This is a genomic window from Mesorhizobium sp. M0633 (genome assembly GCF_040320645.1).
Lineage (GTDB): Bacteria > Pseudomonadota > Alphaproteobacteria > Rhizobiales > Rhizobiaceae > Mesorhizobium.
This window is the reverse complement of record NZ_JAMYQC010000043.1, coordinates 1-45410: the sequence shown is the minus strand read 5'-3', so window position 1 is coordinate 45410 and position 45410 is coordinate 1. Positions and strand designations below refer to the sequence as shown.

At 59.2% G+C, this 45410-nt stretch carries 32 protein-coding genes, 13 pseudogenes and 1 other annotated feature; of the genes and pseudogenes, 28 read left to right on the top strand and 17 right to left on the bottom strand.

What is annotated here, in order from left to right; genetic code table 11:
* Nucleotides 1-264: 264 nt before the first annotated feature.
* From nadC to NKI47_RS30660, 4 genes and pseudogenes are all read right to left on the bottom strand, one after another.
* Nucleotides 265-831, bottom strand: a pseudogene (gene nadC / locus NKI47_RS30675) (carboxylating nicotinate-nucleotide diphosphorylase); the annotation flags it as partial.
* Nucleotides 832-1166: 335 nt separating this feature from the next.
* Nucleotides 1167-1526: pseudogene (locus NKI47_RS30670) on the bottom strand (transposase); the annotation flags it as partial.
* Nucleotides 1527-1710: 184 nt separating this feature from the next.
* Nucleotides 1711-2129, bottom strand: a pseudogene (locus NKI47_RS30665) (carbohydrate kinase family protein); the annotation flags it as partial.
* Between the two features lie 192 nt (nt 2130-2321).
* Complete coding sequence (locus NKI47_RS30660; RefSeq protein WP_023679698.1) at nt 2322-2513, bottom strand: hypothetical protein; 192 nt, start codon at nt 2511-2513, stop codon at nt 2322-2324.
* 334 nt (nt 2514-2847) lie between these two features.
* Between NKI47_RS30660 and NKI47_RS30655 the strand changes: the two genes are divergently transcribed.
* On the top strand, nt 2848-3030 hold the full coding sequence (locus tag NKI47_RS30655) for an aminotransferase class III-fold pyridoxal phosphate-dependent enzyme (protein WP_502898103.1): 183 nt from the start codon (nt 2848-2850) through the stop codon (nt 3028-3030).
* Between the two features lie 103 nt (nt 3031-3133).
* On the opposite strand, the gene NKI47_RS30650 is transcribed toward NKI47_RS30655, so the two are convergent.
* Together NKI47_RS30650 and NKI47_RS30645 are read right to left on the bottom strand one after the other, a co-directional pair.
* Complete coding sequence (locus NKI47_RS30650) at nt 3134-3445, bottom strand: hypothetical protein (RefSeq protein WP_352594809.1); 312 nt, start codon at nt 3443-3445, stop codon at nt 3134-3136.
* Nucleotides 3411-4013: a Fic family protein gene (locus NKI47_RS30645; RefSeq protein ID WP_352594807.1), complete on the bottom strand. Its 603-nt coding sequence runs from the start codon at nt 4011-4013 to the stop codon at nt 3411-3413. Before NKI47_RS30645 ends, NKI47_RS30650 begins: the two co-directional genes overlap by 35 nt.
* A 149-nt stretch (nt 4014-4162) precedes the next feature.
* On the opposite strand from NKI47_RS30645, the gene NKI47_RS30640 reads away from it, so the two are divergent.
* Both NKI47_RS30640 and NKI47_RS30635 read left to right on the top strand, forming a co-directional pair.
* Nucleotides 4163-4360 carry a hypothetical protein gene (locus NKI47_RS30640; RefSeq protein WP_352594806.1) on the top strand — a complete coding sequence of 66 codons (198 nt, stop codon included), beginning with the start codon at nt 4163-4165 and terminating at the stop codon, nt 4358-4360.
* An 849-nt stretch (nt 4361-5209) separates the two neighbouring features.
* Nucleotides 5210-5954: pseudogene (locus NKI47_RS30635) on the top strand (oxygen-independent coproporphyrinogen III oxidase); the annotation flags it as partial.
* Between the two features lie 813 nt (nt 5955-6767).
* On the opposite strand, the gene NKI47_RS30630 reads toward NKI47_RS30635, so the two are convergent.
* A complete protein-coding gene (locus tag NKI47_RS30630) occupies nt 6768-9302 on the bottom strand; it encodes a two-component system VirA-like sensor kinase (RefSeq protein ID WP_352594804.1) in 2535 nt (844 codons plus the stop codon).
* Nucleotides 9303-9694: 392 nt separating this feature from the next.
* Here NKI47_RS30630 and NKI47_RS30625 point away from each other — a divergent pair, with 392 nt between their 5' ends.
* Nucleotides 9695-9937, top strand: a complete 243-nt coding sequence (locus tag NKI47_RS30625; RefSeq protein WP_352594802.1) for a hypothetical protein — start codon at nt 9695-9697, stop codon at nt 9935-9937.
* A gap of 7 nt (nt 9938-9944) precedes the next feature.
* On the opposite strand, the pseudogene NKI47_RS30620 reads toward NKI47_RS30625, so the two are convergent.
* Together NKI47_RS30620 and NKI47_RS30615 are read right to left on the bottom strand one after the other, a co-directional pair.
* Nucleotides 9945-10248 (bottom strand): annotated as a pseudogene (locus NKI47_RS30620) (type IV secretion system ATPase VirD4); the annotation flags it as partial.
* A gap of 736 nt (nt 10249-10984) precedes the next feature.
* Entirely contained in the window at nt 10985-14548 is a 3564-nt protein-coding gene (locus tag NKI47_RS30615; RefSeq protein ID WP_352594800.1) for a Ulp1 family isopeptidase, read from the bottom strand.
* Nucleotides 14549-14907: 359 nt separating this feature from the next.
* Between NKI47_RS30615 and NKI47_RS30610 the strand changes: the two are divergent.
* Nucleotides 14908-15630: pseudogene (locus NKI47_RS30610) on the top strand (TnsB C-terminal domain-containing protein); the annotation flags it as partial.
* Here NKI47_RS30610 and NKI47_RS30605 read toward each other — a convergent pair.
* A pseudogene (locus NKI47_RS30605) lies at nt 15629-15934 on the bottom strand (IS6 family transposase); the annotation flags it as partial. The pseudogenes NKI47_RS30610 and NKI47_RS30605 overlap by 2 nt on opposite strands.
* A gap of 296 nt (nt 15935-16230) precedes the next feature.
* On the opposite strand from NKI47_RS30605, the gene NKI47_RS30600 reads away from it, so the two are divergent.
* The 3 genes and pseudogenes from NKI47_RS30600 to NKI47_RS30590 all read left to right on the top strand — a co-directional run bounded on the left by NKI47_RS30600 (nt 16231) and on the right by NKI47_RS30590 (nt 17771).
* Nucleotides 16231-16608: a flagellar export protein FliJ gene (locus tag NKI47_RS30600; protein ID WP_352480573.1), complete on the top strand. Its 378-nt coding sequence runs from the start codon at nt 16231-16233 to the stop codon at nt 16606-16608.
* 236 nt (nt 16609-16844) lie between these two features.
* Nucleotides 16845-17005: pseudogene (locus tag NKI47_RS30595) on the top strand (DUF1403 family protein); the annotation flags it as partial.
* A 50-nt stretch (nt 17006-17055) separates the two neighbouring features.
* Nucleotides 17056-17771 (top strand): annotated as a pseudogene (locus NKI47_RS30590) (IS6 family transposase).
* Nucleotides 17772-17859: 88 nt separating this feature from the next.
* Here NKI47_RS30590 and NKI47_RS30585 read toward each other — a convergent pair.
* Nucleotides 17860-19779: a potassium transporter Kup gene (locus NKI47_RS30585; protein WP_352594798.1), complete on the bottom strand. Its 1920-nt coding sequence runs from the start codon at nt 19777-19779 to the stop codon at nt 17860-17862.
* Nucleotides 19780-20282: 503 nt separating this feature from the next.
* Here NKI47_RS30585 and NKI47_RS30580 point away from each other — a divergent pair.
* Nucleotides 20283-21212 (top strand): annotated as a pseudogene (locus tag NKI47_RS30580) (IS3 family transposase); the annotation flags it as partial.
* Nucleotides 20566-20682, top strand: a sequence feature (AL1L pseudoknot). It overlaps the preceding pseudogene by 117 nt.
* A 7-nt stretch (nt 21213-21219) precedes the next feature.
* Here the strand turns inward: NKI47_RS30580 and NKI47_RS30575 are convergent.
* Nucleotides 21220-22511: pseudogene (locus NKI47_RS30575) on the bottom strand (IS30 family transposase).
* A gap of 159 nt (nt 22512-22670) precedes the next feature.
* Here NKI47_RS30575 and NKI47_RS30570 point away from each other — a divergent pair.
* The 4 genes and pseudogenes from NKI47_RS30570 to NKI47_RS30555 form a co-directional block, all read left to right on the top strand.
* Nucleotides 22671-22964: pseudogene (locus NKI47_RS30570) on the top strand (integrase core domain-containing protein); the annotation flags it as partial.
* Between the two features lie 301 nt (nt 22965-23265).
* The gene (locus NKI47_RS30565) at nt 23266-24036 is read left to right on the top strand and encodes a hypothetical protein (protein ID WP_352594796.1); all 771 of its coding nucleotides are present in this window, start codon (nt 23266-23268) and stop codon (nt 24034-24036) included.
* Nucleotides 24037-24283: 247 nt separating this feature from the next.
* Nucleotides 24284-26029: a type IV secretion system ATPase VirD4 gene (gene virD4 / locus NKI47_RS30560; protein ID WP_352480567.1), complete on the top strand. Its 1746-nt coding sequence runs from the start codon at nt 24284-24286 to the stop codon at nt 26027-26029.
* Nucleotides 26030-26104: 75 nt separating this feature from the next.
* The gene (locus NKI47_RS30555) at nt 26105-26473 is read left to right on the top strand and encodes a hypothetical protein (RefSeq protein ID WP_352480566.1); all 369 of its coding nucleotides are present in this window, start codon (nt 26105-26107) and stop codon (nt 26471-26473) included.
* Nucleotides 26474-26721: 248 nt separating this feature from the next.
* On the opposite strand, the gene virG is transcribed toward NKI47_RS30555, so the two are convergent.
* The gene (virG, locus tag NKI47_RS30550) at nt 26722-27447 is read right to left on the bottom strand and encodes a two-component system response regulator VirG (protein WP_023685159.1); all 726 of its coding nucleotides are present in this window, start codon (nt 27445-27447) and stop codon (nt 26722-26724) included.
* 1287 nt (nt 27448-28734) lie between these two features.
* Between virG and NKI47_RS30545 the strand changes: the two genes are divergently transcribed.
* The 15 genes and pseudogenes from NKI47_RS30545 to NKI47_RS30475 all read left to right on the top strand — a co-directional run.
* Complete coding sequence (locus tag NKI47_RS30545; protein ID WP_352480565.1) at nt 28735-29520, top strand: type IV secretion system lytic transglycosylase VirB1; 786 nt, start codon at nt 28735-28737, stop codon at nt 29518-29520.
* A 74-nt stretch (nt 29521-29594) separates the two neighbouring features.
* On the top strand, nt 29595-29900 hold the full coding sequence (virB2, locus tag NKI47_RS30540) for a pilin major subunit VirB2 (RefSeq protein WP_023673707.1): 306 nt from the start codon (nt 29595-29597) through the stop codon (nt 29898-29900).
* A complete protein-coding gene (locus NKI47_RS30535; RefSeq protein ID WP_023673706.1) occupies nt 29900-30226 on the top strand; it encodes a type IV secretion system protein VirB3 in 327 nt (108 codons plus the stop codon). Before virB2 ends, NKI47_RS30535 begins: the two co-directional genes overlap by 1 nt.
* The gene (virB4, locus tag NKI47_RS30530; RefSeq protein WP_023685155.1) at nt 30226-32595 is read left to right on the top strand and encodes a type IV secretion/conjugal transfer ATPase VirB4; all 2370 of its coding nucleotides are present in this window, start codon (nt 30226-30228) and stop codon (nt 32593-32595) included. Before NKI47_RS30535 ends, virB4 begins: the two co-directional genes overlap by 1 nt.
* Before the next feature lie 13 nt (nt 32596-32608).
* Nucleotides 32609-33292 carry a TrbJ/VirB5 family protein gene (locus NKI47_RS30525; protein WP_023673704.1) on the top strand — a complete coding sequence of 228 codons (684 nt, stop codon included), beginning with the start codon at nt 32609-32611 and terminating at the stop codon, nt 33290-33292.
* A 58-nt stretch (nt 33293-33350) separates the two neighbouring features.
* Nucleotides 33351-34238: a type IV secretion system protein gene (locus NKI47_RS30520; protein WP_023762840.1), complete on the top strand. Its 888-nt coding sequence runs from the start codon at nt 33351-33353 to the stop codon at nt 34236-34238.
* A 27-nt stretch (nt 34239-34265) separates the two neighbouring features.
* A complete protein-coding gene (locus NKI47_RS30515) occupies nt 34266-34424 on the top strand; it encodes a type IV secretion system lipoprotein VirB7 (protein ID WP_081731114.1) in 159 nt (52 codons plus the stop codon).
* A complete protein-coding gene (locus NKI47_RS30510) occupies nt 34421-35134 on the top strand; it encodes a type IV secretion system protein VirB8 (protein WP_023679587.1) in 714 nt (237 codons plus the stop codon). Before NKI47_RS30515 ends, NKI47_RS30510 begins: the two co-directional genes overlap by 4 nt.
* Nucleotides 35131-36015: a TrbG/VirB9 family P-type conjugative transfer protein gene (locus NKI47_RS30505; protein WP_352480564.1), complete on the top strand. Its 885-nt coding sequence runs from the start codon at nt 35131-35133 to the stop codon at nt 36013-36015. The genes NKI47_RS30510 and NKI47_RS30505 overlap by 4 nt, the downstream gene beginning before the upstream one ends.
* Nucleotides 36008-37147 (top strand): type IV secretion system protein VirB10, encoded by a 1140-nt coding sequence (gene virB10, locus NKI47_RS30500; protein ID WP_023679589.1) that lies wholly within the window; start codon nt 36008-36010, stop codon nt 37145-37147. Before NKI47_RS30505 ends, virB10 begins: the two co-directional genes overlap by 8 nt.
* Nucleotides 37131-38171: a P-type DNA transfer ATPase VirB11 gene (gene virB11, locus NKI47_RS30495; RefSeq protein ID WP_023673699.1), complete on the top strand. Its 1041-nt coding sequence runs from the start codon at nt 37131-37133 to the stop codon at nt 38169-38171. Before virB10 ends, virB11 begins: the two co-directional genes overlap by 17 nt.
* A gap of 718 nt (nt 38172-38889) precedes the next feature.
* Entirely contained in the window at nt 38890-39576 is a 687-nt protein-coding gene (locus NKI47_RS30490) for a response regulator (protein ID WP_023679590.1), read from the top strand.
* Nucleotides 39577-39654: 78 nt separating this feature from the next.
* Nucleotides 39655-40044 (top strand): hypothetical protein, encoded by a 390-nt coding sequence (locus tag NKI47_RS30485; RefSeq protein ID WP_352594811.1) that lies wholly within the window; start codon nt 39655-39657, stop codon nt 40042-40044.
* 28 nt (nt 40045-40072) lie between these two features.
* Nucleotides 40073-40435: a DDE-type integrase/transposase/recombinase gene (locus NKI47_RS30480; protein WP_352594794.1), complete on the top strand. Its 363-nt coding sequence runs from the start codon at nt 40073-40075 to the stop codon at nt 40433-40435.
* A 172-nt stretch (nt 40436-40607) separates the two neighbouring features.
* A pseudogene (locus tag NKI47_RS30475) lies at nt 40608-40766 on the top strand (ATP-binding protein); the annotation flags it as partial.
* Between the two features lie 868 nt (nt 40767-41634).
* Here the strand turns inward: NKI47_RS30475 and groL are convergent.
* The 4 genes from groL to NKI47_RS30450 form a co-directional block, all read right to left on the bottom strand.
* Entirely contained in the window at nt 41635-43290 is a 1656-nt protein-coding gene (gene groL / locus NKI47_RS30465) for a chaperonin GroEL (protein ID WP_352594792.1), read from the bottom strand.
* A gap of 63 nt (nt 43291-43353) precedes the next feature.
* Nucleotides 43354-43650, bottom strand: coding sequence for a co-chaperone GroES (gene groES / locus NKI47_RS30460; RefSeq protein ID WP_019863563.1), 297 nt, complete (start codon nt 43648-43650; stop codon nt 43354-43356).
* A 430-nt stretch (nt 43651-44080) separates the two neighbouring features.
* Nucleotides 44081-45064, bottom strand: a complete 984-nt coding sequence (bioZ, locus tag NKI47_RS30455; protein ID WP_352594790.1) for a 3-oxopimeloyl-[acyl-carrier-protein] synthase BioZ — start codon at nt 45062-45064, stop codon at nt 44081-44083.
* Nucleotides 45061-45410 (bottom strand): aminotransferase class III-fold pyridoxal phosphate-dependent enzyme (locus tag NKI47_RS30450; protein WP_352594788.1); only part of this gene is annotated, 350 nt, incomplete at its 5' end. The genes bioZ and NKI47_RS30450, both read right to left, overlap by 4 nt.

Genomic DNA, 45410 nt, shown 5'->3' with positions numbered 1-45410 from the left:
TCCAAAGTCCAAAGCCCCAGGACCCATCACCTTCCGACACGGATTGCAGCACTTCCTGTCCATCGCCCATGGATGGGCGCTTCGAAATGTGTGAATCGCCTAGAGGGTCAGGGGGGGCAGGGGATTGAGCCTGTGGCGATGTCTGCGTTGAACTTGCCGTTTGCATCTCCATGCTGTTCCTTCGGTCTGTCTTGCGGGTCTTTGCTATCAGACTATGATGATCGGAAAGGACAGTTGACCCGATCCTGTTCGTTACTCAGACAATCATGAGCCCCGATGGTCGAGGCCGATATCCAGGATCGGCGCGCTGTGGATGAGTCGGCCGACCGAAATCAGATCAACGCCGGTCGCGGCAACCGCTCGCGCTGTATGCGACGTGATCCCGCCAGAAGCCTCGGTGATAGCGCGGCCACCGACCATTGCGACGGCGCGGCGAAGATCGGGGAGGGACATGTTGTCGAGCAGAACCGCATCGGGAGCAAAGCCAAGTACCTCCTCCAACTGGGCCAGAGTATCGACCTCGACTTCGATCTTGACGAGATGACCGGCCGCTCTTCGTGCTCGCTCGAGCGCTGGCCGGACGCCGCCTGCGATGGCGATGTGGTTGTCCTTGATCAAAATTGCATCGTCGAGGCCGAAGCGGTGATTGGACCCGCCACCTGCGCGCACGGCATACTTTTCGACTGCCCGCAATCCGGGCGTCGTCTTGCGGGTGCAGACGATCTTCGCGCCATATCCACGAACCGCAGCGACGATCGATGCCGTTGCTGTGGCGATGCCGCTCAGATGGCACAAAAAATTGAGTGCCGTCCTTTCGGCTGTGAGAATGGCGCCACAAACGAGGAACGACTATAACGGCTGCGTGGCGGCACTCTCATCCTCTCGCACCACTCTTTGCCACGTGGTCGTCCGTGCCGGACAAATATAGCACAAGGAAATCTGGCGGCACGACCGACGCCCTCGGTCCGCTCCAGAATGGCGCCGTGCTCGACGCCGTCAAGGCGTGGCCTGGAAACCTCGCAGCCGGACGCGGCGCCATCGCACCGGCCAGCCTTGACTGCGTCTCGACACGCTCGCATGGGAAATCCTGTGGGCCGGGACGAAGAAACAGGCTCACCTGAGCCGAACAAAGAAACGCGACAGGAATCGAAAAAGTCGAAATCAGGCTTGTCGATGTCATCCGTGGATTTGAGATGCTTGTGGTGCTGTCTCGGCAGCCTGAAGAAGGTCAGGGTTTGTTCGATGGCATCCTCGGCCCAGCCTGTCAGGCGCGGATAGCGGGCCGACCATTTGGCAAGCCATGCGGCAAGATCAGCCCTGGCGTCTGCGAGATCGCGCCGGTCGTAGAGCCAGCGCAATTCCTGCAGGCAGTCGTCGCCGTGGTTCCTCGGCAGATGATCGAGCGCGTTCTTGAGGAAGTGCACGTAGCAGCGTTGCCAGGCGGCTTCGGGGATCACCTCGCCGATCGCTGCCACCAGGCCGGCGTGATCGTCGGACACGACCAACTCGACGCCCTTGCTTTGACGGCAGCGCTGGCGGTCTTAACTTCAGTCTTGGTCATGGGTGGCGTTCCTTCGCGGGAATCAGGTGACGTGAACAATCACCAGCCTGCCATGACCGCCCCCTCTCAGCGAATTTGCAGAACTCTCAGCACACTAACCCGACGTACTCACCCGGATAGTCCCGGCGATCCAGACGACCTGCTGCTGCCGTGCCGGAGCGGATCAGCTCGACGAACTCGTCGCGGTAGGGGTCGACGCAAAACGAATACGACAGCGTCATCGACACTTCGCGCCCAGCGGCATGCGCCAGCCGCGCGGTCTGCCGGATCGCTTGCTTGGCGCGCGGCGGGTCCCCCAGATAGCCCTCGAAATAAGTGACCTTGGTGCCCGAAGCCTTGTCCCGTTCGACATCGTCGGGGCCGAGTTCGAAGCAGGCGCCGAGATAAGCGCTCGCCATCGGGTGTGACGAAGATCATCGAGCATGCCGTCGGTGGTTGTCCCACTAGCGGTTCGGTGTCGAAGGCGACGCCCTGGGCGTGGATGTCGTGGGCGTAGATCTCGCCGAGCGTGTCGTTCGGCGGCGCGCCCGCCGAAGCTGCCTACGCCGGCGGCGGTGTTGCCGGCGCTGCATTGCCGATGCAAAGAACGTCATAGTCCGGCGTCAATGTCTCCGCTTGGGAACCCGCCGGCCTTCTTACCACGCCGGCCGGGCGCGGGTCTGGCAAGTGGGCTTTCCTTTTGCCAATGCGTTCGTTCCCGGCCCTCACGGGGCGGCGAGTCCCTGCCACCTGAGGCTACATGGCGGCCGTGGAAATTACCTCAGCAGCGGCGCCCGATCGGAAACCTTAGCACCTCCGCGCTTTGGCGTGGCTGCTTGAACTCTTCGACGGCAACCGCCTCAATTAGCAGATCCAAGGCTTCGCGGCCCCTTTGACTCATCGGGTCATCCCCACAAAGGTAGTCATACGCTCGATCTAAATGCCCTCGGGCGGCTGAAAAATCGCTTGTCATATCATAGAACCCTCTCTATCCGCCCGCATTGCCGTTTACGAGGTGAAGGTAGTGCAATCGTCAATATATACAGACAAATTTGAATTAAATCGGTGATGATCATAGAGGTCGAGTCCCCGACCTGATAGCGCCATCGAGCCCGCCGACGACCACTCGCTGGCGCTCACGGGCGCGGCGCTGAGTGGCCTGCCGCACATGCACAAGTCCTTCAACCTGCCGCCGCTTCCCGTCATATTCACGGCGGCCATTTCACTATCTGGATGGTCTGCCGGGCCGCGCGCACAACGCGCCTGGCCCAGGAACTCGACGCCCTGATCCGCTCGCCGAGCCGATCATGGGCGCCGGCGGCATGCTGGTGCCACAGGAGGATTATTTTCCAAAGGTTCAGGCGGTGCTGCGCAAATACGACATCCTCATGCTGTCCGACGAGGTGGTCTGCGGCTTCGGGCGATCCGGCGACAATCTTTCCGGTTCCGAGGAGAAGTGGCTTAAGATCGTGAGCGCCCTATGCTTTTAGGTTTCCGGAAAAAGCTTCGGAAACAGCGCGTCCAGAGCGTCCGCCGGAAAGCGTAGGGACACTGGGCCCTTTGGCGTTTCCGACGCCAATAGTCCGAGCGCGATTACGTCATTGAACAGTCGACGCGCCGTACGTTCGGGTAGTCCGCTAATACGGGATGCCTCGCGCGGTCAAACTCACCGCGCGTGAGCGCTTCCTCCATGAGGCGGCCGGCTTCGGGCTTCAGACCACTGCGCTCCACATGGCGATACAGCCGCTTGGCCAACGTGTCGAGATCGAACAGTCCGGTCATGAAGCTCACCTGATCGATACACGCCTGCAGGAACCATAAGGTAAAATCGCCGAGCGCGCGTTCGGAGAGGTTGCCACGTCCGTCGAGATCACCCTGGCGGGGCATATCGGCATGATCCATCATGCTCTTGTAATCCATTCGGCTTTTCACGCCACGTGCCAAGCCTCGTGAGATCGACCACAGCCCGTGCGCGGCGATCCCGGCCTGATGGGCCATGGCGTGGCTCATCAGATCGCCACTCACCTGGCGCCATGACGAACTCACGGTCGGCACCCTTGATGGTCAGCATGGGCGCTTCGGCATCGCGATAGAATTCCGCGTGCAGCCATCGAAGAAAACCTACCGATGCCGGTTCCGGCAACTGCCCATCGGCAGCCAGGCGGTCGATCTCGGCTTGCAGGCGAACGTGCGCGGCCGCCTCGAGCTGCAGATTGCGGCGGTTCTCGTCTCGATCGAAGTTTCCGACCAGCGCCCGTTCGATGTCGCGCGGGCGCGTATCGTGGCCTTCGATCAGGTTGCTGTAGTAGGTGTTCATGATGCGCACGAGATCGGCGAGGTTGGCTGCGGTACGCGAGTGCAGGCTTTTGCCCAAAACAGCCGACGTCGCCGACAGCTCTACCAGCGCATCCGAGATAGTTTCGGATACATCGGGTAGGCGTGCCGGTTCGATGCGCTGTACGCTCTCTTCCATATTGGCCGATCTTGGGTTCCGCCAAATGCGCGATTATAAACATTAATTTTCAGTTGACCAGATTGTTTGGCCGATCTTCTGGCCGATCGTCGGCATGCGGACTTGCGGGCCTCGGCACTGCCACCGCTGCCAAGCTTGGACACAAATCGATGCTGCCGATTATGATCATGGCCGATGTTCGGCAGGCCTATCGCACTGACAACTATGCACAAACCGTAATTGAGGGAGCCATCTGGCCGATGCTTTGGCCGATCTATGACGATCGGCCGGGCTCAGACAGGTTCGAGGTGAATGGTTCTGCCTCGGCCAGCGCAAGATTCGCCTGGAGCTTCGCTTATGCTGTGTGAGCTTGTTCTCTCGCGCCCGAATTCCCCATGGATGGCCCAAAAGCAGGCGATCCATTTGTCATTTTTAAGTGCCCGGACTGCCAGTTGATCGCGTTCTGACCCGACTGGGAGTTCAAGTTTGACCTGAAACTGACCGGGTGCTGGATGGCAGGCTTCATCCCCACCGGTCTGATATGAAACAACGTCCGGCCCCGAGGCTAGGCTGCAATCTCGTATGGCTTCTATGCGCCGTTCTCTTGGAGCGTGTTGCGGGCTTGGTCTGCTCAACCTCGGAGCTCAACGCTTCACGGCGTTAGGATGAGCGTTCGAGGCGCAGGATTACTGCCGACACTGCTCTTCTTGTTCGCATTGGGCAGTTCCCGTTGGAAGCTTCCATCTTGCCGACTGCTGAGTTTGGAGTCGCCGTGGCTGTGAAATCGAAAAGAAGCCCATAGGCAACGTTTGCCGCGACGCTACTGAGAGCTGGTCACCGGGAGAGCCGAAGGTAGAACGAAGTTGTCTCGTTGAGCTTGTATGTGGCGCCAGCATAGAAGGCCCAGTTCCCACCCCAAGGCTTATACAAACCGCCACCGTTAGCGCCGATCGCGTTCATGGCCTCGTCCTTTTGGCAGAGATCACCACGGTCGCTAGCTGGCGAGCAAAGTCCGTCCCAGCGCTGCATTATCTCGTCGGATCCGGCAAGCTGGCAGAATTTCCCAGGCGGAGCTGACGGGGAGGGATGGTGGGCATAAAACGGTGCGCGTGAGGTCTCGGCGGGAACAGCCAAGACATCTAAGCGGAACGGACTGGCATAACGCAAAGACACAGGCGAGCTCAGCGGCAAGGTGGTTTGTTATCACCATGGGACGCCTGCCGCGTCAAACGGTGGTGTCGTGGGTCGAGACGGCGAGGGCAGCGGTCGCCATGCGCCCCGACCGGCTTGCCTTGTTCGGCTACTCGCATATCCCATCCCAAATAAAGAACCAGCGCCTCATCGAGGCGGAATTTCTTCCCCACAGCGCTGCCCGCGCTGAACAGCATGCGGCTGTCGCCGTGACGCTGGTTGCCGCCGGCTACCGAGAGATCGATCGGGCTCGACCATTTCGCCTTGCCACACGACGAGCTCGCGCTGGCACAGGAAACAGGTCGCCTGCGACGTAACTCGTTGGGCTACTCTGCCGATACCTGCAGAACCCTGATCGGTTTCGGCGCGTCGGCTATCGGCCGCATCGGCCAAGGGTACGTTCAAAACGAAGTTACACGGGATTTCTACATCCGGCACATCGCAGCTGGCCGACTGGCGACATCGAAGGGCCATCGCCTCACAGACGACGACCGCGTGCGAGCCGCAATCATCGAGCGATTAATGTGCGATTTCGAGGCTGACGTGCCGGCAATCTGTGTCGCCCACGGATCTGATTTGATCCGTCTTCGCGGTTCAGATGAGCGTTTGGCGATGCTGGCCAAGGACGGAATAGTGGACTTCGAAAACGGTTTTGTCCGCGTACGGCGGGAGCATCGCTTTGGGATTCGCGCTGTCGCTGCCGCATTCGATGCTTTTAGGGATGGCCTTCCGTATCCCGCAGGTGAGGGCAAGCACACACATGGAAGCTAACACCGGGAGTATCTTTTGCCGGAGAGAACGAGCTGCCATCGTGCGGTGCCCGGTTAGTAGAGCGCCGTAAAATGTCGACATAGGCGTTGGTGAACTGGACCGAACGACGAGAACAGCCTATCCAGTGTGTTGTCGGCAGTTAGTTCGAAAGTCCTGCTACACCCGATCCGATGCCTCTCAACGCCGAGGCCGCACCTCCGTGCCGAAGCCGGCCTTCCCAATGGTGGGTCGAGCCGTCGCTTACCCCGTGCTTGCCTCATAGATCCGCGACCGAGAACCCAGCCTCATGCTCCCGCCCTGCCGGGGCCTAGGTCCATCAAGCATGAAAGGAACACGTCGGAACCTGGGATATCGCTTGCCCGGCCGGGCGGCGATAGCCTTGTCGGGGCAGGCGAGGAGCCGTAGCCGATGATGAACGCACAGGAGAAGTCTGGCGTGAATGGGGCGATGATTGTCAAGCTTTGCTCTCGAGTCATTTCGTCAACCATCTTGCGTGACCGATTGGCGACCATCTCCTCGTCCCGACCTTATATTACCCGTCGCCTGTCGCCGCCAGCGCGCAGTGACTTGTCAAGCATGGAGGCCCGCAGACCCCATCGAGCGGCGACTTGTCCTTGACGGTCACGAGCACGGCGGCAGGTTTGCCGTGGTCGGGGAGCCCTTCCTTGGGCGGAAGCCGACGACAGTGTTCGAGGGGAACTCGCCATGAGCCGGGTGCGCAGAGATCGTCCGACGCTCTTGTATTTGCTGGATCCCAGCCGGCTCCGCCTCCGACTGCCTCGGTAGCTCGGTATCCTGAGCGCGTCGGCGGCATCATGCCATTATCATCCTACGAATTGCATGCTCCATCGTCCTGGACGAGACCGGTTTGGCTAGCCAAAGGACGAAGGTCTGATTACCAGATGTGATCGGCATAGGGTCGCTTCCACCAACGACGATGATGGGCACCGTCATCAGGGTGGTACGTACGGCTTCGGGCTGTCCTGGCCCGAGGAAAGTCGCTTTATCGAAAATTAGGAGGTCGGCTGCCTTCCCGCTCTCGATCCAGTCGCAAAGACTTTCGAAGGTCGCGAAGCCGACAGGCTTATAACCAAGCGCGGCGATCTTATCGTTGTAGATCTCCAACGCTGCTGGATCGGGCTCCACGACTGCAATGATTTCTCCATTGCCAAGTGATCCATCGTATGGACCGGAAGCGCTATCAGCTCTGACCTGCTCCTCAGCGCAGGCCGGTAAGTAGAGATCGAAGCGTGTACCTCGGCCAACAGCCGAGGTGACGTCAAGGCATCCTGCGAGCGCGCTCACATGGCGGTCCACTGCAGCAAGACCCAGTCCGGTCCCGCCGACGCGAGAGCGCGTGGTAAAAAAGGGCTCAAAGATATGCGGAAGCACCGAACTTGCGATTCCTTGGCCATCGTCGCTGATGGAGAGGAGAACGTAATCTCCCGGTTTCAAGGTGCCCTTAGCCACGGGCTTCGTTTGACAGACGTGAGCGCGAGAAACGCTAATCTCGACACGGCCCTCATTCAAAAGAGCCTCCGACGCGTTCTTGCATAGATTCATAAGGATCTGCTGTATCTCGGTCGGGCTGCCCTCGATCACCGTTTGCCACTCGTTGATCTTGAAGTTCAACTGAACATCCGCACGAAGTGTAACCCGCAGCAATGGCGCGAGATCCATTACACTCTCCGAGACGTCGAAAGGCATCGTCACGCGCTTCCGATTTCGGCTTAGTGACAAAATTTGATCAATAATCAGCTTGGCTCGGTTGCTGGCCAAGATAATTTGGCCGATGTGGCCCCGAATTCTCGAGGGGCGGCGCACAAGACCTTTAGCCATCTCTGCGTAGCCGACTATTGCTCCTAGAACATTATTGAATTCATGTGTAACGCCGCTTGCGATTGTGCCGACAGCCGTCAGCCTTTCCGCATGCTCCCATCGACTCTCAAAAAGGTTACGTTCCGTGTGTACACGTTGCATTTCAAGATGGTTGCCTAAACGCACAGTAGCGCTCGCCAGAACCAGGAGGTCGTCTGTGGAGGGTGGTGAGCGATCTCCTTCAAAAACAAGGATACAAACCGCAGCCTGCTGATCGGAGGCCCTGCACCCAATAATTTGACAAACACCGGTAGTGCCTACGGCAGTCCGAACCACTTCCGACGCCGGAACGACGCGAAACACTGGCTGTTCCGGGTGTACAAGTGAGACGACTTCATGGATTAGCGTGGCGTTCCAGACGCGCATGCGCTTGTTCGCGACAAAGTACTCGGTATTCCTGCTGATACTCGGATCCACCAGAGCAAGCGCGCATTGATCCGCATCGAAAACGCATTGAATGAGTCTAAGCGCTGCTTCGGTGGAGAAGCGCCGCGAAGCCTTCGTTGCTTGACTGTCGATGAAGCAAGCTTCGATCTCACTCATTGCCGCTTCAAGCTCTAACCGCCTTTCCAACCGGTTCGTCCGCACATGCAGCGTGGAGGCTCGAATGGTCGCAAACAAGCAGAGGCATATGGACACCAAGCCAAAGAAAAGTCGTGTACGCTGCGCTTGCGCGCTGGCGAAGCTGTAGGCTTTCAGATGTTCTCGCTCCAATTCGGCAGCCTTGGCGAACGTGTCGAAGGATGGGATTCGATTGACAGCGCGGTCCAACCTCAACATTGAGGACAGGATAGCGCGGCCCTCGCGGGCCACATCCTCCGTGACTTGGTCCTGGCTAGGAGGAAGTCGGCCGAGAGACTGATCGATTTGTAATGCGAGGCTGAATCCCGGTCTGGCCGAAAATTGAAGGATCAGATTGGAAAATTCAGGCCTGTTCGACACTCCCCCCCGAAGGCGATTAGCCGAGCGAGCAAAGCGCACGAGAGAGCTTTGCAGAAGCTCATTTTGCGCGGCCGAGGCCGAGATGGCAGCTTCTGTGTTTTCGAGGGACTTTTTGAGCTGTGCAAGCAACCTGGAGTGCACCCCGGAGCTCTCATTGGGCGAAATCTCAACAAGGCGTTGGTAGTTTTGAAGGTTCCTTTTTAATGCTTGCCCGGTAGAAGCAACGGAACGGAAGTCCAATACCATGTCGGCGCGGGCGACGTCTCGCTGGAGCAATGCGTAGTTGATCTGAATCGTCCGCAGTTCGCTTAGGACCGCCTCGTTGATCTGGGGGTCTTGCCACTGTATCGCGACCAAGAGTGCAACCGAGGCCACTAGGGCCATTACAGAAGCTTTGTCGGTACTGAGCCATTTTTCCCAAACGAACGGCGTTTGATCCGCGGTGCGTGCCTTGCGAAGGTCCGATTTGAATTCTAGCTCCCCATCGCGTCGGTGTGCGGCCGGATGCTGCTGGAACAGGAAAGCCAAGTGTACCTCTCCCCTCAAATAGGCGGTGTAGACACCGTTGCACTCTGCCCCCACGGCCCGCTGACCTTCCATTGATTCGCGGGCGTTTCGACCTCGACGGCGAGGCGGCAGCACAAGGCGGGCAACTGATCGCAGTTTTCGGAACTGGTCTTCCGAGAGATCATCGAAGGGGCATAAAAGCGCACGCCTGCAGCAGCCGAGGATGATACCGGTCGGTCAAACGCAACTGGCGAGGGCCGGATCTGCTGTTGGCTGGCAGCTAACACTGGCGAGGCGGCGGCCTCAACTCCGGCGTGCCTAGAGCCGGCTGCTGCGAAAGCGTCCGACACGCTTCCCTTGGGGTCATCCCGTCCAGCGGGCATCCTTGGATCGCTGAAAAAAGACGAGGCGGCTTGATGATCCTGCCCTCGCTGAAGCACCTCGCGAAACCCCTGTTCCAGTCGCAGAAGCTCCTCTGGACCGGTAGGCGGCTCGTCAGCTCGACCATCGAACAGCGGCCGGAGCGCCTCGGACACGTGTTGCTCAAAACCCACTCGCCGGGCCTGGACCGCTTGCCCGTCTTCCAAGCCGGCGTCCTGCACCTGCGACAAAGCTGTTACACGGGATGGATTACTATTTCGCGGGTCCATACCTAGCCTCACATCAAACTGTATCGGCAAAGTCCTGCGCCAATCCACGCAGCGGCTCATCGAGTTGATTCTGTGGAGAGCCCCCCGTCTGCTTTCGTCAAGGGCGTCGGCTCCGGGAGGGCGCCTGTCTGGCTTTCAAAGATGCGTTTCATAATGCGATCCGAAAAATATCGCACCTTCCTCAATTTTAATGGTGGCAGACCTTGATGAGATTACTCGTCATTGAGCAGCCGCAACGCCTGGCTGTAGGAAATCGATTGGGCTTGAAATGTGACTCCACCGATAGCTTTGGAAATGTAGTTCGGAGTCTCGTCATCTACCTCGATGTTCCTAGAAGCGCGCCGGGAGCCCGGGCGGGGGGCTTGGGGTTAGACTGCCGGCGCACGCCACTCAGAAAGAGCGGCCTCTTTTCGCGGTTCGGACACCCATAGTCAACCCGGCAACGTCTGGATGCCCGCTGTGCTTTTTGCAGAGCGGCGATGCCGGGCATATCGGCCGATCCTGTCTAGGATGGTGTGGCCACTCTCGTCGGCCGAGTTGATGCTCCCGCCAGTATCGCCTTGCCGACCAGCATGAGTTCGCCGTTAGCAATCCATCGTTGCGAGCCGAAACCGAGGTAAAAAGCGCGTGTTATCGACTATGTAGCTGACGCTCCCGCTGACGCCTTCGAGTGCGCACGCTATGCCCCGTTCGCACCCTCTTGTGAATAGTACTGCGCCATGCACCTGAAACCGCCTCCTGGGGCCAGGCTTGCTGATTCAACACGATTGATCCGACGCCAAGGGAAGCGGTTTCGAGGTGCCGCAGCGCGTACATGATGATGGCCGCCGCGGGGGCCTCGCGGACTTCGAGAACCTTTTCACCGGTTGAGATGTGTTCGAGCCCGGTTGCTGACATACTGGCTCTTGCAAGCGATTTTTTGCGGCAAATGACCTTTCCGAAAAGTTTGCGACAGACCCGCCGACGCCGCTCTCATCGAAGCGGATGAGGCTCAGCGGCCTCCCCTGTCCGAAAATTTGCGTCGGTTTGGCGATTTGACCCCAGCCATGGAGCTCAACGCCCCGCGTCGGAGCGCTCCCTGCTTCTGAAGGAAGCCATTAGGTCCGCTCGGGCTTGATCGGAGGCTTGGCTGATGGACGTCGTGGTTGCTTCGCTCAGTTGCCGCCCCATGGCGCGGCTTTGCGGATTATCAGTCCTCTGCCTCTTCGCCGGTCTCAACAGCGCTGTGTAATGTTCATTGTTTATGATGACGCCCCCGCTGTTCACGAGGTTGCTCCTGTCAAGTGTACTCGTCAGTCCGTCCTGGGCCTCGCGCTTCTTGCCCAAGTGCCGTTCAAACGGCGCTGGCGCGACTTGTTGAGCTCGAGAGATGGGTCCCTGCTCTCCTGCGTGGCCATGAGCTTGTGCCGCGGTCTGCGCAGCGGCGTCCCCAATGGCACGAGCCTCCATGCCGACTGCGTCTTCCCGACGAGCAGCAAGGGCAATTTTGCGCCCGGGTGCGAACTTCCGGAGATGAGCTAGTGCACTGATCCCAGCGGAGTTCATATAGCGCTTGGCATCTTCATCCAGCGACCCCTCGTGAAGCCGATCCGCAATCCGCGGCTTTTTGTTTTCAACCAGGCATTGACTGAAACGTCTAAGAGCAGACCCATAGACCTGAATGGTACCGGGATTCGGCCCGGTCGCAGGCGCTCCCTTGTACTCTTTGATGTGAGCCGCTGTGTACTCTCTGATGAGCGCGGCGTCGGCAGGGTCGGGATTCAGGACAGCGCGGCCCAGCACTGGCGCTCCGCCCGCCCACGTCTTGAGACGACCTAGTGACCCAGCCACGTCCGAGGAGCCACTCTTGCGCTGGTACTCCTTGAGATCCGGATCCAGCGACGAATCGTTAAGCCGAGCGGCAAATCCCGGCTTGTTGTTTTTAAAGAGCCAATGACCAAAGCCGAGAAGAGAATCTACATGGCGCTTGACCGTGCTCTCCTGGACCTTACCGGCATAGAGTGCTGACCTCAGCCCTTCGACAACGGTCGCATCGTTGGAATAAAGAGGACGCTGGTCGTGACCGGAGACCACTATTGGAGGATCTGGCTGCACCGCCGCCGGCACAGAACGAGCATGGTCATGCAACTCGAACGGTGCGGGGGGATTCAGATCAACCACTGACGAATCCGGCGCATGATGATGGCGCGCCGTTGAGTGACCCGGCTGCAGCACCGAGGCACCCAGCATCGACCCACTGCCTCCGGTATGCGGTGCCAGGTGCTCGCCACTGCCTCCGGCGTACGGCGCCGCGGCGTGTTCTTGTCCGCTCCCTTGCATCATGGGCTGCGCCTCCCATGGCAATGCACCCACTTGATGGGTGGGGGCCTGCATCAGCACGCGAGCGCCTGAATTGCCGGTCTCGCTCAGCTGCGGCTCAGTGGCAACGTCCTGCAGACGACTGTTCAGGGTCCTTTGCCTCTTCGCTGGTCTCAACTCCGCTGTATCATGCTCACGGTTGATGAGGACCTCCTCGCTTGGTAGCTGGTTGCTCCTGTCCTGTGCAGCGATCCGCTCGTCCAGCGCGCGCTGGTCGCCGTCGCGCCAGCTCAGGGGACGAAAGGACCCTGCGGGATCCGAGGCTTGGTGATGGTGCCCAGGCACGAAAGACGATGCCACAACAGCGTCGTCTTCATTAGCTTCCCCAAGGGGGAGATTCTCCGGCCAACTGAATGTCTCCTGCGGCCCGCTGCGCTGCGCAGCGGCGTCCCCCGTCCCAACGGGGCTTTCCTTAACCGCTTCTCGGGCGTGTCGGTCCATGAGTTCAAAGTTCGTGAGATAATTTGCCGTTCCAGATGTATCGTCACCCATGAGTCGGGCTTGTAGTGCCTGCCGATTGACGACGAGGTTGTTGAGGTTCAGGTCATCTGGCTGCCATCTTTGCAATCGCCCAACCAGCGCCCGCGTGCCGTCCACCACGTAGACTCCGCAATCCCACCTGTTGCTCTGCTGGGCCATGCGGGGTGAGTCCAGGCGGGCGCCCAGCCTTTTTGCGAACTCTTTTGCAAGCTCTTTATTGTATTCCCCGGCGGAGTCATAATGATGGGCAACCGGCCGTGCCCGGTCGCGGCGATCAACGAATAGCAGCGACCAATGGGTGCCGCGCTCCTCACGAGTCGTACCGGCATCGCTCACTGGCACGAACAGGAAGTCGGCTGTGTCGTTACCGTTCTGATTATGGACGATGCGCTGGAATGCGCTTAGCCTGTCGCTCTCGGAGCCGAAGCGCAGATGAGAATGGGCTACGAGGGGATCCACGAACCGCGTCCGGGCGGCGAGTTCTGGATTGTTCCCCTGCAACTCCTGCTCCAGGAGCTGGTAATCCCTCTGGATATGTTGGTCGCCTAGCAATTGCAATGCGCCGAGCACCCGCCCGTCTTCATTAGCTTTCCCAGGGAGCTTCTCTGGCCGACCCAATGCCTTCTGCGGCCCGCTATGCTGCGCAGCGGCGTCCCCAATGGCACGAGCCTCCATGCCGACTGCGTCTTCCGGACGAGCAGCAAGGGCAATTTCGCGCCTGAGTTCGGACTTCCGGAGATGAGCTAGTGCACTGATCCCACCGGAGTTCATATAGCGCTTGGCATCTTCATCCAGCGACCCCTCGTGAAGCCGAGCCGCAATCCCCGGCTTGTTGTTTTCAACCAGGTATTGACTAAAACGTCTAAGAGCAGATCCATAGGTCTGAATGGTAGCGGGATTCGGCTCGGTCGCAGACGCTGCCTTGTACTCTTTGATGAGAGCCGCTGTGTATTTTCTGATGAGCGCGGCGTCGGCAGGGTCGGGAGTCAGGACAGCGCGGCCCAGCACTGGCGCTCCGCCCGCCCACGTCTTGAGACGACCCACTGCTCTAGCCACGTCCGAGGGGCCACGCCTGCTCTCGTACTCCGAGGGGCCGACCCTGCTCTCGTACTCCTTGAGATCCTGATCCAGCGCGTCAAGCCGAGCAGCAAATCCCGGCCTGTTATTATCAAAGAGCCAACGACCGAAGCCGAGAAGAGCATTTACATGGCGCTTGACCGAGCGCTCCCCGACCTTACCGGCATAGAGTGCTGACCTCAGCCCTTCGACAACAGTCGCATCGTTGGAATAAAGAGGACGCTTGTCGTGACCGGAGACCACTATTGAAGGATCTGGCTGCACCGCCGCCGGCACAGAACGAGCATGGTCACGCAACTCGACCGGTGCGGGATTCAGATCAACCACTGACGAATCCGGCGCATGAAGATGGCGCGCCGTTGAGTGACCCGGCTGCAGCACCGAGGCACCTAGCATCGACCCACTGCCTCCGGCGTACGGCGCCGCGGCGTGTTCTTGTCCGCTCCCTTGCATCATGGGCTGCGCTTCCCATGGGGCCGCGGCTTCGATGAGGCTCAGGTCTCCCTGAGACGGATGAGGATGGAACGGGTCTGGCAGAGCCGGAACGCCGGGGGCCGGAATTTGGGCAGCGGCTCGGCGCGCCTCGCCCAAGCGCTGCTCAAAGCCCGCTTGCCCGGCCTGTGCCGCTTGCTCTTGAGATGCCGGGGGCTGCACCTGCCGCCAAGCTGTTACATTGGATAGGTCAAATTTGTGCCGGTTCACGCTAGCCTCACGTCCACAGATCAGCTGAGCAACCTACTCGGGCATACTTACGAGAAGCTGACGAGGTCCGCGGTCCCGAAGCGGGTAGGCCTAATTTTCTGCGCGCCGATTGCGCTGGCGCGACGTAGCCCGGCCTTTTGCCAGCTCGGCAGCTACGGCTCGCAAAGAGCGTCGTAAGGCTTGCGGAGCCGCCCCTCAGCTCCCGTCGAGGAGCAATCCACAATTCACATATTGGAGATGGCTCGCTGGTTTACCGGTGTCGCTTTTACTTCCCGATTTCAAACAGGGAAAAGTTAGGTGTTGTTTAGGTTTTAGCGCTACGACAGCCCCGATTTTCCGCTAACGATTTCATTGGTCATTTGCCGAACCGATTACACAACCAAAAAGCAACTCCTTCCCCATCTCTCTCCGATGAAGCATGGTCCGCGGCACGTCGTGTAGCCCGCGAGCTGGATAAGATCCTCGATGGTGCGGGGCCCCGTCAGGCGCCGATCGAGCGGGCCGCCGCGGAGCTGCGCCCGCCAGATCTACAATCTGCTGGCGCGCTACCGCATCGACCGGACCGTGACGTCGCTGCTGCGCGACGGGGAGGGGACTCGGAAAAAGTGCCTTGACCAGGGTATCGAGGAGATCATCGTGAAGACGCAGTGGCTCGTGCTGGAGGCTCCGCCGCTCGCTCCCGTCGTGGCCGAGGTCCGGGCTCGCTGCGAGGAGGCCGGCCTGGCCACTCCATCTATCTCACCGTCGCGCGTCGCATACCCTCGCTGTTCAGCCCCGAGTAGATCGCGAGGAAAAGATCAGCGAACCCGAAGCATCTTCAACGGCTCAAGGCGCGGCCGGGTTACATCCATGCCACGCACCCGCTGGATGTCTGCCAGATCGATCACACACCCACCGACATCAACTTCGTTGAGGTCGTCGACGGTGGTGGAACCTTCATCGGCCGCGCATATCTTACGATCGTTAGCGACGTGGCCACGCGCTGCATTCTCGGCTTCTGCCTCACCCTTGAGAAGCCATCGGCGCTGTCGGTCGCGCTCTGCCTCGCGCAGGCCATGTGTCCAAAGGAGGCATGGTTGGCCACGCATCCTGGTCGACGGCGCGCCACAACCAAAGCTTTTTGCCGGGCGATGGTGACGACCACTTCGTTCAGGTACCAGACATCATTCCGGCACGGCGGCTTGCGGCGCAAGCAGCGAGCGCAGTCCGGCCCGAACTTGATGCCCCAACGGCGACTTGTCTCATACGAAACCACGATGCCGCGTTCCAGCAGCATTTCCTCAACCAGGCGCAGGCTCAGCGGAAACCGGAAATAAAGCCAGACCGCGTGGGCGATAATAGGCGGCGGAAATCGGGGGGCGTGTAGCTGACGGCGGGCGTATTCATGCCCCCCGGCGTCCATGTCGCAAATCTTGACGATTGCTTTGTGTGTCAAGCCGCCGCAGGTCCCAACGCGTTCATATGCAGACATTGTGAAAATCGCCCTATTCCGCCTTTTTTTTACCGGCCCTTAAGTCCCCCGCTCGCATGCTTGTCGATGCCATTGAACTCATAGCCATCGGGCAAGGATTTTGGAAAATATGTTTCCGCTCGCAGCAGAAAACGTGAGAGTCGCTGTAGGCCTAACGTTAAGGGGAGAGAGCGGTTTGAATTGGACGAAATGTGTACCGGAGTACCGAGTCATGAAGCCCCGAGGTAGTCTGGTCCGACTGAAGCAATTTCAGGTGAATGAGAAGCGGCGACAGTTGCACCAGCTAGACATGATGATTGCCGATTTCGAACGCATGGCGCGAGAACTGGACTTCCAGATAAACGCCGAGGAAACGAAGGCCGGCATCTCCGATGTCAATCATTTCGCTTATCCGACGTTCGCCAAGGCCGCTCGCCTACGTCGTGACAACGTCAAGAATTCGCAATCGGACCTTCTGCGGCAGAGAACCGCAGCCGAGCCATGCCTCGCCGAGGCTGAAGCAGAGCTCTCCAAGGCGCAAATGCTAGAATCGCGCAGCGGCAGAGGCCACGACCTCGAACCCGGCAACCGAAGCGCCATGATCGGCTGAGCCGGACGGCTTCAGCGCGCCTCAATTCGCGACACCGACTGGCCGTTGGCGCGCGAGAGGCGTGCGGGCAGTGTAAAGATATCAGCGTCTTAATGCAGCGATAGCTGGCCGGGACGGCTGTCATGCTGCGGCGACATACGCGATTTTGTTCCAGATTTGCATAGCGGCGTTACGCAGGTATTGGGAGATAGTGGAACTGGTTGGCAATCGGATCATCGGTGGAGACGAACCGCTGCCGGCGGATCGGCGCCTGGCGGCAACGCCTGGCGCTTTCGGCGGCGGCGGTAACGGCAAAGCAGGCTGGCCGCGTCGAGGATGAAGCGCCTGCGCGATGCCGTTCTGCTCACGGCCGGGAGACGGGGTCGGCCCCGCCGGCCGGATGCTGCTCGCTTGGCGCGGCACCGTAAAGTCAACCGACAGCTTATGAAGATGTGCGTACATTGGGCCATGTCAGAAGTTGCTCGTGGTCCGCTCTATGGTCGCCACGGCTTTCCCCCGAAATCATTGCGCACGCGGTATGGCTCTACTTTCGCTTTCCGCTCAGCCTGCGCATGGTTGAGGGCATGCTGGCGGCCCGCGGCATCATCGTCACGCATCAGACCGAATTCGGACGGAATTTCGCCCGAGAGATCAAGCGACGGTCAGCCGGCTGCATGGGCGACAAATGGCATCTCGACGAATGTGTCGTGGCTATCAGTGGCAAGAAGCAGTGGCTCTGGCGTGCCGTCGATCAGGACGGCTTCGTCCTCGAAGTGCTGGTACAAAGCCGCCGAAATTCCAAGGCGGCAAAGCGTCTGATGCACAGGTTGAAGGCTCAAGGGCAGACACCACGGATCATGATCACCGACAAGCTCCGATCCTATGATGCCGCCATGCGCGACCTCATGCCCGGCGTCGAACACCGGTCGCACACAGGCCTGAATAATCGAGCGGAAAATTCGCACCAGCCCACCCGACGACGCGAAAGGATCATGAAACGCTTCAAGTCGGCACGCCAGCTTCAGCGGTTCGTTTCCATCCATGATCCGATTGCCGACCTGCTCCACTTTCCCTGCAATGCGCTGTCATCGGCTCAACATCGAGACCTGCGTAACGCCGCCATGCATTGTGTCGCTACAGCGTCACAGCCGTCCCGGCCAGCTATCGCTGCATCAAGCCGATGAAACTTACAGTGCCGGGCGCGCTGCTACCTGATTTTCCTTACCGCTCAATCAATGTGACAGCACCGATTCTTCTCAACCGCAGCATGCCCTAAATCGTCAGTTGCGTTCCGATCTCGACGACGCGTCCGGTCGGGATCTGGAAATATTCGGTCGCATCGGCGGCCGTGCGTGCCAGGCCAATGAACAGCTTGTCCTGCCACACCGGCATGCCCGAATTGGGCGAGGCTTTGAGCGAGCGCCTCGACAGGAAGAAGGATGTCGTCATGATGTCAAACTTCCAGCCTTGCTTGCGGCAGGTCGCCAGCGCGCGCGGAATGTTGGGCTGCTCCATATAGCCGAAGGTCAGCGTCACCCGCATGAACAACTCGTTGACCGTCTCCATCTTGACCCGCTCGCTGTCGGGCACCAGCGGCTGCGGTGCGGTGACCACCGACAGAATGACGTTCTGCTCGTGCAGCACCTTGTAGTGCTTCAGGCTGTGCATCAGCGCTGTCGGCGCGCTTTGCGGATCGCTGGTCAGGAACACGGCGGTGCCGGACACCAGCTGCGGCTTCTTCTTCAACAGATTGCCGGCGAGGAAATCGAGCGGGATTTCGTTGCGGCGGGTCTTGTCGAAGAGATAGCGGCTGCCGCGCACCCAGGTCCACATTGCCAGAACGATGGTGAAGGCCACCGCCAGCGAGGCCCAGCCGCCCTCGAACACCTTGACGATGTTGGAGGCAAAGAAGCCGATGTCGATGAACGCGAACAGCGCCGTCATGGCGACCGCCACCCACAGGCGCCATTTCCAAATGCGCGTCATGACGACGAACAGCAGCACCGTCGTCACCAGCATGTTGCCGGTCACCGAGATGCCATAGGCGGAGGCGAGCTTGCTCGATTCGCCGAAACCGACCACCAGCAGCATCACCGCCAGCGCCAGCAACAGATTGACACGTGGCATGTAAATCTGGCCCGACTGCCGTTCCGAGGTGTGCAGGATTTCGAGACGCGGCAGCATATTGAGCTGCACCGCCTGCCGGGTCAGCGAGAAGGCGCCGGAGATCACCGCCTGGCTGGCGATAACCGTCGCGGCGGTTGCCAGCACCACCATCGGGATCAGCGTCCAGCCTTCGTTCATCTCGAAGAATGGGTGGCCGACGTGACCGTTCTTCGCCAGCACGAAAGCGCCCTGCCCGGCATAGTTGAGCAGCAGGCAGGGAAACACGATCCACAGCCAGGCGACCACGATGGGCCTGCATCCGAAATGGCCGAGATCGGCATAGAGCGCTTCTGCGCCGGTGACGGCAAGGAAGATGGCGCCGATGGTGACGAAAGCGACGTCGGGCGAATTGATCAGGAAGGCGACAATGTAATGCGGGCTGATCGCCCACAGGATTTCCGGGTCGGCGATGATCTGGTTGAGACCGGAAAGGCCGATCGCCAGGAACCATACAGCGGTCACCGGACCGAAGACTAATCCCACCCCACCCGTGCCAAAGCGCTGCACCGCGAACACCATGGCGAGGATGACCAGGGTCAGCGGCACCACATAAGGCTGGAAAGCAGGCGTGACGACGTTCATGCCTTCGACGGCCGAAAGCACCGAAATCGCGGGCGTGATGACCGCGTCGCCGAAAAACAGCGAGGCGCCGACGATGCCGATGCCCAGGATCACCGCCGACCGCTTGGGGAAACTGCCGCGCGCTAGCGCCATTAGCGACAGCACGCCGCCCTCGCCGCCGTTATCGGCGCGCAGCACGAACATGATGTACTTGATGGTGACGATAATAGTCAGCGACCAGATGATCAGCGACAGCACGCCGAGGATATCGCCGCGCTCGGCGACATTGCCGCCCGACGACGCCACCAGCGCCTCACGGAACGCGTAGATCGGGCTGGTGCCAATATCGCCATAGACAACGCCGAGCGCGCCTAGCATCAGCACCTTGGGGCTTTGCTGTTCGATTGCCGGATGGCTCGACTGTTCGACGGGTTCTGCCTCGCTACCAGTATTGGTAAGGACCATGGACGACACTCCGATAAGGGGCGGCCCTCTACCTTTGCTGCACTGCAATATCAAGTGCCGCAACGTAATGGCTCCGTATGCGGACCGCATTTGTTGCCGCACCGGCGGATTGTCTCATACGAAACCACCATCCCGCTCCCGGGCCATTTCCTCGACGAGACACAGGCTCAAGGGGAACCTGATGGAGGGCCAGACCGGATCAGCGATGATCTGCGGCAGGAAACGATGGCGCTGCTTGTAGCTGACGGCATATCTTTCTCCTGTGTGTGTCTGCCAGACGAGCGGGCGGGCACGGAAGTGGTCGCGCTCTACTGCCAGACATACTCGTCGAACCTGATGAAAACCTGACTTGTACACCCAGCCCAAACAGGTGCGAGGGGTCGGTCTATTACCAAAGGCTCTGAGGGCTGATTCTCTAGGGTTCCCGCCTCGATTGATCCGTGACCCTTCTTGTGTACCGCCCCGGGTTGATCGGAGGCTCCAACTCCTGAGAAGGTGGAACCATGACAAGGAAGGCGACCAACAAGTTCTCTCCCGAGGTCCGGACCCCCGCGGTGCGGCTGGTTCTGGATCACGAACGCGAGCATACGTCGCGGTGGGCGGCGGTTTCATCGATCGCCGCCAAGATCGGCTGCACGGCGCAGACGCTGCATGAGGGGTGAAGAAGGCCGAGCGCGACAGTGGCGTGCAAGTCGGTGTGCCTACGGATGTGGCGACGAAACTCAAGGCTCTGGAACGCGAGAGCCGTGAGCTTCGCCAGGCCAACGAGATCCTTCGCAAGGCTTCCGCGTATTTTGCCCAGGCGAAGCTCGACCGCCGGTTCAGGCCACGATCGCGTTCATCGACGATCACCGCAAGGCGCATGGGGTCGAGCCGATCTGCAAGGTGCTGCCGATCGCCCCGTCGACCTACCACGACCATGTCGCCAAGCGCGTCGACCCCTGCCGGCTGTCGGCTCGGGCAAGATGGGATACAGCCTCGAAGGATGAGGTCCGACGGTTTGAGGCGAACTTCCGCGTCTACGGCGTTCGCAAGGTCTGGCGGCGGTTGCGTCGCGAGGGCTTCGACGTCGCCCGCTGCACGGTTGCCCGCTTGATGAAGGCCATGGACCTCGAAGGCATCGTCCGCGGCAAGCCGATCCGCACTACGGTGAGCGACAAGGCCGCACCTTCCCCTCTCGACCACGTCAACCGCCAGTTCCATGCTCCGGCGCCGAACATGCTGCGGGTCTCCGACTTCACCTGCGTCGCGACCTGGACGGGCTTCGTCTATGTGGCCTTTGTCATCGACACCTATGCCCCGTCGGATCGTCGGCTGGCGGGTGAGCCGGACGGCGCATGCAGCCTTCGTTCTCGATGCCCTGGAACAGGCTCCATGATCGGCGGCCCGTGCAGGGAGGCGGGCTCATCCATCACAGGGATAGAGGCAGCCAAGGCGGATTCAACCGGTCGTCGCAACACCGGCATCATACTGTCCCCCAAGGAGCTGGTCGAGGACTTCGGCAGGTGTTTTACAGCCGAGCGTTTTGCGCGGTCTTGTGTTGATAGCATGGGCGACTGCGTCCAGTTCCCGGGCTGTGTGCCGACTGAGATCCGTGCCCTTTGGAAAGTACTGTCTCAGCAAGCCGTTGGTGTTTTCGTTGGAGTCTCGCTGCCACGGGCTTGGGGATCGCAGAAGTAAATCTCGAGCCCGGTGTCGATGCGCAGGTCGGCTGCTGCGCCATTTCCGCTCCATGGTCCCAAGTCAGCGACTGACGCAGTTGCTCGGGAAGTTTGCCCATGGATCGGGCTATGGCTCTGCGGACTGCTTCAGCGCCGTGGCCGGCAAGTGGTGGACCGTTCTTGATGCGCAGGCTCTGCTGATAGCCATGCATGCGCGGCAGGTGAAGCAGCATTGTGAAGCGTGAACTTCGTTCCACGAGCGTGCCGATCGCCGAGCTTCCGAAAGGATGAGGTCGCCTTCCCAATGTCCGGGGACAGCCCGATCGGCAATTTCGGCCGGACGGTCGCTTATGATAACGGCGTCTCCAATGAAGGGCTTGTTGCGCACTCGGGCCCGTTCGCGCGGTACGCGCAACGCTCGGCCTGAACGCAGACATGCGGTCAGTTCTCGGCGCAATGCTCCGCGTCCTTGAATGTACAAGGACTGATAGATCGTCTCGTGGCTGATCCGCATGGTTTGATCCTCTGGATAATCGATCTGAAGACCGATTTAGCGATCTGCTCGGGGCTCCAGGGCTGCCGACCACCTCCGGCTCTGCCGGTGAACAGCCCTCCGCATTTTCCATACCCACCTTGGGGCCCTCGAATGAGGCGCCATGCGGGTTGGTGACTTTGCTAGCCAAGCGCTCCGCAACATATTCACGCAGAGCCGGATTGACCGCCAGCTTGCCAGGAGGCCGCCGGGACGCACGATCGGCGTGCCATCAGGCGGCACTGGTCCGGTAATCCAGATTGCCGCTGCGCGTCGCGGCATTGCGCCTGACCTCCCGCGAGATTGTGCTCGGCGGCCGACCTAGCTTACGCGCAATGGCCCGGATGCCGATTCCCCGGCAAGCTCAAGCGCAATATCCTCGCGCTCCCGAAAGAAGGATATCGCCCCGAAGGCGGCTTTGCCCACGGCGCCAAATGCGTTGGCGGCATCCCTCCTGCACTCCGAAACCAGCGCGGACCAAGAGGCGTTGATATACCGGCATCCAGTGCGGCCTCCTCGCTCGAACGTCCCAAGGCAATAGCTTGCCAGAACCGGAAGCGATTCTCACGCTGTCAGGCAGGCGGACGCCCGGGCGAATCTAGCTTCTTTCGAGTGCACCGATCTGAAGCGCGTTGGTGAACCGTCATTGCAACCTCCAATCCCTTGGTGTTGCGACGACCGGTTGAATCCGCCCAATAGTCAGCATTCGATACACCGAGCGCTTGGCGGAGGCCGGCGTCGAACCCTCGGTGGGCAGTGTCGGCGACTCTTTCGATAATGCTCTCGCCGAAACGATGAACGGTCTTTACAAGGCCGAGGTGATCCATCGACGCGGACCCTGGCGCTCATTCGAGGCCGTCGAGTTCGCCACGCTCGAATGGGTCGACTGCTTCAACAATCGCCGGCTGCTGGAGCCCATCGGCAACATCCCGCCGGCCGAAGCCGAGGAACGCTACTACGCCATGTTGGATGAACCAGCCATAGCCGCGTGACTCAAACGAAACGGCCTCCGAAAAGCCCGGGGCGGTTCACATCGCATTTGATGCCAACTTCATCGTATTTTCTTCGTCTTAGACGGGCTTTTGGCAGACCCACAGAGCTGGGAACCCTTTGCCATACTACAACTGTAACATCATATCGGTTTAGCAGGTCAAGCTTCGGTGGTACCCTCATTGGGTAGAATAACTACTTTGGAGGCGAGCAATGGATCGCGATAACAAACGGGCACGCGCAGCTGCAAGATCATCTCAAGGCGTGGGGAGCAGTAGCCTCCGTGACGTTCCAGAGGGGCCATTGAGCGATGTTGCAGAACGGCTGGTAACCGCTAACCCGCGCGATACAGCGCGAAATCTTGGGGGCTTCAAAGGCCTCGGGACGCACGAGCGAACAGCCGTTCGGGGCACTCAAGCCGGGCCAGAAACTGACCTCGCGAGATTTGAAAGGCGGGCCAATCAGCTTGGACGATCAGCCATCGATCTGGCCGAGAAATTAACAGCCGGATTGGGGTACACCCCGGATGACGTAGCGTTGCAGCAAGTCAGAGCGGTCAGTAATGTATGCCATTACCTAACGCCAGGGATGCAAGATGCTATTGTTAATCGCATTGGCAACATGGAGCCGTCGTCGCAAGCTCTCGGAGCTCTTTACGTTGCGCCACACTTCAGTAAGTTTAATGACGAAAATAAATCTCGCATTCTTGATCAGGCCATTGGATTGGCTTCTGATCCGGATGTCAATGTCAAGTTGACAGCATCCAATGCTATTCTCAACGCGTATCACCAGTTCGACGCAAATCAACAGGCCCAAGCTCACTCAGTTCCCGGCATGCAACACATCTTGCCGCACATGCCGCCGCCGCAGCATGCAGCAGAGGAACGGAGTGCGAATCTGGACGGCCACATAGCAGGTATTGAGGCTGCAGTCCGTGATACAGTAAGCCCGCAAACCTCCTATGAACAGCTGCAGCGGGGTGCTCAAGTCGGGCAGTCCATAAGCCACACCTACAATCACGCCCGAGAGGACCTAATGGAGGCCACCAGAAGCAGAGATCGCTCCGGCCGTTGAGGTCTCGGCCATGGTACAGTGACGCTTTCTCTCCCGAATTCCGTTTACGGCCTTGCCGTTTCCAATTCGCTGGCCGTTGAGGTACCTGCTTAGTGTAACTTTCAAAAACCACGTCTGCCGGGTGATGCGCTGCAAGCATCGCACCACCCGCTGCGGCATCGATCTGTCGAGCGGCGACATCGCGCGACGTCGGTTCGGTCTCTGAAGCACGCGCAGCATTAGCTACGGCTAATCCGGCAATGGAACAATGCTTTCAACAAAAACGACGCCCCCCAACATAGCCATTAGCATCGCGTGCTCACTCGCCGTGGGCTTCTGTGCGGCAAGTCTTTACGCAACCTTCCGCCACGGCGGTAGCGGCGAGGCTCTGATGGCGTTTGATGTCCGTGCCTTTTGGTTTGAGACGCCCTTCTATTTGGGTTTCGCAACCCCCGTTTTCTATCGGGGCGCGGCTATCGTGCTCTCGACGTCCGCGGTCGTCTTGCTGATTCAGCAGATCGTATTGCGCCGCAAGCTCGAACACCACGGGACGGCTCGTTGGGCTCGAGTGGATGAAATGCGACGCACGGGATATCTGCGACGATACCGTGGCGTGACAGGGCCGGTGTTTGGGAAGACAAGTGGCCCTTTCTGGCCTGGCTACTACCTGACCAATGGCGAGCAGCCTCACAGCCTCATCGTTGCACCGACCCGCGCTGGCAAGGGCGTCGGCATAGTCATTCCAACGCTACTTACATTCAAAGGCTCGGTGATAGCTCTGGACGTCAAGGGGGAGCTCTTTGAGCTCACCTCGAGGGCGCGCAAAGCCGCAGGTGACGACGTGTTTAAATTCGCGCCGCTGGATTCGGAGCGGCGCACAAACTGCTACAATCCGCTGTTGGATCTTATAGCGCTGCCTCCACAGCAGCAATTCACCGAAGCCCGCCGCTTGGCCGCAAACTTGATTACGGCCAAGGGGGAGGGCGCGGAAGGTTTCGTCAGCGGCGCTCGAGATATCTTTGTCGCGGGAATCCTTGCCTGCATCGAGCGGGGCACGCCAACAATCGGCGCCGTCTATGACCTCTTCGCCCAGCCGGGGGAGAAGTTTAAGCTCTTCGCGCGACTCGCCATGGAGACCCAGAACAAAGAGGCACAACGCATCTTCGACGACATGGCGGGGAACGATACCAAAATCCTAACCTCCTACACTTCCGTGCTCGGCGATGGCGGGCTCAACCTGTGGGCGGATCCCGCTGTAAAGGCGGCTACAAGTCGCTCGGACTTTTCGGTATATGATCTTCGCCGTCGCAGAACGTGCATCTATCTTTGCGTTGGTCCGAACGACCTTGAGGTGATCGCGCCTTTGATACGCTTGTTTTTTCAGCAAATCGTTTCAATTCTGCAGCGGTCGCTGGCCCGCCGGGATGAAAAGCACGAGGTTCTCTTCCTGCTCGATGAGTTCAAGCACTTGGGTAAGCTGGAGGCGATCGAGACCGCAATCACGACTATCGCGGGCTACAAGGGGCGTTTCATGCTCATCATCCAAAGCCTTTCGGCACTGACGGGGGCTTATGGAGAGGCTGGCAAGCAGAATTTTCTCAGCAATACCGGACTGCAAGTGTTCATGGCCACGGCTGATGACGAGACTCCGAACTACATTTCCAAGGCCATCGGTGAATACACGTTTGAAGCCAAATCGATTTCCCACAGCCAGGCGCGAACGTTCGACTGGAACATTCAGAATTCACATCAAGGTGCACCGCTATTGCGTCCCGAACAGGTTCGGCTGCTCGATGACGACTACGAGATTGTTCTCATCAAAGGTCTGCCACCATTAAAATTGAGGAAGGTGCGTTATTTCTCGGATCGCATTCTGAAACGCATCTTTGAAAGCCAGACAGGCGCCCTCCCGGAGCCGGCGCCCTTGATGGGAGCAGAGGAGGCGCTCTCCGCAGAATCTCAACTCGATGACCCGCTGTGTGAATTGGCGCAGGACTTTGACGATACAGTTTGATGTGAGGCTAGTATGGACCCGCGAAATAGTAATCCATCCCGTGTAACAGCTTTGTCGCAGGTGCAGGACGCCGGCTTGGAAGACGGGCAAGCGGTCCAGGCCCGGCGAGTGGGCTTTGAGCAGCACGTGTCCGAGGCGCTCCGGCCGCTGTTCGATGGTCGAGCTGACGAGCCGCCAACCGATCCAGAGGAGCTTCTGCGACTGGAACAGGGGTTTCGCGAGGTGCTTCAGCGAGGGCAGGATCATCAAGCCGCCTCGTCTTTTTTCAGCAACCCAGGGATGCCCGCTGGACGGGATGACCTCAACAGAAGCGTGTCGGAGGCTTTCGCAAGCTCTGGGACGCCGGAGTTCGGGCCGCCGCCCCCAGTCTTGGCTGCCAGCGAACAGCAGATCCGCCCTTCGCCGGATGCGCTTGACCAGGGCAACCACCTGCCACCCGAGTGAGTCGTCCCAACAATGAACATTCCCCAGCGCTGTTGTGGCCAGCGGAGACGCACAGCGCCCTGAACACGCCGCAAGCCGTCGCCATTCAGCAGCAGCTGAGCGAAATCGGCAATTCAGGCGGCCGCGTGCCTATGCAGAGAGGGGCTGATGCGATCTCCGGACCGGTAGCTCTCGCCGTAACTGATCAGGCTGGTACTGTTGGAAGACTTGATCAGCCTCGTCACCCCAATCTCCAGCATAGCTCACTGTCACGCGGCCAACGTGCCTCCGTAGCTAACGTCTACGTCAGCGTTGAAGAAGTACCCTGCGCCACGGGATGTTTTGACCAGGCGAGGGTTGGCCGCATCAGCCTCCAGCTTTCGGCGCAAGCGCATGATTAGGACATCGATACTTCGATCGTACACCTCTTCTCCACGCACACGGCTCGCGAGCAAAAGCCGTTCTCTGGATAGCACGTTGCGGGGGTTCTCCAGAAATGCGATCAAGAGATTGAACTCACATGCGGTAAGCTTGACCTCGCCACGCTCCGCACAGATCAGTCGCCGCTGCTTCACGCTGAGCTTCCAGGCCCCAAAGCGAAATGAGCGCTGCTCTCTGGTTCGTGGACTAGAAATGCGCTGGCGTAGCGCTACTCGAATGCGGGCCAAGAATTCGCGCATCCCGAAAGGCTTGGGAATGAAATCGGTTGCGCCGAGCTCCAGTGCAACCACTTTTTCCGCCTCATCAAGCCGGTCGCCGCTGATCACTATGATAGGAACATCCGATTTTGTCGCCAGATTGCGGACGATCGCAAGTCCATCCTCCCGGCCTAGGTTAAGGTCGACAACCACGAGATCGACTGGCTCACGTGAAAGAACATAGTCAAACTGCTTGCTATCGTGGACTGCGGTTACCTTCAGGGCATGCATCGTGAGATACTCGGCGATGAGGCGCCGCATTGCGGCATCATCGTCAATGACAAGAACATGTTTCAACGGCACACCTTCAATCTTGAATCCCCTTGTCTAAACCTGTTGCCGAGCAACCCTGGGGCACGGACCCAGAACAGCTGCCCCTGATACCACTCGCCGTGGCGTGCGGCCAATGTGAGGCCGTGCTCGTCCTGGTCTTTTCATCCCCAGCGAATTGACCGCACCAAGGCAGCCCGTGGCCACCAGACAGGTTCAAGCGCCGACATGACCCTGCCGTGCGGTCCTTCGCTTTTTCGCTTCGAGCTCCCCCGTTGGTGCAGGCCTGCCAATATCACTCGAGTTTGACCTCATGGATGCCAGGTTTCCTGCTATGCCCTTGCATCCTGGTCATCCTGGAGTTTGCGGACCTGGATCATCTCGATATCCTCCGGCTCGTGGATCCAGCTCGGACATGGTTGAGCAGCGCGGCGTTTGGCTTGATCGGATAGGCGGTCGGCGGAAGAAGACCGTGATTCGCTGCAGCGGCCTTGTGCCAAATAGTATGTCTCCTGCCAAGCCGGCTTCGTCCAAGGTGGCCGGCGGCCTCAAATGCTGTTCGGGCGACCGGCAGGTCGCCGGTTGCGGTGAACGTCCGGGCTAACATTTCTCAGTTACTGCAACTCCTCCATCTTGAGCGTGTCACTATGCTTGTCCATTGCGCCGTCGGACTCCGTCAATGACGTGCGGATTTCTGCCGATGGGACTGTGCATGATCCACCCTTTGACGGCGGGAACAGCTGAACCAGGCTCGCACCAGGATGGGCTGCGCCGCCACGTCTTCCCAGTTGACCCTCTCCCCCGCGGATTTGCGCCTTCGAGCCAGCTTCGCGGACGAGCTCGCGTCTCAAGCAATGATCTGAGTGTGCAGGGCCGCGCATGGCTGCTCTTTGAGGACCGGCAGCATACCGGCAAAGTTGGGCTGCTTTATCGCCTTCGTCGATTCCCCACGGTGATCCCGAGCCTGAACAAACCCGCCAAGCTCCCCATTTTTGTCCTTGGCTTGGCGCTGACAGAAGTACCATCCATGACGCCGAAGTCGCGGCCCACACTCCAGGAGCAACGGACGGCCGGGACGAGCAATCCTGTACAGGAGTTATTGTACCAAGATGCTCCGGATGTCGCTGGCTGATCGGGCCCGCGCCACCCACGCATGCGCAAGATGCTCACCCGCGCTGATACGAACACGGTCTTTGCTTCAGTTGAAACCGAAAAGCTGAACTTGAACATCACACAGTAACAAACCTCCCCGATAAGCGCGTGCCGGACAGGGCCAGAACCCGTCCGGCGGCTTGGAAAGGTAGGTGATAGGGAATGTTTATTGCAGCTTGGCCGCTGGCCATCGTCCTGATGACATCCATGTCACTCCCAGCCGAGCCCGCGCCACTTTCTCCGCGTGAGTTCCGCAGCCTGTCGCGCAAATGCGCCCCCTGGGTTGCGCCGTCCACCCTCGCCGCGATTGCCAAGATTGAAAGTGGCTTTGAAACGCTGGTGGCTCATGACAACACCACAGGTGAGCAGCTTCGCTGGATAGACCACCTGGAAGCCACGCGGGGCATCAAGGAACGCCTCGAAGCACAACATTCTGTCGATGTTGGATTGATGCAGATAAACAGCAAGAACTTTGCCATGCTCAATCTCACGCCGGAAAGGGCTTTCGAGCCCTGCGCCTCGCTTTCGGCTGCCGCCCACTTGCTTGAAAGCCGGTATGCCGGCGGCACCACTGCTGTGGCACAGCAACTGGCGCTTCGCCGTGCCATCTCGGCCTATAACACGGGCGACGTCACGCATGGCTTCGCCAACGGTTATGTACGCAAGGTCGAGTCGGCCGCAAAGGACATCTCAAGTCTCCTTGAGAGAACGCTGGAGCCGACTGCTCGAGATGTGCCGCACCTTGAGGCACCCGGTCGGAAAGCCGTGCCGCCTCTGCTCCAGCAGAGCCAACAGGCCAATAGAAAGAAGCAGCCCAACCAAGATTCTTGGGACATCTGGGGCTCGTATCAGCCGGACCGCTCCGGGGCCGATCCCTCCGATCCGACAGGCAGCCAGGCTGCGAAAGCACGGGAACCCGCGAACCCGAACAAACTCGTATTCGATTGAAACATGGAGATGCAATGATGACGCCACTCAAGATACTTCGTGCGCTTAAAACGCGTGTTCCTTCGCCTTTTTCCATGCTGCGCATGGCGGCTGAATATGTACCGGCCGCTGCTGCAGGCGCGGCGTGGACGGTCTTCTACAGCGGGCCAGCCGCGGCTCAGGTGACCGGAGGGACGGATCCTGCCAAGATGGTCCAGAATATCTGCACGTTCATACTTGGCCCCTTTGGACAATCACTGGCCGTGCTCGGGCTCGTAGCCATCGGTATCTCTTGGATGTTCGGTCGTGCTTCACTTGGCTTGGTTGCGGGTGTCGTTGGAGGGATCGTCATCATGTTCGGGGCCAGCTTCCTGGGCAAGGCGCTCATAGGCGGCGGCTGATGAGCGACCGGTTGGAAGTGAGCACCCTCTATGTGGCGGCGACGCGCCCCGCACTGTTTCTGGGGGTGCCGCTGACGCTGGCCGGATTGCTCATGATGTTGGCTGGGCTTGTTATCATTATCCTTCAGAACCCGCTCTACGAAATCGTTCTCGTGCCACTCTGGTTCGGAGCACGGCTGGTTGTTGAGCGTGACTATAACGCGGCAAGCGTCGTGCTGCTCTATTTGCAGACGGCCGGCAGAAGCGTGGACGGGCCGGTCTGGGGAGGCGCAAGCGTCAGCGCCAATCCGATCAGAGTGCCGAAACGCGGAAGAGGAATGGTGTAATGTTCGGCGCCAGCGGCCGGACCGAGAGGTCTGGCGAGATCTACCTTCCGTATGTTGGTCACGTAAGCGATCAGGTTGTCCTTCTGGAAGACGGATCGATCATGGCCATGGCACATGTGAACGGTGTGCCCTTTGATTTGGAAGACGCTGAGATGCGCAACTCGCGCTGCCGCGCGTTCAACACTCTCTTGCGCAACATCGCCGATGACAATGTCTCGATATACGCTCATCTTGTGAGACACAACGATGTGCCGGCGCCGGCGCCGCGCCAGTTTCAAAGTGCATTCGCTGGCAGTCTGAGCGAGGCCTACGAGCGTCGTGTGCTGTCGGGAAAGCTCTTTCGCAACGATCACTTCCTCACTTTGATCGTGTCCCCCCGCACCGCAATCGGCAAGATCGGCTTGCGGATTGCCAAGTCCCGCAGACGGAATGAGCACGATCTAGCCACCCAAATGCGGAGCCTGGAAGACCTCTGGCACATCACTGCTGGCGCACTCGGCGGTTACGGTCTGCGCCGGTTGGGCATTCGTGAGAAAGGCAACGTGCTCTTCACGGAAATCGGCGAGGCGCTTCGGCTCATGATGACTTGCCGGTTTCTTCCGGTTCCGATGGTTACCGGCTCACTTGGCGCCTCGATCTACACTGACCAGGTCATCTGCGGGAAGCGGGCGCTTGAGATTCGAAGGCCCGGGGATAGCTCCGTCGGATCATTGTTTTCGTTCCGTGAATATCCGGCGACGACGCGGCCGGGCATGCTAAATTCCTTGCTGTCCGCCAACTTCCCGCTTGTCCTGAGCCAGAGCTTTTCCTTCCTCACTCGCCCACAAGCTCATGCCAAACTAAGCCTTAAGTCCAGCCAGATGACGAGTGCCGGCGACAAGGCTCTCACCCAGATCAATGAACTTGCCGAGGCAGAGGACGCACTGGCAAGCAACGAATTCGTGATGGGTTCGCATCATCTGAGCCTGTGCGTCTATGCCGACAGCCTCAATAGCCTTGCAGATCGCGCAGCAAGTGCCCGCGCACGGCTGGCCGACGCCGGCGCCGTTATCGTCCAAGAGGGCATCGGCATGGAGGCCGCATATTGGTCCCAACTTCCGGGGAACAACAGGTGGCGCACGCGCCCGGGGGCGATCACCTCACACAATTTTGCCGGGCTCGTCTCATTTGAGAACTTCCCAAGCGGTTCCAGTTCCGGCCACTGGGGCAATGCTGTTGCGCGCTTTCGCACAAACGGTGGAACTTCTTTCGACTACATCCCCCATGAGAATGACGTCGGCATGACGGCAATATTCGGGCCCGTTGGCAAAGGCAAGACGACGCTGATGACCTTTGTCCTCGCGATGCTTGAGCAAAGCTTGGTCGATCGCAATGGTGCGATCGTCTTCTTCGACAAGGATCGGGGTGGTGAACTGCTGGTGCGAGCCACGGGAGGGACATATCTTGCGTTGCGCAGAGGCGCTCCGAGCGGCTTGGCCCCTCTGCGTGGACTGGACAACACCTCCGCCTCCCGGGACTTTCTGCGCGAGTGGTTGATGGCCCTGATCGAGAGTGACGGCCGTGGTCCGATCTCGCCGGAGGAAAGCCGTCGGCTGGAACGCGGCATTGTTCGTCAGCTTTCGTTCGAACCCCCTATGCGCTCACTTGCGGGCCTGCGCGAGTTCCTATTGCACAGCCCCTCCGAGGGCGCAGGAGCACGGCTGCAGCGGTGGTGTAGAGGGGGGGCGCTTGGATGGGCCTTTGACGGCGACGTGGACGAAGTAAGGCTGGATGCCTCCATTACGGGCTTCGACATGACGCAGCTCCTGGAATATGAGGAGGTCTGTGCACCGGCCGCCGCATACCTTCTGCATCGAGTGGGCGCTATCGTCGATGGTCGTCGGTTCGTCATGAGCTGCGACGAATTTCGATTCTATCTACTCAACCCCCAATTCTCGGCCGTTATCGACAAGTTCTTGCTCACGGTCCGCAAAAACAACGGCATGTTGATACTCGCAACGCAGCAGCCTGAACACGTTCTGGAATCGCCTCTCGGAGCTAGTCTCGTTGCGCAATGTATGACGAAAATTTTCTACCCATCACCGACGGCGGACCGCTCTGCGTATGTCGATGGCTTGAAGTGCACTGCGCAGGAGTTCGAGGCAATCCGCCAGGGAATGGCAATCGGCAGCCGCAAGTTTTTGCTCAAGCGCGATAGCGGGAGTATTGTTTGCGAATTCGATCTTGGGCAGATGCGCGAGTACGTAGCCGTACTCTCGGGGCGGGCCAACACAGTGCGCTTTGCCGACCAGCTTCGTAACCAGCACGGAGACGCCCCAAGTGGGTGGCTCGACAAGTTCATGGCCCGGTACCACGAAGTTCAAGACTGACGGAGGAATATTCATGAAATTTGCCAAACTTGCAGTAACGACCCTTGCTGCTTCCCTTCTGCTTCACGGACAGGCCCGTTCGCAATTTATCGTCAGCGACCCTGTAACAGAAACACAAGCGACCTTAACAGCGCTTTCCAATGCGGCGATCCTTGAGAGGTCAATCGAGACGCTCGCTACCACGATTGAAATGGTGACAATTCTAACGTCGTCATTCGCTGTCACGGGACTGCTAAGCTCACTTAACCAAGGAAATCACTACCCGTCGAGCAATAAGCTGGAGGAGCAGATGTTTGATGCTCGGGCGCCAGCTTCGATTATGGCCCGTAACATTGCGAAGGACCCAAATCGGATAGTCAACGGCACCGATTCAGAAGCGAAACTGTTACAGGGACAAATCGCCGGGGCCGCCAATGCCGCAGCTATTGCAGCCGACACTTTGGGCATGATGGACAAGCGCCTTAAGGATAACGCCGGCACGCTTGGTCAGCTTTCCCGCTCGGGAAATATTATGCAGGCCACCGTGACCAACGGTCTGGTCCTCAAGCAGATTCACGATGCGATGATCCAAAATGTCCAGGCCACGAGTCTGCTGACAATGGCCACTGCACAAGGGAGCCTTCACGCCGTGGAGGAGGCCGCCACGCAGCGTCGCGAACATCAGGACACCGCTAATATGTTTAGCATCCTCCCGTAAACCACACAGAGTTCATCAGGCTCAGCTGCGCTGATCAGGGACACATCAGGCTCACGCCATGAATTTCAAAATTCCCGCGCCATTCACGACTATACACACGATCTTTCATGGGGCCTTCACGTCCGGGCTGCACAAAGTGCTTGAAAACGTCCAAGCGGCGGTCAGTGCGCCTCTGGTTGCGTGTGTCACGCTCTGGATAATAATCCAAGGCTGTCTGGTCATGCGTGGTCAAGTCGATGCGCGCGGGGGTATCTCGCGCGTAATCATGGTGTCGATTGTCGTCGCCCTTATCTTAGGGCAGGCCAACTATCAGCAGTACATTGAAGCGCTCTTCGACGACACGATTCCGAGGTTGGCTCACGACATCAGTGGCAGCGACTTGCCCTTCATCGGAATCCCCCAGAAGCTCGATCTAATGTTTGCTTCAAGCCAGTATGTCTTTCAGCTGATTGCTTCCGAAATTGGGCCTATGAACGGCCAGGACATACTTGCTTTCGAGGGAGCGCAATGGATTTTCTACGGCGCGCTGTGGACAGCGTTCGAGATCTACGATGCCGTTGGAATTCTGACGAAGGTGCTCTTGACGATCGGCCCCCTGGTCCTTGTAGGCTACCTTTTTGATCACACTCGAGACATAGCCACCAGATGGATCGGCCAACTGCTCTCGTACGGGCTGCTGCTTCTCCTCCTCAACATCGTTGCAACGATAGTAATCGCTGCCGAAGCAGTCTCGCTGGCAGCCATGCTTTTGATGATCAAATTCTCGGGCACGACAGCAGCCAAGATCATCGGGCTTTACGAGCTCGACATGCTTTTCCTAGCTGGTGACGCTCTGATCGTCGCGCTTCCGACGATCGCCAGCAGCATCGCCGGCGGCTCTTGGGGAGGTGCGAACCGACCTCTTAACAGCCTCAATCGCCACTTTGCCAAAACGGCGGGTGGTTAATCAATCGACAAGCTCGGTGCCAAAAACATGAAATATTGCCTACTTCTGTCAATCCTCGCTTTGGCCGCCTGCAAGACGAGCCATGGGCTTGCGACATGCGCGGGTGCCCCATTCCAACTGAACGTGGGACAATGGGAAACCACCCCTGAGGATCTTCAGGTCGAATGCGCGGAAGAGCCAAAGTGAAAGTTCCTGAACATGCCCTTCTGGTGGAGAGAGAAACGCTAGCCGCCCATTATAAGAAGGTGGAAGCGTTTCAAACTTCACGAGCGAAGTCTGCGCGGCGCCTGTCAAAGGCCCTGATAGCCTTTGCCGCAGCGGCGGTCCTAGGAAATGTTGCCCAGGCATTTACCATTGCTGCCATGGTCCCGTTGGCCAAGCTCGTACCTGTGTTCCTCTGGGTCCGGCCGGATGGGACCGTCGACAGCGAAGTGTCAGTCTCTCGACTGCCGGCAACCCAAGACCGAGCCGTCATAAATGCTTCGCTGTGGGAATATGTACGCCTGCGCGAGGGGTACACAGCAGATACAGCCCAATACGCCTATGACCTCGTATCCAGTTTCAGCGCGCCGGCTGTGCGACAGCAATATCAAGATTTCTTCAACTATCCGAATCCCACCTCGCCGCAAGTCACGGTCGGCAAACGCGGCAAGCTCGAGGTCGGGCATATTTCTTCAAACGACATCAGTCCGGACGTTCAACAGATCCGTTACAAACGTACGCTTGTTGTCGATGGGCAGATGCCGATAGTGACCACCTGGACAGCTACCATCCGCTACGAGCGCTTGACGGGTCTGCCTGGGCAATCGAGGCTCACCAATCCGGGAGGTCTACTCGTCACTTCCTATCAAAGCTCGGAAGATAGCGTATCGAACCTGGGCTATGTGCAGCCATGACAAAAAGAGCGTTTCTCGCGCTGGTCTGTTCACTCTTCTTAACGATGGAAGCGTCCGCGGAAGACACACCACTTGCCGGCAAGCATGATGCGCGCATGCGCTACCTGGCTTACCGTCCTGACGAAGTGGTGCGCCTGTCTACCGCAGTGGGGGCAACGCTGGTTGTCACATTCGCGGCCAACGAGACAGTCGCAGCCGTGGCCGTTTCCAATAGCAAAGACCTGGCTGCGCTCCCGCGCGCCAACTATCTCTTTTTTAAGGCTAGCCGGATGCTCCCGCCGCAGCCGGTCATCGTGCTGGCCGAGAGTGAGTCCGGTACACGGAGATACGTCTTCAGTATTTCAACGAGAGCGATGCCAAAACTCGATGAGCAGCAACCTGACCTATACTACAGTGTGCAGTTCACCTATCCTGCTGATGAGGCTGCTGCTCAGAGAAAGGACGCAGAAAGGCGCTCGATTCTTGGTCAGGCCCGGGCGAAAGTGCTGCGCGACGAGAGAGTTCAGGATTTGTTGAATCGGCCCGCCGCAACTACCAGTCCGGACGAAAGCAATTTTCACTACGTCGCAAAGGGCGATCGATCGCTGGCGCCGCTGGAAGTTTTCGATAATGGCTTTACCACCGTATTTGGCTTCGCAAGCAATTCCCGCATACCCTCCCTCTACATTATCAATCCCGACGGCAAGGAAGCCGCTGCCAATTACACGGTCAAAGGAGACTATGTTGAAGTATCCGCAGTCGCCCGGGAATGGCGTCTGAGAGATGGCAATACGGTCTTGTCCATTTTCAACAGGGCTTATGACCCTGTGGGACGAGCGCCAGTGACCGGTACAGTGACACCCGACGTGTGGCGCGTTTTGAAAGGCCCGGCCGATGAATGAAACCGGCCCACAGTCGGGACATGATGTCCATGCCTCAGGATCGATGGTCTCGGAGCCGGCCCGCCGGCATGTTTCGGGATTGCAGAAGTTGGCCGTCGCTGCTCTTGTTCTCATCTCATCTCTATCGCTCATCTGGCTCGGCGGTCGTCCCAGCACACAAGACGAGCCAACTCAGCCAAAACCTCCAATTGTCGCCGACGCCGAGCCATTCCGCCCCGTGCCGATTGAGATTGCTCCCGAAGCTCCAGCACCCGTACAGGCGGCGCAGGCAGGAGATCCTGCGCCATCCACGCCGCCTCCGGCGCCAGCTGATCCGCCGCCGGAGGAAACACCAATTTTCGCCTACAGTGGCAGCGGTCAAATGCCCAACGACGGTCAGCGGAGCGAAGACAACCATAGGGATGCTCCCGCGACCTCGCATGAGATTTCAGACGCTGGCGATCTGACGGGGCGATTGAAGCCAGATATACAGGAGCCAAGCCGGGCCACACTTTTGCCGCACCCTGATCTCGTGATTACCCAAGGAACGATAATTCCCTGCATTTTGCAAACGGCAGTCGACACAAATTTACCGGGTTATGTGAAGTGCGTCTTACCTAAAGACGTCCGCGGCGCCACCAACAACGTGGTGCTTTTGGATCGCGGGACGACCGTGATTGGCGAGATCCAGCGTGGTCTCCAACAGGGGGATGCGCGTGTCTTCGTGCTGTGGACGCGCATCGAAACGCCTGACCATGCCCTCGTTTCGCTAGCGTCGCCGGGCGCTGACGAGCTCGGCCGCTCCGGAATGCCTGGCACGGTGGATAATCACTTCTGGCAGCGCTTTGGCGGAGCAATGCTCATGAGCGTCATTCAAGGCGCGTTTCAGGCCGCCGGTCAATACGCTGGCAGCTCAGGTGGAGGAAGCGGCATCAACAGCTTCCAGAGCAACGCCGGACAAGCCGTTGACACGACCCTTAGAGCAACGATCAACGTTCCGCCAACTCTGAAGAAAAACCAGGGAGATGCTGTATCGATCTTTGTGGCTCGGGACCTCGATTTCTCAGATGTATACGATCTTAGACCGATCGCCGTGGCGCCAGCCCCCCAACATCGCCAACGCCGGAGAGACAACAATGCGACCGGAGGCTGACCCTCAATTGCGTTTGCTTCTCAACCCTGTTTTGAAATGGCTTGAGGAGCCAAGGACCGAAGAGGTCGCTATCAACCGGCCTGGGGAAGCCTTTGTCCGACAGGCCGGCGTTTTCACGAAACATCCGCTACCGCTATCTTATGACGATCTGGAGGACATCGCGATCCTCGCTGGAGCGCTGCGCAAGCAAGATGTCGGACCGCAAAGCCCCCTCTGTGCGACTGAGCTGCCGAACGGAGAGCGGCTGCAGATCTGTTTGCCGCCCGCTGTTCCCTCAGGAACAATAAGCCTGACGATACGGCGTCCCTCAAGTCGTGTGACCGAACTCAAGGAAGTTTCTTCTCGCTACGAATACTCGCGTTGGAATCAATGGCGGTCACGAAAGGAGCGCCAAGAGCGGCAGGACGAAACGATTCTTCAGCACTACGACCATGGTGACTTGGAGCAATTTTTGCGAGCATGCGTTTGCGGGCGGCTCACGATGCTGCTTTGCGGACCTACTGGAAGCGGCAAAACGACAATGAGCAAGACTTTGATCAACGCTATACCCCCGCAAGAGAGGCTGATAAGTATCGAGGACACGCTCGAACTTGCAATCCCGCACGAGAACCATGTCCGGTTACTCTATCCGAAGGACCGAGCAAGCGTAGGTGCGGTGACAGCCGAGCAACTGTTGCAAGCCAGCTTGCGCATGCGCCCTGATCGAATATTGCTTGGCGAGATGCGCGATGATGCTGCTTGGGCCTACCTTAGCGAAGTCGTCTCCGGCCATGCGGGATCAATATCAACGATTCATGGGGCGGATCCGGTCCAAGGCTTTAAAAAGCTCTTTTCACTCGTCAAGAGCAGCCCGCAAGGAGCTGCTGTGGAAGACCACACGCTTCTTGACCTGCTGTCGGCTGCCATTGACGTCATTGTGCCGTTCAGTACCCACGGCGACGTGTATGAGGTGGGGGAGGTGTGGCTCGCCGCCGATGCCCGGCGACGCGGAGAGACAGTAGCCGACCTTCTTAACAAGCACTAAGGCTAGAGCACGTCGGGGATCGGTAAGTCGTTTGTGATACGATGGCGTAATTTGTTCAGATTGAACGTCCACTTTGATTTGAGGGAGGTGGATAATGGGAGGAGGACTGGGCGTAGACCTTCGGTCACAAGTCTGAAGTCTTCGGGCGCCCTGTCGGCGCGGCAAGTTGCGGCACGATTCGACTGGGTGTATCGAGCGCGTCCGCTGAATTGCGCGGGCGACGCTCACCGAGCTGGTGCCGATGCCTGCTTCAAAAGCGGCATCGACACCCGGCAGGTCGTACCCTTGATTTACCTAGCCGCGCTCAATGAGTGTCTTCAAAGCCGCCGAACGTGGTTCGGAATGACCGGTGGTAAATCGGGAAGTGCCCTATAGGGAATCCTCCTGGTATTGCCTCCAGGGGGTCCTCTCAATGAACAAAGCCGCAACCTGCCCTTGCGACCTCAGCTGGAGTTTGCGACGCAACCCATAGGAGGATCGATGCGCAGAGAAATCGCAGGCAGAGTCGGTGGCATTGTGGGCTGGCCGACCGACGGTTTCAGCCCGTCAACAGGTCTTCACGTGTTCCATCCCCGACTATTGCAGGCGTGCGGCTTGCATGCTCCCGCGATCACCCATCGGAAAGAGCGTTACGAACACTACGAAGAGTTGCGCGACTTCCGCTGTCGCCCCGGTCTTACAGCGGACGGTGACCTGTCCGACCTTGATAGGACGTGAAATGCGAACGCTGCTCATTGATCATCATGTGGATCTTACGCGCGCTGTGCGAGTTGCGCTCGGGGATAGCGGTTTTGCCGTTGATGTAGTTGGCAACCTGGAACAGGCGTCGAGGGCATTTTGTTGCGCAACCTATGAAATTCTCCTGCTGGAGTTGGCTCTGCCAGATGGCGATGGCTTGGGCTGGCTGAGACAGCTAAGGAGCAACGGGCATTCAGTTCCAACCCTCATTATGAGTAGCATCAACGATCTCGAGAAGCGGATTGCAATTTTCAACGGTGGCGCGGACGACTTTCTGCTCAAGCCCGTCTCTTTCGATGAGCTCATCGCCAGAATGAGAGCCATTCTGCGCCGGTCGACACAGGTGACCGACCCCATCGTTGTATTTGGCAATCTCAATTTCGATCCGATCGGCCGACAGGTTTCCGTCTCGGGTCATCCTCTGAAGATCGCACGCCGCGAACTATGTATTTTAGAGCATCTGCTTATCCGTGCAGGCCGCATCGTGCCTCGTGCGCAGTTGGAAGATCACCTCTATTCGTTCAACGACGAGGTATCTGCCAACGCGCTTGAAGTCGGAATCTATCGCTTACGTGGACACCTGAGTAGGTCAGGTGCAACGCCACGTATCACGACCATGCGCGGCATTGGTTACATTCTTGAATTGACTGAGGCGGCATCCGCATAGTTGGTCTAAATTGAAAGAACAGACTGCCTGCCCGTCGTCAGGTTGAGCTTGTGGCCATAATGGACATCGCGGCCGCCCTTGACGATGGTGTCGGCATGCGGTTCGAACGGCTCTGTCGCAAACCTTTTTGTAAGCGAGCATGGCAAGAAAAACGCCTCAGCTGTGGAGGAGCACGTGATGTTCAAGGGCCGCCATTTCGACCAGTCGGTGATCCTGCTGTGCGTGCGCTGGTACCTGGCCTACACTCTGAGCCTGCGCGATCTGGAAGAGATGATGGCCGAACGCGTTGAAGGTCGACCACTCCACTGTGCATCGCTGGGTTGCCCACTTCTCGCCGTAGCTGCTGGAGCGCTTCAACCGGCGCAAGCGTGTGGTCGGCAGCAAGTGGCATTGGACGAGACGTACATCAAGGTCTGCGGCCATGGATGTATCTCTACCGCGCTATCGACATCCTCGGCGATACGGTGAGTTCTTCTTTAGCGAAAACCGTAACCTGGTGGCGGCCCAACGCTTCCTCCGCAAGGCGCTGACGCGCCATGGCCGGCCGGAGCGCATCGTCATCGACGGCAGCCAGACCAATTACGAAGCAATCCTTTCCTGCGACGCTGAAAGCCGGCTGCGGCAGCGATCGCGGCGACCGCTGAAGCCGATCCGCTCCGCAATAGCCGGCATCTCAACAATCGGATCGAACAGGATCACCGGCGTATCAAGCCGCATTCGATCCATGCTCGGCTTCAAGTCGCATGCGAACGACGTGGTTATCCTCTCCGGCATCGAGATGATCCACATGATGGGCAAGCGACAGGCGAGGTATGCCTACAAGTCTGTCGATCGCTGTTTCGATCTCCTCGCTGCCTGACGGACAGGCCGAAATGGCCGTTCACAACCCCATTTCCAGGTTTGCGACAGAGCCTTTTGTCGGCGTTGCCGGCTTCGAAGGGCCGGTGCGCGCCGAGCGGATCAAGATCACCCCCGGCCACCTTGCTGCGGCCACTCGCCGAGTACGAAGCGGTGGCCGGAGGGAGCTGGTGATGACGACCCTAGATCATGACCTGCTGATCGCAATCCTGGATCGGCTGAAGTTGACGGCGATCCGCGACCAGCTCGACACGCTCATGTCGAGCAAGATCGCGCAGTTCCCGTTTGTCCGCGAACTCGACGGCTTCGGCTTCGACGCGCAGCCATCGGTCTGCTTCAGCCAAACGTATTCATAGGTATGGGACAGGCTGCTATGTCCGCCACCCACGCCTGCTCCGAGGCCCTCCAGGGCAATGGTCTGAGACCTGGGCTCAAGCCCTTCGGCGAGGAGGATGAGACGCCGCTGGAGCTCGGGTGCAAGCGCTGCCACGCCCGCTCCGAGGCCCCACAAGGCCGAAGCGCAGTCGTCGGGGTCACGAGGCCCCTCGGCCACGACGACGAGACGCTGCTGGAGCCCGGTTGCAAGGGCTGCCACAGATGGCCTGAACCTGAATCCGCCTTTCTTGAGGCGTTGCGATTATCATCGCGGCGACACGCAGCTCTTGATTTGTGTGCGAAATCCTCAGCAGATCCATCGGGCTGAGCCGCTCAGCAATATCAACGAGAATGTCCAGCGGCAGATCAAGGATACTCAGAGGAGGAAACGCTTGATCTTGAGGCTCAGAGCGCGTCTGCTCCACTATAGAACAGGATGATTCACCGGGTCCTTCAACGCCAGCCGCCGGTTCCGATGAGAGAATTGTCCCTGATATCACGCTCGATGGAGTTAAATGCCGAGATGCGCGCCTTGCCACGCTCCTCAATGCCCCTCATGATTCACCGCCTATAGCTACCAACTGAATGAAGCATCGTGATTGTCGCGCAGCGGAATCCTCAAGGATCGGGCAGTTCGTAGGGGGCGCCGGTTTGACCAGGTTGAGCCCGCGAATTGCTCGATCGGACAAGATCCTAATTCTCGACCATGCGGTGAGGCTCGAACGAGATCCTCGGGACGCACTCCAAGGTTTCGATCATGTTCGGCACACAAGGAAAGGGCGGCATTGCTGCCGCCCTGTCCGCTGTAAGTTGATAGGGGCTGGATTAAAAATCCATACCGCCCATGCCGCCCATACCGCCGCCGCCCATGCCGCCAGGCATGCCGCCGCCAGCTGACTCCTTCTTCGGAGCCTCCGCGATCATGGCTTCGGTGGTGACGAGCAGGCCGGCGACCGAGGCCGCGTCCTGGAGGGCAGTGCGCACGACCTTGACCGGATCGACGATACCCATGGCGATCATGTCGCCATATTCGCCGGTCTGGGCGTTGTAGCCGTAGGTCGCGCCCTTGTTGTCGAGGATCTTGCCGGCAACGATCGAAGCTTCCGCACCTGCGTTCGAAGCGATCTGACGGGCCGGAGCCTGCAGTGCACGACGAACGATGTTGATGCCGGCAGCCTGGTCGGCATTGACGCCGGTGACCTTGATGTTGGCCGAAGCGCGCAGCAGTGCGACGCCGCCGCCTGCAACGATGCCTTCTTCCACGGCCGCGCGGGTCGCGTTGAGGGCGTCGTCGACGCGGTCCTTCTTTTCCTTGACTTCGACTTCCGTCGCGCCGCCGACGCGGATCACCGCGACGCCGCCCGCGAGCTTCGCCAGACGTTCCTGCAGCTTCTCCTTGTCGTAGTCCGACGTGGTCTCTTCGATCTGCTGCTTGATCTGGGCAACGCGGCCCTGGATCTCGTCCTTCTTGCCGGCGCCGTCGACAATGGTGGTGTTCTCCTTGGAGATCGACACCTTCTTGGCGCGGCCGAGCATGTTGAGGCCGACATTCTCGAGCTTGATGCCGAGGTCTTCCGAAATGACCTGGCCACCGGTGAGGATGGCGATGTCTTCCAGCATGGCCTTGCGGCGATCACCGAAGCCCGGCGCCTTGACGGCGGCGATCTTCAGGCCACCGCGCAGCTTGTTGACGACCAGCGTGGCCAGAGCCTCGCCTTCGACGTCTTCCGAGATGATGAGCAGCGGCTTGGAGGTCTGCACGACGGCTTCGAGAACCGGCAGCATCGCCTGGAGGTTGGACAGCTTCTTCTCGTGCAGGAGGATGTAGACGTCCTCGAGCTCGGCAACCATCTTGTCGGCGTTGGTGACGAAGTAGGGCGAGAGATAGCCGCGGTCGAACTGCATGCCTTCGACGACTTCCAGCTCGGTCTCGGCGGTCTTGGCCTCCTCGACGGTAATGACGCCCTCATTGCCGACCTTCTGCATCGCTTCAGCGATCATCGAGCCGACCGAAGCATCGCCATTGCCGGCGATCGTGCCGACCTGGGCAACTTCCTCGGAGGTCTTGATCTTCTTGGCAGCGTTGCCGAGAGCCGCGACGACTTCGGTCACGGCCAGGTCGATGCCGCGCTTCAGGTCCATCGGGTTCATGCCGGCGGCAACCGCCTTGTTACCTTCCTGGACGATCGACTGCGCCAGAACGGTCGCGGTCGTGGTGCCATCACCGGCGATGTCGTTGGTCTTCGAAGCAACTTCGCGGATCATCTGCGCGCCCATGTTTTCGAACTTGTCGGAAAGTTCGATTTCCTTGGCGACGGTGACGCCGTCCTTGGTGATGCGCGGTGCGCCGAACGACTTGTCGATGACGACGTTGCGGCCCTTGGGACCGAGGGTCACCTTCACCGCGTCGGCGAGGATGTTGATGCCGTGAAGCATGCGCTCGCGGGCGTCGCGGGAGAATTTTACGTCTTTGGCAGCCATTTTTTAGCTCCTGGCAGGGGCTTGGATTAAGCCCGAAGATTTAAATGAGGGTGAGGCCGATATTCAGCCGATGATGCCCATAATGTCGGATTCCTTCATGATCAGAAGGTCTTCGCCATTGAGCTTGACTTCGGTGCCCGACCACTTGCCGAACAGGATGCGGTCGCCGGCCTTGACGTCCAGCGGGACCAGCTTGCCGGCTTCGTCGCGGGCGCCGGAACCGACGGCGATGATCTCGCCTTCCTGCGGCTTTTCCTTAGCCGTATCGGGGATGATGATCCCGCCCGCGGTCTTGGATTCGGATTCGACCCGGCGTACGACCACGCGGTCATGCAGCGGCCGGAAATTCGACTTTGCCATTTTTGGATTTCCTTGGTGCGGATGTTGAACGGTGCTCCGTTGCCGGAGCATGCCTAGCACTCAGCCGAAGCGAGTGCTAACGCGGCAATGAGATAAGCCGCAGGCTCCTGCTAGTCAAGACGGAAGAGCAAAGAGCAAAGAGAAAAGAGAAGGCAGCAAAGAGAAGAGAGTAAAGAGCGTGTAAGCATCGAGCCTTTTATGTGAACAATGTCGGGTATCAGACATATATGGGGCGGCTCACCCTTTGTATTTGAGCTTTATTCAGATGGCACGAATGATGCAACGGGTGATGCATTTGATCTCATCCAGAGGCTCGCACGGGGTCGTGCTGCGTCAGCTCGGTCATGTCGAGCTTCAGAAGGCCATTTTGGCATTGGTTCTGTTGCCCTATCGCCATTCATGACCAGTCCTGCGCGCGTGAGCCGGCCGGCTAGATTCCAACCACGAGAGCGCCGCCGCTGAGACCCGCACCCGCCGCCGACAGAAGGATTTTCTCTCCAGGCTGGAATGGCTCCGTCTGGTTGGCGAGCGAGAGCGACAGCGGGATCGTCGCGGCCGAAGAGTTGCCGTATTCGGCAATCGTCTTGACAATTGCTTGGTCCGCGATGCCGAGGTTCCTCCCGACCGCGTCGAAAATCCGAGTATTGGCCTGATGCGGCACGAACCGGCCGAGATCGTGTGGCCGCACTCCGGCAGCGGCTAGAGCGCTTGTCGAGCAATCGGTCATCATCTCCACGGCCATTGCGAACACTTCGCGGCCGTCCGTCATCCTCATTCGGGTTTGCGCGAGATCGAGGTCACCGTGGAACGGCTTGTTGCTTCCTCCTGCGGGAATCTGGATCAGCCCGTATCGCGAGCCGTCCGAATCCACCGAGGCACCGAGAATGCCCCGATCAGCATCATCGCACTGACCGATCACCAGGGCGCCGGCGGCATCGGCAAACAGGACCGAGCTTGCGCGCTCGGCTGGATTGATGCGGCGGCTGAGGATGTTGGCGGCGATAACAAGGCTCGCTTTGCCGTGCAGACGGGTAAATCCGTCCGCGAACATGAGCGCGTAGATGAAGCCGGCGCAGGCGCCGGTCAGATCCACCGCGCCTGCGCGGCCAAGGCCAAGCTTGTGTGCGACCAGCGGCGCGCTGGGCGGCAGAAGATGGTCGGGCGTCGAGGTGGCAAGCAGCAGCAGACCGATGTCGTGGCGCGCAATGCCGGCGTTCGCCAGCGCCATGTCGCCGGCCTGCGCAGCAAGACCAGACAGCGTGTCTTCGTCGGTTGCCCAGAAGCGCGACCGTATCCCGGTACGCCTTTCGATCCAGCCTGGATCAAGACCGAGATTGCTCTCGATTTCGGCATTCGCCACCTTTCGCCCAGGCGCATGATGGCCAAATCCGAGAATGCGCGACGACTTGCTCATGGCCTGGACCCGAAGCGTTCGCCCGCCTCCTCAATGGCGTCATAGAGTCGCTCGAGCTCGTCGCCGGTGATGCAATAGGGTGGCAGAAAGTAGAGGACATTGCCGAGCGGGCGCACAAGTAGCCCTCGCTCGAGGAAGAAAGCGCGCAGTTTCGGTCCGATCTCGGCGAGATAACCTGCGGAACCGGTTCGCAGGTCGAGCGCCGCGATCGTGCCGGTCGCCCGGCAGTCGGTGAAGAAGCTGTTGTCGCGAAAGCGTCGAAACCCGGCGGCCTGTCTCTCGCTCAAGGCCGCGATCCGCTCGGCCACCGGCTCGTCACGCCAGATCTCGACATTGGCGAGTGCTG

What these genes read in the sequence shown, in the direction of transcription:
- NKI47_RS30585 (WP_352594798.1), bottom strand. Translation starts at nt 19,779, where the DNA reads ATGGTCCTTACCAATACTGGTAGCGAGGCAGAACCCGTCGAACAGTCG.
- NKI47_RS30600 (WP_352480573.1), top strand. Translation starts at nt 16,231, where the DNA reads ATGAAGCCCCGAGGTAGTCTGGTCCGACTGAAGCAATTTCAGGTGAAT.
- groL (WP_352594792.1), bottom strand. Translation starts at nt 43,290, where the DNA reads ATGGCTGCCAAAGACGTAAAATTCTCCCGCGACGCCCGCGAGCGCATG.
- virD4 (WP_352480567.1), top strand. Translation starts at nt 24,284, where the DNA reads ATGCTTTCAACAAAAACGACGCCCCCCAACATAGCCATTAGCATCGCG.
- groES (WP_019863563.1), bottom strand. Translation starts at nt 43,650, where the DNA reads ATGGCAAAGTCGAATTTCCGGCCGCTGCATGACCGCGTGGTCGTACGC.
- NKI47_RS30545 (WP_352480565.1), top strand. Translation starts at nt 28,735, where the DNA reads ATGTTTATTGCAGCTTGGCCGCTGGCCATCGTCCTGATGACATCCATG.
- NKI47_RS30490 (WP_023679590.1), top strand. Translation starts at nt 38,890, where the DNA reads ATGCGAACGCTGCTCATTGATCATCATGTGGATCTTACGCGCGCTGTG.
- NKI47_RS30520 (WP_023762840.1), top strand. Translation starts at nt 33,351, where the DNA reads ATGAATTTCAAAATTCCCGCGCCATTCACGACTATACACACGATCTTT.
- NKI47_RS30655 (WP_502898103.1), top strand. Translation starts at nt 2,848, where the DNA reads ATGGGCGCCGGCGGCATGCTGGTGCCACAGGAGGATTATTTTCCAAAG.
- NKI47_RS30505 (WP_352480564.1), top strand. Translation starts at nt 35,131, where the DNA reads ATGACAAAAAGAGCGTTTCTCGCGCTGGTCTGTTCACTCTTCTTAACG.
- NKI47_RS30660 (WP_023679698.1), bottom strand. Translation starts at nt 2,513, where the DNA reads ATGACAAGCGATTTTTCAGCCGCCCGAGGGCATTTAGATCGAGCGTAT.
- bioZ (WP_352594790.1), bottom strand. Translation starts at nt 45,064, where the DNA reads ATGAGCAAGTCGTCGCGCATTCTCGGATTTGGCCATCATGCGCCTGGG.
- NKI47_RS30650 (WP_352594809.1), bottom strand. Translation starts at nt 3,445, where the DNA reads ATGATGGATCATGCCGATATGCCCCGCCAGGGTGATCTCGACGGACGT.
- NKI47_RS30535 (WP_023673706.1), top strand. Translation starts at nt 29,900, where the DNA reads ATGAGCGACCGGTTGGAAGTGAGCACCCTCTATGTGGCGGCGACGCGC.
- virB10 (WP_023679589.1), top strand. Translation starts at nt 36,008, where the DNA reads ATGAATGAAACCGGCCCACAGTCGGGACATGATGTCCATGCCTCAGGA.
- NKI47_RS30525 (WP_023673704.1), top strand. Translation starts at nt 32,609, where the DNA reads ATGAAATTTGCCAAACTTGCAGTAACGACCCTTGCTGCTTCCCTTCTG.
- NKI47_RS30640 (WP_352594806.1), top strand. Translation starts at nt 4,163, where the DNA reads ATGCTGCCGATTATGATCATGGCCGATGTTCGGCAGGCCTATCGCACT.
- virB11 (WP_023673699.1), top strand. Translation starts at nt 37,131, where the DNA reads ATGCGACCGGAGGCTGACCCTCAATTGCGTTTGCTTCTCAACCCTGTT.
- virB2 (WP_023673707.1), top strand. Translation starts at nt 29,595, where the DNA reads ATGCTGCGCATGGCGGCTGAATATGTACCGGCCGCTGCTGCAGGCGCG.
- NKI47_RS30645 (WP_352594807.1), bottom strand. Translation starts at nt 4,013, where the DNA reads ATGGAAGAGAGCGTACAGCGCATCGAACCGGCACGCCTACCCGATGTA.
- NKI47_RS30515 (WP_081731114.1), top strand. Translation starts at nt 34,266, where the DNA reads ATGAAATATTGCCTACTTCTGTCAATCCTCGCTTTGGCCGCCTGCAAG.
- virB4 (WP_023685155.1), top strand. Translation starts at nt 30,226, where the DNA reads ATGTTCGGCGCCAGCGGCCGGACCGAGAGGTCTGGCGAGATCTACCTT.